Origin of the sequence: Bradyrhizobium erythrophlei, from assembly GCF_042430365.1 — a bacterium.
GTDB classification, from domain to species: Bacteria; Pseudomonadota; Alphaproteobacteria; order Rhizobiales; family Xanthobacteraceae; genus Bradyrhizobium; species Bradyrhizobium erythrophlei.
On the sequence record NZ_JBHMET010000231.1, the window covers coordinates 1,314 to 55,286 of the forward strand.

59 protein-coding genes (1 of these 59 cut by a window edge) are annotated in these 53,973 nt (G+C 64.8%); 24 read left to right on the forward strand and 35 right to left on the reverse strand.

The features are described from left to right. The 3 genes from ACFFWD_RS34490 to ACFFWD_RS34500 form a co-directional block, all read right to left on the reverse strand. Positions 1 to 378: TCP-1/cpn60 chaperonin family protein (locus ACFFWD_RS34490; RefSeq protein ID WP_376973156.1), on the reverse strand; the 378-nt coding region annotated here is incomplete at its 3' end. A gap of 61 nt (positions 379 to 439) precedes the next feature. Continuing rightward, positions 440 to 754, reverse strand: coding sequence for a co-chaperone GroES (locus ACFFWD_RS34495; protein WP_376973158.1), 315 nt, complete (start codon positions 752 to 754; stop codon positions 440 to 442). Between the two features lie 308 nt (positions 755 to 1,062). Beyond that, the gene (locus tag ACFFWD_RS34500) at positions 1,063 to 2,292 is read right to left on the reverse strand and encodes a diguanylate cyclase (protein ID WP_376973160.1); all 1,230 of its coding nucleotides are present in this window, start codon (positions 2,290 to 2,292) and stop codon (positions 1,063 to 1,065) included. Between the two features lie 275 nt (positions 2,293 to 2,567). On the opposite strand from ACFFWD_RS34500, the gene ACFFWD_RS34505 reads away from it, so the two are divergent. Both ACFFWD_RS34505 and cynS read left to right on the forward strand, forming a co-directional pair. Beyond that, positions 2,568 to 3,059, forward strand: coding sequence for a GlcG/HbpS family heme-binding protein (locus tag ACFFWD_RS34505; protein ID WP_376973162.1), 492 nt, complete (start codon positions 2,568 to 2,570; stop codon positions 3,057 to 3,059). Between the two features lie 148 nt (positions 3,060 to 3,207). Beyond that, positions 3,208 to 3,696 (forward strand): cyanase, encoded by a 489-nt coding sequence (cynS, locus tag ACFFWD_RS34510; protein WP_376973164.1) that lies wholly within the window; start codon positions 3,208 to 3,210, stop codon positions 3,694 to 3,696. 114 nt (positions 3,697 to 3,810) lie between these two features. Here cynS and purB (ACFFWD_RS34515) read toward each other — a convergent pair whose 3' ends face one another. Both purB (ACFFWD_RS34515) and ACFFWD_RS34520 read right to left on the reverse strand, forming a co-directional pair. Next, the gene (gene purB / locus ACFFWD_RS34515) at positions 3,811 to 5,241 is read right to left on the reverse strand and encodes an adenylosuccinate lyase (RefSeq protein WP_376973166.1); all 1,431 of its coding nucleotides are present in this window, start codon (positions 5,239 to 5,241) and stop codon (positions 3,811 to 3,813) included. Positions 5,242 to 5,395: 154 nt separating this feature from the next. Then, the gene (locus ACFFWD_RS34520; RefSeq protein ID WP_376973168.1) at positions 5,396 to 6,208 is read right to left on the reverse strand and encodes an isocitrate lyase/PEP mutase family protein; all 813 of its coding nucleotides are present in this window, start codon (positions 6,206 to 6,208) and stop codon (positions 5,396 to 5,398) included. A gap of 113 nt (positions 6,209 to 6,321) precedes the next feature. Between ACFFWD_RS34520 and ACFFWD_RS34525 the strand changes: the two genes are divergently transcribed. Next, entirely contained in the window at positions 6,322 to 7,272 is a 951-nt protein-coding gene (locus ACFFWD_RS34525; RefSeq protein WP_376973170.1) for a LysR family transcriptional regulator, read from the forward strand. 13 nt (positions 7,273 to 7,285) lie between these two features. Here the strand turns inward: ACFFWD_RS34525 and ACFFWD_RS34530 are convergent, their stop codons facing one another. Further along, positions 7,286 to 7,609, reverse strand: a complete 324-nt coding sequence (locus ACFFWD_RS34530) for a DUF1476 domain-containing protein (protein WP_376973172.1) — start codon at positions 7,607 to 7,609, stop codon at positions 7,286 to 7,288. A gap of 352 nt (positions 7,610 to 7,961) precedes the next feature. Between ACFFWD_RS34530 and purC the strand changes: the two genes are divergently transcribed. From purC to ACFFWD_RS34550, 4 genes are read left to right on the forward strand one after another with little or no spacing between them, the layout of a single operon-like run. Then, a complete protein-coding gene (gene purC, locus ACFFWD_RS34535; protein ID WP_016843454.1) occupies positions 7,962 to 8,729 on the forward strand; it encodes a phosphoribosylaminoimidazolesuccinocarboxamide synthase in 768 nt (255 codons plus the stop codon). 10 nt (positions 8,730 to 8,739) lie between these two features. Further along, positions 8,740 to 8,979 (forward strand): phosphoribosylformylglycinamidine synthase subunit PurS, encoded by a 240-nt coding sequence (gene purS / locus ACFFWD_RS34540; RefSeq protein ID WP_026192985.1) that lies wholly within the window; start codon positions 8,740 to 8,742, stop codon positions 8,977 to 8,979. 11 nt (positions 8,980 to 8,990) lie between these two features. After that, positions 8,991 to 9,692 (forward strand): phosphoribosylformylglycinamidine synthase subunit PurQ, encoded by a 702-nt coding sequence (gene purQ, locus ACFFWD_RS34545; RefSeq protein ID WP_376973176.1) that lies wholly within the window; start codon positions 8,991 to 8,993, stop codon positions 9,690 to 9,692. Between the two features lie 50 nt (positions 9,693 to 9,742). Continuing rightward, a complete protein-coding gene (locus ACFFWD_RS34550) occupies positions 9,743 to 10,717 on the forward strand; it encodes a tripartite tricarboxylate transporter substrate-binding protein (protein WP_376973287.1) in 975 nt (324 codons plus the stop codon). 8 nt (positions 10,718 to 10,725) lie between these two features. Here ACFFWD_RS34550 and ACFFWD_RS34555 read toward each other — a convergent pair whose 3' ends face one another. Beyond that, positions 10,726 to 11,709, reverse strand: a complete 984-nt coding sequence (locus ACFFWD_RS34555; protein ID WP_376973178.1) for a DMT family transporter — start codon at positions 11,707 to 11,709, stop codon at positions 10,726 to 10,728. A 170-nt stretch (positions 11,710 to 11,879) separates the two neighbouring features. Next, positions 11,880 to 12,194 carry a methyltransferase gene (locus ACFFWD_RS34560; protein ID WP_376973180.1) on the reverse strand — a complete coding sequence of 105 codons (315 nt, stop codon included), beginning with the start codon at positions 12,192 to 12,194 and terminating at the stop codon, positions 11,880 to 11,882. A 286-nt stretch (positions 12,195 to 12,480) separates the two neighbouring features. Here ACFFWD_RS34560 and ACFFWD_RS34565 point away from each other — a divergent pair, with 286 nt between their 5' ends. Next, the gene (locus tag ACFFWD_RS34565; protein ID WP_376973182.1) at positions 12,481 to 12,708 is read left to right on the forward strand and encodes a hypothetical protein; all 228 of its coding nucleotides are present in this window, start codon (positions 12,481 to 12,483) and stop codon (positions 12,706 to 12,708) included. Between the two features lie 890 nt (positions 12,709 to 13,598). Here the strand turns inward: ACFFWD_RS34565 and ACFFWD_RS34570 are convergent. Further along, on the reverse strand, positions 13,599 to 13,931 hold the full coding sequence (locus ACFFWD_RS34570) for a winged helix-turn-helix transcriptional regulator (RefSeq protein ID WP_376973184.1): 333 nt from the start codon (positions 13,929 to 13,931) through the stop codon (positions 13,599 to 13,601). 104 nt (positions 13,932 to 14,035) lie between these two features. On the opposite strand from ACFFWD_RS34570, the gene ACFFWD_RS34575 reads away from it, so the two are divergent. After that, entirely contained in the window at positions 14,036 to 14,749 is a 714-nt protein-coding gene (locus ACFFWD_RS34575; RefSeq protein WP_376973186.1) for a glutathione S-transferase family protein, read from the forward strand. Positions 14,750 to 14,773: 24 nt separating this feature from the next. On the opposite strand, the gene ACFFWD_RS34580 is transcribed toward ACFFWD_RS34575, so the two are convergent. Next, the gene (locus ACFFWD_RS34580; protein WP_376973188.1) at positions 14,774 to 14,920 is read right to left on the reverse strand and encodes a hypothetical protein; all 147 of its coding nucleotides are present in this window, start codon (positions 14,918 to 14,920) and stop codon (positions 14,774 to 14,776) included. Between the two features lie 107 nt (positions 14,921 to 15,027). Beyond that, positions 15,028 to 15,507: a PaaI family thioesterase gene (locus tag ACFFWD_RS34585; protein WP_376973190.1), complete on the reverse strand. Its 480-nt coding sequence runs from the start codon at positions 15,505 to 15,507 to the stop codon at positions 15,028 to 15,030. Positions 15,508 to 15,667: 160 nt separating this feature from the next. Between ACFFWD_RS34585 and purL the strand changes: the two genes are divergently transcribed. Beyond that, positions 15,668 to 17,875 (forward strand): phosphoribosylformylglycinamidine synthase subunit PurL, encoded by a 2,208-nt coding sequence (purL, locus tag ACFFWD_RS34590; protein WP_376973192.1) that lies wholly within the window; start codon positions 15,668 to 15,670, stop codon positions 17,873 to 17,875. Positions 17,876 to 17,982: 107 nt separating this feature from the next. Here the strand turns inward: purL and ACFFWD_RS34595 are convergent, their stop codons facing one another. Together ACFFWD_RS34595 and ACFFWD_RS34600 are read right to left on the reverse strand one after the other, a co-directional pair. Continuing rightward, positions 17,983 to 19,167 (reverse strand): acyltransferase family protein, encoded by a 1,185-nt coding sequence (locus ACFFWD_RS34595; protein ID WP_376973194.1) that lies wholly within the window; start codon positions 19,165 to 19,167, stop codon positions 17,983 to 17,985. Between the two features lie 355 nt (positions 19,168 to 19,522). After that, on the reverse strand, positions 19,523 to 19,882 hold the full coding sequence (locus ACFFWD_RS34600; RefSeq protein ID WP_376973196.1) for a DUF427 domain-containing protein: 360 nt from the start codon (positions 19,880 to 19,882) through the stop codon (positions 19,523 to 19,525). Between the two features lie 184 nt (positions 19,883 to 20,066). On the opposite strand from ACFFWD_RS34600, the gene ACFFWD_RS34605 reads away from it, so the two are divergent. Together ACFFWD_RS34605 and ACFFWD_RS34610 are read left to right on the forward strand one after the other, a co-directional pair. Further along, positions 20,067 to 20,303, forward strand: coding sequence for a BolA family protein (locus tag ACFFWD_RS34605; protein ID WP_016843470.1), 237 nt, complete (start codon positions 20,067 to 20,069; stop codon positions 20,301 to 20,303). A gap of 27 nt (positions 20,304 to 20,330) precedes the next feature. Then, complete coding sequence (locus tag ACFFWD_RS34610; protein WP_376973198.1) at positions 20,331 to 21,509, forward strand: low temperature requirement protein A; 1,179 nt, start codon at positions 20,331 to 20,333, stop codon at positions 21,507 to 21,509. Positions 21,510 to 21,522: 13 nt separating this feature from the next. Here ACFFWD_RS34610 and egtD read toward each other — a convergent pair whose 3' ends face one another. Continuing rightward, positions 21,523 to 22,494, reverse strand: a complete 972-nt coding sequence (gene egtD, locus ACFFWD_RS34615) for an L-histidine N(alpha)-methyltransferase (RefSeq protein ID WP_376973200.1) — start codon at positions 22,492 to 22,494, stop codon at positions 21,523 to 21,525. Between the two features lie 53 nt (positions 22,495 to 22,547). Next, on the reverse strand, positions 22,548 to 23,771 hold the full coding sequence (egtB, locus tag ACFFWD_RS34620) for an ergothioneine biosynthesis protein EgtB (RefSeq protein WP_376973289.1): 1,224 nt from the start codon (positions 23,769 to 23,771) through the stop codon (positions 22,548 to 22,550). Between the two features lie 337 nt (positions 23,772 to 24,108). Between egtB and grxD the strand changes: the two genes are divergently transcribed. Genes grxD through ACFFWD_RS34640 form a run of 4 tightly spaced genes read left to right on the forward strand, consistent with a single transcriptional unit; the run spans position 24,109 to position 27,582 of the window. Then, positions 24,109 to 24,441 carry a Grx4 family monothiol glutaredoxin gene (grxD, locus tag ACFFWD_RS34625; RefSeq protein WP_376973202.1) on the forward strand — a complete coding sequence of 111 codons (333 nt, stop codon included), beginning with the start codon at positions 24,109 to 24,111 and terminating at the stop codon, positions 24,439 to 24,441. A 2-nt stretch (positions 24,442 to 24,443) separates the two neighbouring features. Then, entirely contained in the window at positions 24,444 to 24,992 is a 549-nt protein-coding gene (locus ACFFWD_RS34630) for an O-acetyl-ADP-ribose deacetylase (protein WP_376973204.1), read from the forward strand. 45 nt (positions 24,993 to 25,037) lie between these two features. Continuing rightward, positions 25,038 to 26,318 (forward strand): serine hydrolase domain-containing protein, encoded by a 1,281-nt coding sequence (locus tag ACFFWD_RS34635; protein ID WP_376973291.1) that lies wholly within the window; start codon positions 25,038 to 25,040, stop codon positions 26,316 to 26,318. Further along, positions 26,299 to 27,582 (forward strand): serine hydrolase domain-containing protein, encoded by a 1,284-nt coding sequence (locus ACFFWD_RS34640; protein ID WP_376973206.1) that lies wholly within the window; start codon positions 26,299 to 26,301, stop codon positions 27,580 to 27,582. Before ACFFWD_RS34635 ends, ACFFWD_RS34640 begins: the two co-directional genes overlap by 20 nt. Before the next feature lie 102 nt (positions 27,583 to 27,684). Here the strand turns inward: ACFFWD_RS34640 and ACFFWD_RS34645 are convergent, their stop codons facing one another. From ACFFWD_RS34645 to ACFFWD_RS34680, 8 genes are all read right to left on the reverse strand, one after another. Further along, positions 27,685 to 28,752: a threonine aldolase family protein gene (locus ACFFWD_RS34645; RefSeq protein ID WP_376973208.1), complete on the reverse strand. Its 1,068-nt coding sequence runs from the start codon at positions 28,750 to 28,752 to the stop codon at positions 27,685 to 27,687. Between the two features lie 95 nt (positions 28,753 to 28,847). Continuing rightward, positions 28,848 to 29,465 (reverse strand): 30S ribosomal protein S4, encoded by a 618-nt coding sequence (gene rpsD / locus ACFFWD_RS34650; protein ID WP_376973210.1) that lies wholly within the window; start codon positions 29,463 to 29,465, stop codon positions 28,848 to 28,850. A gap of 242 nt (positions 29,466 to 29,707) precedes the next feature. After that, positions 29,708 to 30,493 (reverse strand): acyltransferase, encoded by a 786-nt coding sequence (locus tag ACFFWD_RS34655; protein WP_376973212.1) that lies wholly within the window; start codon positions 30,491 to 30,493, stop codon positions 29,708 to 29,710. A gap of 106 nt (positions 30,494 to 30,599) precedes the next feature. Next, on the reverse strand, positions 30,600 to 30,989 hold the full coding sequence (locus ACFFWD_RS34660) for a cupin domain-containing protein (RefSeq protein WP_376973214.1): 390 nt from the start codon (positions 30,987 to 30,989) through the stop codon (positions 30,600 to 30,602). Positions 30,990 to 31,861: 872 nt separating this feature from the next. Then, the gene (locus ACFFWD_RS34665; protein WP_376973216.1) at positions 31,862 to 32,641 is read right to left on the reverse strand and encodes a quinoprotein dehydrogenase-associated SoxYZ-like carrier; all 780 of its coding nucleotides are present in this window, start codon (positions 32,639 to 32,641) and stop codon (positions 31,862 to 31,864) included. A gap of 22 nt (positions 32,642 to 32,663) precedes the next feature. Beyond that, a complete protein-coding gene (locus tag ACFFWD_RS34670) occupies positions 32,664 to 33,230 on the reverse strand; it encodes a rhodanese-like domain-containing protein (RefSeq protein ID WP_376973218.1) in 567 nt (188 codons plus the stop codon). Further along, positions 33,227 to 34,192, reverse strand: coding sequence for a quinoprotein relay system zinc metallohydrolase 2 (locus tag ACFFWD_RS34675; protein ID WP_376973220.1), 966 nt, complete (start codon positions 34,190 to 34,192; stop codon positions 33,227 to 33,229). The genes ACFFWD_RS34670 and ACFFWD_RS34675 overlap by 4 nt, the downstream gene beginning before the upstream one ends. Before the next feature lie 147 nt (positions 34,193 to 34,339). Then, positions 34,340 to 34,561, reverse strand: a complete 222-nt coding sequence (locus ACFFWD_RS34680; protein WP_376973222.1) for a hypothetical protein — start codon at positions 34,559 to 34,561, stop codon at positions 34,340 to 34,342. 223 nt (positions 34,562 to 34,784) lie between these two features. Between ACFFWD_RS34680 and ACFFWD_RS34685 the strand changes: the two genes are divergently transcribed. Further along, the gene (locus ACFFWD_RS34685; RefSeq protein ID WP_376973224.1) at positions 34,785 to 35,012 is read left to right on the forward strand and encodes a cysteine rich repeat-containing protein; all 228 of its coding nucleotides are present in this window, start codon (positions 34,785 to 34,787) and stop codon (positions 35,010 to 35,012) included. Between the two features lie 43 nt (positions 35,013 to 35,055). Here the strand turns inward: ACFFWD_RS34685 and murI are convergent, their stop codons facing one another. Further along, positions 35,056 to 35,853, reverse strand: a complete 798-nt coding sequence (gene murI, locus ACFFWD_RS34690) for a glutamate racemase (RefSeq protein WP_376973226.1) — start codon at positions 35,851 to 35,853, stop codon at positions 35,056 to 35,058. Positions 35,854 to 36,023: 170 nt separating this feature from the next. On the opposite strand from murI, the gene ACFFWD_RS34695 reads away from it, so the two are divergent. Then, positions 36,024 to 36,587, forward strand: a complete 564-nt coding sequence (locus ACFFWD_RS34695) for a cytochrome b (RefSeq protein ID WP_376973228.1) — start codon at positions 36,024 to 36,026, stop codon at positions 36,585 to 36,587. A gap of 115 nt (positions 36,588 to 36,702) precedes the next feature. Further along, on the forward strand, positions 36,703 to 37,734 hold the full coding sequence (locus ACFFWD_RS34700) for an agmatine deiminase family protein (protein ID WP_376973230.1): 1,032 nt from the start codon (positions 36,703 to 36,705) through the stop codon (positions 37,732 to 37,734). 61 nt (positions 37,735 to 37,795) lie between these two features. Here the strand turns inward: ACFFWD_RS34700 and ACFFWD_RS34705 are convergent, their stop codons facing one another. Then, positions 37,796 to 38,968: a M20 aminoacylase family protein gene (locus ACFFWD_RS34705; RefSeq protein ID WP_376973232.1), complete on the reverse strand. Its 1,173-nt coding sequence runs from the start codon at positions 38,966 to 38,968 to the stop codon at positions 37,796 to 37,798. A 111-nt stretch (positions 38,969 to 39,079) separates the two neighbouring features. Beyond that, the gene (purB, locus tag ACFFWD_RS34710) at positions 39,080 to 40,387 is read right to left on the reverse strand and encodes an adenylosuccinate lyase (protein WP_376973234.1); all 1,308 of its coding nucleotides are present in this window, start codon (positions 40,385 to 40,387) and stop codon (positions 39,080 to 39,082) included. A gap of 287 nt (positions 40,388 to 40,674) precedes the next feature. Between purB (ACFFWD_RS34710) and ACFFWD_RS34715 the strand changes: the two genes are divergently transcribed. Continuing rightward, positions 40,675 to 40,809 carry a hypothetical protein gene (locus tag ACFFWD_RS34715; protein ID WP_376973236.1) on the forward strand — a complete coding sequence of 45 codons (135 nt, stop codon included), beginning with the start codon at positions 40,675 to 40,677 and terminating at the stop codon, positions 40,807 to 40,809. Then, on the forward strand, positions 40,806 to 41,402 hold the full coding sequence (locus ACFFWD_RS34720; protein ID WP_376973238.1) for a TetR/AcrR family transcriptional regulator: 597 nt from the start codon (positions 40,806 to 40,808) through the stop codon (positions 41,400 to 41,402). Before ACFFWD_RS34715 ends, ACFFWD_RS34720 begins: the two co-directional genes overlap by 4 nt. 127 nt (positions 41,403 to 41,529) lie before the next feature. Here ACFFWD_RS34720 and ACFFWD_RS34725 read toward each other — a convergent pair whose 3' ends face one another. Further along, complete coding sequence (locus ACFFWD_RS34725) at positions 41,530 to 42,111, reverse strand: hypothetical protein (protein WP_376973240.1); 582 nt, start codon at positions 42,109 to 42,111, stop codon at positions 41,530 to 41,532. Here ACFFWD_RS34725 and ACFFWD_RS34730 point away from each other — a divergent pair. Then, entirely contained in the window at positions 42,086 to 42,826 is a 741-nt protein-coding gene (locus ACFFWD_RS34730) for a metallophosphoesterase family protein (protein WP_376973242.1), read from the forward strand. The two genes, ACFFWD_RS34725 and ACFFWD_RS34730, sit on opposite strands and share 26 nt — an antisense overlap. Before the next feature lie 18 nt (positions 42,827 to 42,844). Beyond that, positions 42,845 to 44,302, forward strand: a complete 1,458-nt coding sequence (locus ACFFWD_RS34735; RefSeq protein WP_376973293.1) for a serine/threonine protein kinase — start codon at positions 42,845 to 42,847, stop codon at positions 44,300 to 44,302. Positions 44,303 to 44,335: 33 nt separating this feature from the next. Here ACFFWD_RS34735 and ACFFWD_RS34740 read toward each other — a convergent pair whose 3' ends face one another. Next, positions 44,336 to 44,476 (reverse strand): hypothetical protein, encoded by a 141-nt coding sequence (locus ACFFWD_RS34740; RefSeq protein ID WP_376973244.1) that lies wholly within the window; start codon positions 44,474 to 44,476, stop codon positions 44,336 to 44,338. 170 nt (positions 44,477 to 44,646) lie between these two features. After that, entirely contained in the window at positions 44,647 to 45,348 is a 702-nt protein-coding gene (gene rpe, locus ACFFWD_RS34745) for a ribulose-phosphate 3-epimerase (protein ID WP_376973246.1), read from the reverse strand. Between the two features lie 244 nt (positions 45,349 to 45,592). Here rpe and ACFFWD_RS34750 point away from each other — a divergent pair, with 244 nt between their 5' ends. Further along, entirely contained in the window at positions 45,593 to 46,369 is a 777-nt protein-coding gene (locus tag ACFFWD_RS34750) for an EF-hand domain-containing protein (protein ID WP_376973248.1), read from the forward strand. 201 nt (positions 46,370 to 46,570) lie between these two features. On the opposite strand, the gene ACFFWD_RS34755 is transcribed toward ACFFWD_RS34750, so the two are convergent. From ACFFWD_RS34755 to livM, 6 genes are all read right to left on the reverse strand, one after another. Beyond that, positions 46,571 to 47,566: a P1 family peptidase gene (locus ACFFWD_RS34755; RefSeq protein ID WP_376973250.1), complete on the reverse strand. Its 996-nt coding sequence runs from the start codon at positions 47,564 to 47,566 to the stop codon at positions 46,571 to 46,573. 62 nt (positions 47,567 to 47,628) lie between these two features. Further along, on the reverse strand, positions 47,629 to 50,409 hold the full coding sequence (locus ACFFWD_RS34760; RefSeq protein ID WP_376973252.1) for a PAS domain S-box protein: 2,781 nt from the start codon (positions 50,407 to 50,409) through the stop codon (positions 47,629 to 47,631). Positions 50,410 to 50,594: 185 nt separating this feature from the next. Next, positions 50,595 to 51,713 (reverse strand): branched-chain amino acid ABC transporter substrate-binding protein, encoded by a 1,119-nt coding sequence (locus ACFFWD_RS34765; RefSeq protein ID WP_376973255.1) that lies wholly within the window; start codon positions 51,711 to 51,713, stop codon positions 50,595 to 50,597. Positions 51,714 to 51,896: 183 nt separating this feature from the next. Next, entirely contained in the window at positions 51,897 to 52,646 is a 750-nt protein-coding gene (locus ACFFWD_RS34770) for an ABC transporter ATP-binding protein (protein ID WP_376973257.1), read from the reverse strand. Further along, the gene (locus ACFFWD_RS34775) at positions 52,643 to 53,476 is read right to left on the reverse strand and encodes an ABC transporter ATP-binding protein (RefSeq protein WP_376973259.1); all 834 of its coding nucleotides are present in this window, start codon (positions 53,474 to 53,476) and stop codon (positions 52,643 to 52,645) included. The genes ACFFWD_RS34770 and ACFFWD_RS34775 overlap by 4 nt, the downstream gene beginning before the upstream one ends. After that, on the reverse strand, positions 53,473 to 53,973 hold the final stretch of the coding sequence (gene livM / locus ACFFWD_RS34780; RefSeq protein WP_376973261.1) for a high-affinity branched-chain amino acid ABC transporter permease LivM. It continues 825 nt past the right edge of the window; 501 of the gene's 1,326 nt are visible here — the last part of the coding sequence; its start codon lies beyond the right edge, outside the window; it ends in the stop codon at positions 53,473 to 53,475. The genes ACFFWD_RS34775 and livM overlap by 4 nt, the downstream gene beginning before the upstream one ends.

The window sequence follows — 53,973 nt, forward strand, 5'->3', positions numbered from 1 at the left end:
GGCCTCGACCGCCATGTCGATGCCTCGCTTCAGATCCATCGGGTTCATGCCGGCGGCGACCGACTTGGCGCCTTCGCGGACGATGGCGGACGCGAGCACCGTGGCCGTGGTGGTGCCGTCGCCTGCCGCGTCAGCGGACTTGGAGGCGACTTCGCGCACCATCTGGGCGCCCATGTTCTCGAACTTGTCCTCGAGCTCGATCTCCTTGGCGACGGCGACGCCGTCCTTGGTGATCCGGGGGGCTCCGAACGACTTCTCGATCACGACATTGCGGCCCTTGGGGCCGAGCGTCACCTTGACCGCATTGTTCAGAATGTCGACGCCGCGCAGCATCCGGTCGCGGGCATCGACGCCGAATTTGAGTTCTTTGGCTGACATGTCTGTCTCCCTGCGTTGATCTCTGTTCCTCGTCCCAGGATGAGGGAACGGGGCGTGCGGCTTATGCGGCCTTCTTCTTGGTGGAGGTGTCGATGAGAACGCCCATGATGTCGCTCTCCTTCATGATCAACAGCTCCTGGCCGTCGATCTTGACCTCGGTGCCGGACCACTTGCCGAACAGAACGCGGTCGCCAACCTGAAGGTCGATCGGGATCAGCTTGCCGCTCTCGTCGCGGCCGCCGGGGCCGACGGCGATCACTTCGCCCTGCGAGGGCTTTTCCTTGGCCGTGTCGGGGATGATGATGCCGCCGGCGGACTTCTCCTCGGCTTCGATGCGCTTGACCACGACGCGGTCGTGCAGCGGACGGAACTTCATGCGGTCCTCCTTGGCTTTTATGACTATTTTCGGGGTTGGCAGTCGCAATGGGCGAGTGCCAACCGCCATTCACTTATGCCTGTGAGACTCCGGAGCAAGGGCACCGGCCCGCGATATTTGACGGCAACCAGCGCCGGTGGCGGGCCCGTTTTGCGCCGGGATCAATGACCGCGGGGTGACGACGCAACGCGCGGCGTCCGCGGCCGGCTAAAGCGCGATGAGATTTGGGTGAATCGTCATCGCGCTTTAGGTCTTTGTTTGAGCATGATCTTTTCGGAAAACCGCTTCACACTTTTCCGGATTATGCTCTAGGCGGCGCCGCGATCGACGGCGGATGCCGGGCTCCTTTTCGTCAGCCGGCGCAGGGCCGCGACATTGGTCGCGACCGAGGCCATGCGGCAGCGCGCCTTGCCCTCCGATTTCGCCTCGTAGAGGGCGGCATCCGCAACCGCCAGCAGTTCCTCGGCCTCGGTGCCGTGCTCCGGGGACACGGCAACGCCGACGCTGACGCCGACATTGACGCTGGTCTGGGCGGCGACGCCGTCGGCAAGCTGGTAGGGCATCGTGACAGTCTGGATGATGCGCTCCCCGACCGCGAGCGCCTGCGCGCCGGAGGCGCCGTTCGCCAGCACGACGAACTCGTCGCCACCGAGCCGCGCGATCACGTCGGTCTCGGGCAAAGCGCGCCGCAGCCGCTCGGCGGTGAGCATCAGCACCTGGTCGCCGGCCGCGTGCCCATAGGTGTCGTTGACCGGCTTGAAATTGTCGAGGTCGAAGAACAACAGCGCAAACGGCCTGCCGCCGCCTTCGGACGCCTTCAGCCTCGCGTTCAGCGCGGCGACGAACCCTGCGCGATTGCGCAAGCTGGTCAGCGTATCGTGGTGGGCGAGGTGGCCGTTCTCGCGCTCGGCGCGCATGGTCGCGATCAGCATCTTGTTGAGGCGGAAGGCCGCGACCGTCATCGCCGACAGATAGAGCGGCACCTGCAAGGAGACGATGTAAAGCAGCGGCTCGCCGGCGAGCGCGGCGCCGGGCATGATCGGGCCGAGGCTGAGCAGGATCATGGTGCCGGCGAGACGCGGCGCGCTGAAATTCCGGAAGCAGATGCCGCCGACCATCGCCGCCGCCGACAGCGAGGCCAGCATCGCGACCACCCAATCGCCGCTGGCGAGGCTGATCAGGATGCCGAAGCCGACGCTGGCGCTCCAGGCGACCGCGAGCACGAGGTGAAGGTCGGTCGGCGTGCGGCGGCGTTCGCGCGCCGCGCGATTGGCGACCACGAGCACCGCCAGTCGCGACAGGCAGATGACGAGTTCGAGGATGACCCAGGCGATGAAGAGCGCGGTGGGCTCGCGGATCGCGATCACGGCCGCGACCGCAACGGTGTTGACCGCGCCGGCGGCGAACACCGGCAACGAACCGTAGAGGTCCGCGATCAGCGCGGCGCGGATGTCGTCCGGAACGCCCGGGCCGGCATCGGCAAGCCAGCGCGTCACGCCCCAGCGCGGCTGGCTGTATCGTCCTTTTTCGGACTGCATTGTTGTTGTCCCGTCGTTGCGGACGGCACCTGACCCGAGCGCCCCTAACAGGCTTTTAAAGCCGTCTTCGATCGCGTGACGTGCTTGACGGCCGGTAAACCCGGCGGGGCGGTGGAGATCGACGCGGCGCCGATCGGCCGCAGCAGCGACGGTTGGTCGCGAGAATTTGCGCAGCCCCACTGGCGCGAACGCGAATTTTGTCTTGCGGCGCGGGATTATTCGGCATCGGGGAGGGTTCATGGACGCACAACAACCAGCCCACAGGGAGCTTCCTCATGCGTCGTGCCAGTCTGGCCCTCTTTGCCTCCGCAACCGTTCTCGCCGCCACACCCGCGCTGGCGCAGGCGCCGCAGGTCGAGAAGAACATCTCGATGGCGCTCTCGATGGCGATCATGCAGGGCGCGCTCGATCAATGCACCAAGGACGGCTACAAGGTGTCGGTCGTGGTCGTCGACAAGGGCGGCAATGTCGCAGCTTCCGTGCGCGGCGACGGCACCGGCCCGCACACCACGGAATTCGCGCGGATGAAGGCCTACACCGCGCGCACCCGCAACCAGACCTCGCTTGCGACGATGAAGCAGATGGAGGATCCGGCCTTCTCCTTCCTGAAGCAGATCCCCAACGTGGTCGGCGTCGGCGGCGGGGTGCCGATCAAGGCCGGCAATGAGGTGATCGGCGGCGTCGGCGTCTCCGGCGCGCCGGGCGGCGAGAAGGACGAGGTCTGCGCCAATGCGGGCCTCGCCAAGGTCGCGGACGCGCTGAAATAATCGATCGCGGCGCGGCCACGTCGCATCCCGGCGTGCCGGATGCGACGTGGGCCGGCCCTGGTCATGCGGCACCGGTCCCTTCCGGTCCGCATTGTGGCATGCTCCTTGCTCGCTGATGCGCCAGTACAACGCCCAGGGAGACTGCCCCATGAAACGATCCGACCTCACCGAAAAGCTGCTCGACATCAAGCGCGAGAAGGGCTGGAACTGGAAACACATCTGCGAAAAGATCGGCGGCTATTCCGAGGTCTTGATCGTCGGTGCCATTCTCGGCCAGATGAAACTCACAAAACCGCAGGCCGCCAATGCCGGTGAGCTGTTCGGCCTGTCGAAGGCCGAGACCGCGATGCTCAACGAGGTGCCGATGCGCGGCACCGGCACGCCGATGCCGCCGACCGATCCGCTGATCTACCGCTTCTACGAAATGGTGATGGTCAACGGTCCGGCCTGGAAGGCGCTGATCGAGGAGGAATTCGGCGACGGCATCATGTCGGCGATCGACTTCGACATGGCGATCGAGCGCGTCGCCAATCCGAAGGGCGACCGCGTCAAGATCACGATGTCCGGCAAGTTCCTGCCCTACAAATATTACGGCGCGAGTGGCAACGTGCCGGAATACGGCTTCAAGGAGGAGTGAGGGGCGGTCGCGAATGGTGAATTGCGAGTGGCGAATGGAATCTTTCCCGTTCGCTACTCACTATTCGCTCCAGTGAATGCTTCACGCCGCGCGCTCTTCGGGCGCGCCTCGACATCACAGGATCGCGCCCGGCGTGTAGCTGGCCGCCTCGGGCTTGGCCCGGGCCAGAGCTTCGACTTGCTCGGCGAAGTAATTGACCTGAGCGCCGGCGTCGCCCGAATTGGCGCGACCGTGATCGAGCAGGCGCTGCAGTTCGGCCTCGCTCAAGCCAAGACGCTGATCGGCGGCGAGACGCTGCAGAAGGTCGTTTTGCACGATCTTGCCGGTGCGCAGGTCGCGAATCGCAGCGACGGCATGTTCCTTGATTGCCTCGTGCGCGCCTTCACGGCCAGCGCCCTTCTTCACCGCTTCCATCATGACCGTGGTCGTCAGCAAGAAGGGCAAGTAACGGTTGAGCTCGGTCGCAACGACAGCTTCGAACACTTCCATCTGATCAAGCACGGAGAGCAGGGTCTCGAGCAGGCCATCCATGGCGAGGAAGGCATCGGGCAGCATGACGCGGCGGACAACGGAACAGGAGACATCACCTTCGTTCCACTGATCACCGGCGAGTCCGGAGGCCATGGCGAGATAGCCCTTCAACACCACATGCAAGCCGTTGATGCGCTCGCAAGAACGGCTGTTCATCTTGTGCGGCATGGCGGAGGAACCGACCTGGCCTTTGGCGAAACCTTCGCTGGCGAGTTCATGGCCCGCCATGAGGCGCAACGCCTTGGCGAAGTTGCCGGGACCGCTGGCGAGCTCGGTGAGCACACTGACTGCACGGAAGTCGAGGCTGCGCGGATACACCTGGCCAACGGCATCAAAGGCTTTCGGCAGGCCAAGGTGAACGAGAATGCGTTGTTCAAGCGCGCGCGCCTTGCCGGCATCGCCATTGAACAGGGTGATCTGATCGAGACGCGTGCCCACTGCGCCCTTCAAGCCGCGAGCCGGATAGGTTTGCAGCACGTTGACCAGGCTCTGATGCGCCAACAGCATCTCTTCACCAAACATGGCGATGCGCTTGCCAAGGGTGGTGACCTGCGCGGCCACGTTGTGCGTGCGTGCGGTGAACGGAATGTCGCGCAATTGCCGAGCGTGCTTCGCAAAACGAATGAGCGCGGCGATGCTCTTGGTCTCAATGAGCTGCAGCCCGCGGTAGACCTGCAGTTGCTCCACGTTCTCGGTGAGGTCGCGGCTGGTCATGCCCTTGTGCAGGTGCTCATGACCGGCAAGACCGCAGAACTCCTCGATGCGCGCCTTCACGTCGTGGCGGGTGATCCGCTCGCGCCGCATGATGGATTCCAGGTTGATCTGGTCTTTGACGCGCTCGTAGCTTTCGATCACGCCATCCGGCACCGGAATACCGAGATCGCGCTGGCCCTTCAGCACAGCGATCCAGTAGTCGCGTTCGAGGCGAACCTTGCCTTCGCCACTCCAGATGGCGCGCATGGCGGGTGAAGCATAGCGTTCGGCGAGGACGTTGGAGATGTGATCTTGGGGCATGGTCCTGCTCTCTTGGCATTGCCCGAGGCTGGCTGCAAGTCCGGCGCCATCATACCCAATCCTGCCACGTTCCGCCTCCGCCAATCCGATGCGGCGCCGGCATGGTCTGCGCTGGCCGACGGCTTGTCGCCAGCGCTCCTCGCTATGAGGGTGATCAGCCAAATGCCGCCCGCACCTCCTTGATCGGCGCCATGTCGCGCACATAGGTGAACGATCCCTGATCCTTCATCTCGCGGGCACAGCGCAGGAACGCGGCCAGCGCGTGGCGCTCCATCGCACCGCCGACACTGATGCGCTTGACACCGGCGGCCGACAGTTGCTCGACCGTCAAGGTCGGGTCGGCAAAGCCCATCACGAGGTTGAATGGCCGCTGCACTGCCGAGACCACGGCCTTGATGGTGGCGAGGTCGTAAAGGCCAGGCGAATACAGCACGTCGGCGCCTGCGGCCTCGAACGCCTGCAGCCGCTTGATCGTGTCGTCGAGATCCTTGCGGCCGTATAGAAAGTTCTCCGCCCGCGCCGTCAGCGTGAACGGGAAGGGTAGGGCGCGCGCGGCCTCGACCGCCGCCTGCACCCGCTCGACCGCGAGCGAGAAATCGTAGATCGGACGCTGCGGGTCGCCGGTCGAATCCTCGATCGAGCCGCCGACGGCGCCGGCTTCCGCCGCGCGCGCGATCGCCTTGGCGGCGGTCTTCGGATCATCAGCGCCGCAATTCTCGAGGTCGGCGTTGACGGGCAGGTCGGTGGCATCAGCGATCTGCCGGCAATTCTCGATGATGGCATCGAGGCTGACGCTGACGCGGCCGAGCGTGTTGGCAAGGCCGAGGCTCGTGGTCGCGAGCGCCTCGAAGCCCATGGCGGCGAGCAGCTTCGCGGTGCCGGCGTCCCACGGGTTCGGGATGATGAAGGCGCCTTGCCGCTGATGCAGCTCGCGAAACCGTGCCGCCTTGTCCGCCTGGGTGCGCATGTTGAGCTCCTGTTGGTTGCCGGATCGACTGGGGCTGAGCGATAGGGCTGTATCGCCCATCAGGCAAATTTGTTATTTCTCTCGATGTCATCAGCTTTTTGCATGAGGGTCCGATGGACAGCGACGCGCTGAATACCTTCTTGGTGGTGCATCGGCGCGGCGGCATCTCAAATGCCGCGAAGGCGCTGCACCGCTCGCAGCCGGCGATCTCGCGGCGCATCGCGCTGCTCGAGCAGGAGCTCGGCGTGCCGCTGTTCGAGCGGATCGCGGGCAAGACCAGGCTCAGCGACGCCGGGCGGGTGATGGTGCCCTATGCCGAGCGCGCGGTGGCGGCGGCGCAGGACGCGGAGAACGCGGTTCGCGCCTTGCTGCGGGACAGTGCCGGGCCTGTCTCGTTTGCGGTGGTGGGCACGCTCGCCGGCGGCCGGCTCGCCGAGGTCCTGAAGCGCTTTGCGCGCGAGCATCCGGATGTCGCCCTGACGCTGCGCACGGCGACCAGCGCCGAGGTTAGCGACCTCATCAGGCGCGGCGAGGCGACGATCGGCCTGCGCTATGACCGCGACCGCTCGCGCGATCTCGATTGCGAGGTGCTGTTCGCCGAGCCGCTTCAGGTCGTGTGCGCGGTGGACCATCCGCTGGCAGGGGGACGGGTCGCAAAACTCGCCGATCTCCGGGCTGAGCGCTGGATCGCCTTTCCCGAGGTGCCGGGACGCCGCGAGATCACGGCCTCGCATGTGTTCGCGCTGTTCCAGACCGCGGGGATGGGCGAGATCGACTGGACGCCGGTCGACAGCCTCACGGCGCAAAAGCGGCTGGTCGAAGCCGGGCTCGGCATCGCGCTGCTGTCGCAAAGCAATGCGGCGGAGGAAATGCGCGCATCCACCATCGCGACGATTCGGGTCGACAACCTGACCGCAAGCCACGACGTCGTCGCGGTGACCAGGCGGGGCGGCTTCCTCAGCGCCGCCTCTCGCCGCCTGCTGGAGATTATCCGCGCGGACTTCACGCGGCGGAAACCGGCGCAGCCGCGGGCCGGGTCAAGATCCGGCGCGCGGAGGCGTTGAGCGTCGCGGGGGCTTATGTCCCCGCCTTCACCTGGGCCACGGCCTGCGCCAGCAGCTCGTCCATCTTGGCACGGATGTCGGCCTCGGTGACGGCATTGCCCTTGGCGGTGAGGTCCTTCAGGACCTTGTGGAGAACGTCCCCGTCGCCGGCTTGCTCGAAGTCGACGGCCACCACGTCCTTAGCGTAGGCGTTGGCCGCGTCGCCTGACATGCCAAGCTGGTCGGCGGCCCACAGGCCGAGCAGCTTGTTGCGGCGGGCTTCGGCCTTGAATTTCTGCTCCTCGTCGAGGGCGAATTTCTTCTCGAAACCTTCCTCGCGCTTGTCGAATGTGGTCATGGCCTGAAGTTCCAATCCCCGGCTGAATGGCTGGCTGCCGCGCCGTTGCGGCGGCCCTGATCCCTGCCTAGATATGTGGGAGGAATCGGCAAGACAACGAGCCGTTAAGCCGCAGGCAAAACAAGCGGAATCAGGCCTTTACGATAGGGCGGTATAAGTTCACCTAAAGGGGCCGTATCGATTGTGCTGGATAGGCCAATCGGATAGGTTGCCACCAGGCTCGGTTCTTGTTCTGTTTCCTGTTGGCGTACACAAGTTCCTGGCCTCCGCGGCAGCTCCGTCGTGGGTCGCAACCCCAAGTCACCCGGAGCACACCAAATTCATGGATTTCAACAAAACACGGTACATCCCAATGAGCCGTCGACGCCGTATTTATGAAGGCAAGGCCAAGGTCCTGTATGAAGGCCCGGAGCCGGGAACCCTGATCCAGCACTTCAAGGACGACGCGACCGCGTTCAATGCCAAGAAACACCAGGTGATCGAGGGCAAGGGCGTCCTCAACAACCGGATTTCGGAGTACCTGTTTCAGCACCTCAACGACATCGGGGTGCCGACCCACTTCATCCGCCGTCTCAACATGCGCGAGCAACTGATTCGCGAGGTTGAGATCGTGCCGCTCGAGGTGGTGGTGCGGAACGTCGCCGCAGGCTCCTTGTCGCAGCGGCTCGGCATCGAGGAGGGCACGCAGCTGCCGCGCTCGATCATCGAATTCTACTACAAGAACGACCAGCTCAACGACCCCATGGTGTCGGAAGAGCACATCACCGCCTTCGGCTGGGCCACGCCGCAGGAGATCGACGACATCATGGCGCTCGCCATCCGCGTCAACGACTTCCTGACCGGTCTCTTCCTCGGCATCGGCATCCGCCTCGTCGACTTCAAGATGGAGTGCGGCCGGCTGTTCGAGAACGAGATGATGCGGATCATCGTCGCCGATGAGATCTCGCCGGACTCCTGCCGGCTCTGGGACATCAAGTCGAACGAGAAGCTGGACAAGGACCGCTTCCGCAGGGATCTCGGCGGGCTCCTGGAGGCCTATACCGAGGTCGCCAAGCGGCTCGGCATCCTGATCGAAAATGAACGGCCGGCCGGAAGCGGCCCGGTGCTGGTGAAGAGCTAAAGGGGCGACCGTGAAGGCACGTGTGACCGTTACGTTGAAGTCGGGCATCCTCGATCCGCAGGGCAAGGCGATCGAGGGTGCGCTGAAATCGCTTGGCGTCGATGGCGTCGCCAGCGTCCGCCAGGGCAAGGTGTTCGACATCGAGCTCGCCGCCACCGACAAGGCCAAGGCGGAAGCCGCGCTGAAGGCGGCAGCCGACAAGCTGCTGGCCAACACCGTGATCGAGAATTACCGGGTCGAACTGCTCTAGGCCGCACATCCATGAAATCAGCCGTCCTCGTCTTCCCCGGCATCAACCGCGAGCGCGATATGGCGCGCGCGCTCAAGCTCGCCTCCGGCAACGAGACAGCGATGGTCTGGCACGCCGAGACTTCGCTGCCTGCGGGGACCGACCTCGTGGTGGTGCCGGGCGGCTTCTCCTACGGCGACTATCTGCGCTGCGGCGCGATCGCGGCACGCGCGCCGGTGATGGATGCGGTGCGCGACTTCGCCGCCAAGGGCGGGCTCGTGCTCGGCGTCTGCAACGGCTTCCAGATCCTCTGTGAAGCCGGACTGCTGCCGGGCGTCCTGATGCGCAATGCGCGGCTGAAATTCATCTGCAAGGACGTGCATCTGCGCGTCGAGCGCTCGGACTCGCCGTTCACCCGCGGCTACAACGCCGGCCAGGTGATCCGCGTGCCGGTCGCCCATGGCGAGGGCAATTACGAGGCCGACGAGGAGACGGTCAAGCGTCTCGAGGGCGAGGGGCGCGTGCTCTACCGCTACTGCTCAACCGAAGGCGTGGTCGACGAGGCCTCGAACATCAACGGCGCGGCGGATTCCATCGCCGGCATCGTCAGCGAGCGCGGCAACGTGCTCGGCATGATGCCGCATCCGGAAAACCACGTCGAAGACATCATGGGCTGCACCGACGGCCGCGGCCTGTTCGCAGGGCTGGCCCAGCATCTGAAAAAAGCGGCGTGAAGATCGCATAGCGTCTTCGAGCGAACCGGGGGCCAGGTCGCGTGCAGAAACTGCGTCAAAATAAGGGGGGCGCGCGGTGCCTTGCCGCGCTCGCGGCGCTGTTGATTGCGACGGCGGCGCACGCCGAGGATTTCCCGAAGCGTCCAATCAGCATGATCGTGCCGTTCGCGGCCGGCGGCACCTCCGACGTGATCGCGCGCGCCGTCGCCGATCAGATGGGCGTCGCGCTCGGGCAAACGATCGTGATCGAGAACGTCGCCGGCGCCGGCGGCTCGACCGCGCTGACGCGCGCGGCGCGCGCCGAGCCTGACGGATACACCATCGCGATCGGCAACGCAGGCACCAACGCGGCCGCCTACACGATCTATCCGAAACTGCCGTTCACGCCCGACTCCTTTGCGCCGATCGCCGTCGTCGCCAAGACCTTCGGCATCGTCGCCTTGCGCAAGGACTTTCCGGCCAAGGACCTCAGGGAATTCATCGACTACGCGAAGAAGAATCCCGGCAAGGTCAATCTCGGCCATGCCGGCGTCGGCTCATCGAATTATCTGATCTGCAAGAGCTTCGTGCACGCCGCCGGCGTCGACGTGACGCTGGTCGGCTATCGCGGCGCCTCGCCTGCGTTGACGGATGCGATCGGCGGCCAGATCGACGGCGTCTGCGATGCCGCCGCCTCGGTGTCGCAGGCGGTCAGCGAGAAGCTCGTGAAGGGCATCGTGGTCGGCTCGACCGTGCGGCTTTCGACGCTGCCCGATGTGCCGACATCCGCTGATGCTGGCCTTCCCGAGTTCGAGGCGCAAGGCTGGAACGGCCTGTTCGCGCCGAAGGGCACGCCTGGCGAGATCATCGCCAGGCTCAACGCCGCCGCGCGCAGCGCGGTTGCGAGCGAGGCGGTGAAGAAGCGGTTTGCCGACCTCTCGACGGTGGCACCCGACGCAGGCGAGCTGACGCCCGACGTGCTCGAGCGGCTCGTGACGCGCGACGTCGAGAAATACAAGAAGCTGCTGGCGGACGATCAGAAGTAATCACGCGACTAGCTTCGCAGCCGGGAAAGCCCGCGCTTGATGACGTCGCCCGGTACGGTCATCGCCGCGACACCCGCCATGACGAGGATGAGGCCCAGCGCCAGGTTCGACGGCACGGATTCGCCGAGCAGCACGACCGACAGCGCAACCCCGATCGGAATGCGCAAGTACCCTTGCGCATTGGTGGTGAGCGTGCCGAGCCGCGTCAGGCACATGTAGAACAGCATCAGGCCGAATGCGCTCGAGAAGATGCCCATGACGACGGTGGCGACCATCGCCTGCGGCGTCGGGTGCAGCGTCCAGGGCTGGTCGACGATCATGGCAACCGGCAACAGCACCGTTCCGCCGAACAACAGCGAGCCGGCCGCGACCACCATCGGATTGTAGTCCGACAGGCGCAGCCCGAAGATCGTGGCGCAGGCAAACGAGATGGTGGCGAGCAGAATCGCGATCTCGGCAAAGATCTCCTTGCCCATGCCGCCGAGCGCGTCGAGGCCGATGATCGCGACCGTGCCGGCAAGGCCGAGGATCGCCCCGATCAGCTTCAGCAACGTCGCCGGCTCATGCCGCGTGATCGCCCAGGTGATGAGGAAGGCGAAGATCGGCGTCGTCGAGGCCAGCACCACGGTGTTGGACGCCGGCACATATTGCTGTGCCCAGGTGATCACCAGGAAGGGGATCGTGGAGTTGATGGTCTGCTGGAAGGCGAACAGCTTCCAGGCCTTGGCATCGGTCGGGATGCGGATACCGCGGATTTTCAGCACCACGAGCAGGAAGCTCGCGGCGACCAGCGAGCGGGCCGAGATGAAGGTGATCGGCGGGATCGAGCCGAGCCCGATCTTGGTCAAAGGATAGGTCGAGCTCCAGCAGCAGGCGAGCGCCAGCAACAGCGCATAGTCGCGCCCACTGCGGCGGGCCGGCGCGGCGATAGACGCGGTGGACTTTTGCACGGGAGCCGTCACGCCACCCGTCTTCGTCGTGCTCTTCGGCACCTTGATTGGCTCCCCGCGCGTTGGCGCGCGATGGAGCGAATTTAGCGTGGCTGTGGATTGAAAGGCCAGAGCGTTTTGCCGAGTGCCAATGTCCGCTTTCTGGCGCAGTGGCGACATGCGCTTAGTACCCGAGCATGTCGCCTTTTGGACCCAGAACCGACGTGTCGCTTTCAAATCGGAGTGGCTTCGATAACGCTGAATCCAGTTGCTCCCGGCAGCAAAAGAGTGCGTCTCAACTCGAAATTTGCCGCGGCCAAAACCGACCGAAACTCCTCCTCAGTCCGCTCACGGCCGCCGAGCATAACGAGCATGTGCATGTCGAGCATGGTCCATCGTTGGTGGCCGGCTGAAGCATCGATCCGAGCCGGCATCACACGCTCAATCAGCAGGAGTCTACCGTCTGCCGATATCGCCTCCCGGCAGTTTTTCAAGATCGTTACACTGCGTTCATGTCGCCTCGCCAAAGGCTTCGAGGCAGCATCCATCCCCAGCGCGGAAGCTTAGTCCTGATCGCCAGCGTGCGGCTGCTTTCTCGGCGCCTCGCAAAACCCTGATATGGCAAACGCCTATTTTGGGTCGGGCTCTCGGAACGAGGGGCAGGTTGGTGGCTTGAGGTTCCGGATAGCCACGAAAGCCTACGATCTGGCTCACAGCGATGAACGCAAACTAAATTTCCCGTTCTGGTGTCATTCAAGTCACGGCCCCTAAGGTTTCGATCCTTTGTCCCACAAGGAAAATCCCTCGTGGGCACGAGAACTGGAGGAGATGACAATGAAAATCAAGTTAGTTGCTGCAGCGGCTTTGGTTGCGTCGTTCGCTGTTCCCGCTTTCGCAGCCGACGAGTTCTATGTCGTACAGGACGTCAAAACAAAGAAATGCACCGTCGTCGACAAGAAACCGACCGAGTCGTCGATGACCGTTGTGAGCCCAGCCGGCGCTGTCTACAAGACTAAGGCCGAAGCGGAGGCTGGGATGAAGACCGTCAAGGCCTGTTCCTGAAAAATCACTTAGTGGTCCGATTCTAACATTCGCATCCCGTTTCGGCAGGCGCTTTTGCGAATGTTAGAATCGATGGACCACTAGCAAATATAGGGTTCTAGTGGAGTTTTGGACTGGAACAGTTTAATGGCAACGACCTATTGTTGCGAACTTAAAACTCGGTGAGCAGCTTTCGATGCCTAAGTTGGCGACAATTTCTGCAACGGCTCTCGGCCTCACGTGCGCAATCTGGTGACCTCAGCTTCTGCCATTACCGTGCCTGTCGCTATCCGAACAGTTTCAGCTACTCCTCTCGCCGTTGAAAGCGCGGCGCTGATCTGCCGCGAGCGGTGCGGCTACTATGGCTGTCGGCAAATCTGCGTCCATCGGCCTGGATTCTACGGAGTGTACGGGCCGGGCGCTTACGGGTGGCGTGGATACGGCAGCGAGCCCTGGCGAGGTCGTTGGTGGCGTCATCACGAGGACGAACATGAACATTGGGGCCGTTACAAGCATCAACGTGAATACGAGGATGAGGACTGAGCCGCTCATACTTGAGTGTTCTTGACCAACCGATGGCGGCGGCCGTTGTGGACCGCAGTGACCCAAAATCGAAGCAAAACCGCGCGTGCGCGTCGCACTTACTTCATGCGCGGAGAATCCGTAACAGAGCCCATCTCCATCCTTGCTGGCGGTCGCCTTTGTTATGCCGCTGGGTCTGTACCATCGATACGATACCCCCGGCGCTGAACAATCCGGCGATCAACTTAATGTCGTGACATGCCCGAAGTTGAGCTGGTTTGCTGCAGTCAGAAATTGGCTCCTTGGCGGAAGTGACCGGCTGGCTTACCGATGCACGCTCAAGCGGGCAAAGCAGACTTCGCGCGTGAGACGTACGCTTGTCGCGGCATTCAGAGGATTGCGCTGCTCGCCAGGGTCTGCCGTTGCTTCCACCAGTCACCCAGGGCATCGACCAGCGGCACGAGGTTGTGACCGGCCGACGTGAGCTTGTATTCGACGCGCAACGGATATCCCTCGAACGCGGTGCGCTCGACGATGCCGGCCTCTTCCAGCTTGCGAAGCTCCGATGTCAGCATCTTGTGCGAGATGGTCGGGTTGTCCCTGCGCAGGTCGCTGAAGCGCTTCGCGCCCTTGGTCAGATAATAGATCAGCAGCGTCGGCCAACGGCCGCTCAGGATCTGCATGACTTCTTCGATCGGGCAGCGGGAGACGAGGTTCTTCATGGCCGCTCTTGGTTACAAAAAGGTGCGTAATTTACTCTACGGGCGGGCGATTAGGGTCCAGTTGCTGCGCAGCGTGATCGTCAGAAGTCACCGGAAACAACATCATGGAACCTATTCTACTTTACGGCTTCCCTTTGGGAAGCTCCATGGGACTCGTCGCAGCCCTCGAATGGCTCGGCAAGCCGTATCGCCTTTGCCGCGTCGACATGCTCGGTGAAATGCGGCATCCCTCCTACGCGCGGGTCAATCCACGGCATGAGACGCCGGCATTCGTCACCGATCGAGGCGAACTGCTCACCGAGAACATGGCGATCGCGGCCTGGCTCGAGGCAAGGGATAGCGAACGTCGCATCAGCTTCGACCCGCTGTCGCCGCGTGCCGACCGGATGCACCAGCTGATGGCGTTCGTGAACACAGGCTTCACCGGCGCGTTCAGCCCGCTCTGGGCTGCGATGGAGATGAAGACGCCGGACCCGGCATTGCAGTCCGCCTTGCGGCAGTGGGGACGCGACACCGTCGTGAACCGGCACGACAAGCTCGAGGGGCTGATCGGCGACGCCGCGTTCCTGCTCGGCGACCGCCCGACATTGGCAGACGGCCTCTTCATCGGCGTGGCACGCTGGCTCGACTTCCATGCCGTGGCTGATGGCGGCCGATGGCCGAAGCTCGCGGCGCTGCGCCGGCGCCTGGAGGCCGATCCGGCCGTGATCTATGCAACGGCGCTGGAGAGCGGCGAGAGCAGGCCGGGGACGGGCGCCTGCCGCGGGCATATTCCACTTGCCGAGGTCATCGACCAATTCGGGACGTCGAGCGGATGAGCACAGCGCTCGGGCGGCCATGCGCTACATTGAAGGGCTGACCGATCCGCAGGGCTTGAGGGTTTTGATCAAGTGCCCGTTCCAGCACTCATGGTGCTCCTGGGCGTAGACAAGCACGCCCATGAAAATCAAAGCCGCCAGGACACATCCGGCTACGAGGTTCTTCACCATGGCTGCCACTCCACGGGGTTAGCGCATTATTGTGGTAGGCGACCGCGCGGCCAAGGATGATGAACGCCATGGCTGCGGCCGTCAATGCGCCGACCGATCGAGCCGCATTACGCTCCAGCCTCCGCCGGCGACCTCCGCTTCATCCGCTTGATCGTCCCGGAGAAGGTGAACAGGATGCGCGCGCCTGCGCGCAGCGTGCCGCGCAGGAAGATCAGCGAGCCGCCGGAGCGGGTCACCTCGCCGTCGCATTCGACCAGGTCGCCCTCGCGTGCGGCGTCGAGGAATTCGCAGGAGAAGCCCACCGTGACGCCCGGCCCCTGCAGCTCCGAGGAGGCAATCGCGAACAGGCAGTAGTCCGCAAAGGCCATCAGGCAGCCGCCATGGACGTTGCGCATGCCGTTGAGGTGCTTCTTCTCGACCCGGAAGGCGCACCCGACCCGGCCACTCTCGTCCATCCGGTGCCAGAACGGGCCGACATGGGTCTCAAAACTGTCACGGGTCCAGGTGCGCCAGCCGGCGAATTCGCCCTCGGTCTCGACATGCAGGTCGGGGCGGTTGCGGAATGCAGGTTTGGATAGCTCGTTCACGCGAAAAGGCCTTCAAATTGGAGTTCCGGTCCTTAAATCCGATCCTGCCGGGCCGTGCAAATCCCGTACCCGCGCGCCGCCGCCGCAAAGCTCTGGACAGGCCGAAAATGCCCCCTAAAAGGCCTTTTCGACCCCTGTCGATCTACCTAATAAGGGACCCATGAACGAGCCCCAGATCACCCCCGAACTCGTCGCCGCCCACGGGCTGAAGCCGGACGAGTATGAGCGCATCCTCAAGCTGATCGGGCGGGTGCCGACCTTCACGGAGCTCGGGATCTTCTCGGCGATGTGGAACGAGCACTGCTCGTACAAGTCATCGCGCATTCATCTGCGCGGACTGCCGACCAAGGCGCCCTGGGTAATCCAGGGCCCCGGCGAGAACGCCGGTGTGATCGATATCGGCGACGGGCAGGCGGTGGTCTTCAAGATGGAGAGCCACAACCACCCGAGCTACATCGAGCCCTATCAGGGCGCGACGACAGGCGTCGGCGGCATCCTGCGCGACGTCTTCACCATGGGCGCGCGCCCGATCGCCTGCCTCAACGCGCTCTCCTTTGGCGCGCCGGAGCATCCCAAGACCCGCCATTTGGTGTCCGGCGTGGTTGCGGGCGTCGGCGGCTACGGCAATTCCTTCGGCGTGCCGACGGTCGGCGGCCAGGTGCGCTTCCACACGCGCTATGACGGCAACATCCTCGTCAACGCGATGGCGGTGGGCCTCGCCGACGCCGACAAGATTTTCTATGCGGCCGCCTCCGGCGTGAACATGCCGATCGTCTATCTCGGCTCCAAGACCGGCCGCGACGGCATCCATGGCGCCTCGATGGCGTCGGCCGAATTCGACGATGCCTCGGAGGAGAAGCGCCCGACCGTGCAGGTCGGCGATCCCTTCGCCGAAAAGCTGCTGCTCGAGGCCTGCCTCGAGATCATGGAAAAGGGCTGCGTGATCGCGATCCAGGACATGGGCGCGGCGGGCCTGACCTGCTCGGCGGTCGAGATGGGCGCCAAGGGCGACCTCGGCATCGAGCTCGACCTCAACGCGGTGCCGACCCGTGAGACCGGCATGAGCGCCTACGAGATGATGCTCTCGGAGAGCCAGGAGCGCATGCTCATGGTGCTCAAGCCCGAGAAGGAGCAAGAGGCCGAGGCGATCTTCCGCAAATGGGGGCTCGATTTCGCCATCGTCGGCTACACCACGCCGACCAAGCGCTTCGTCGTCAAGCATGGCGGCGACGTGATGGCCGATCTGCCGATCAAGGAGCTCGGCGACGAGGCCCCGGTCTATGACCGCCCGCACGTCGCCTCGAGCGCGCAACCGGTGATCCACGCGCGCGACGTCAAGGCCCCGCTCGGCATTGCGCAGGCGCTGGAGAAGCTGATCGGCACGCCGGAGCTGTGCTCGAAGCGCTGGGTGTGGGAACAGTACGACCACGTCATTCTCGGGAACACCGTGCAGCGCCCCGGCGGCGATGCCGCCGTCGTCCGCGTCGAGGATGGCCCGAAGGGGCTTGCACTCACCGTCGACGTCACGCCGCGCTATTGCGAGGCCGATCCGTTCGAGGGCGGCAAGCAGGCGGTGGCGGAAGCCTGGCGCAACATCACCGCGGTCGGCGGCCGGCCGCTTGCGATCACCGACAATCTCAACTTCGGCAATCCGGAGCGGCCCGAGATCATGGGCCAGTTCGTCGGCTGCCTGAAGGGCATTTCGGAAGCCTGCCGCACGCTGGACTTCCCGGTCGTCTCCGGCAACGTGTCGCTCTACAACGAGACCAATGGCCGCGGCATTTTGCCGACCCCGTCGATCGGCGGCGTCGGCGTGCTCGACGATTTCACCAAGTCGGCGACCTTGGCGTTCAAGGCGACGGGCGAGGCAATCCTGCTGGTCGGCGACACGCATGGTTGGATCGGCCAATCGGTCTATCTGCGCGAGGTCTGCGGCCGCGAGGAGGGCGCTCCGCCGCCGGTCGATCTCGCCGCCGAGAAGCGCAATGGCGATGTCGTCCGCGGCATGATCCACGCCGGCACCGCGACCGCAGTGCATGACGTCTCCGACGGCGGGCTATTGATCGCGCTCGCCGAGATGGCGATCGCTGGTGGCATCGGCGCGCAGTTTCTGGCGGCGCCGTCTTCGATCGTGCCGCATGCCTACTGGTTCGGCGAGGACCAGGCGCGCTACATCGTCACCGTGCCGGAGGCTGAAGCCGGCCGCGTGCTCGCCAAGATGAAGGGCGCGGGCGTGCCCTGCGCGCGCATCGGCACCACCGGCGGCGACGCGATCGCGGTTGCCGGCGAGCCGCCGGTTACGGTCGCGGCGCTCAACACCGCCTTCGAGGCCTGGCTACCTTCCTATATGGGCGGCAAGGCGGCGTAAGTCTCTCCGTCATTGCGAGGAGCGAAGCGACGAAGCAATCCATTCTTTTCGCGGGCAGATGGATTGCTTCGCTTCGCTCGCAATGACGATGTTGGGTCTACCGGTCCTCACAGCACGTGATTTGAGCCGGGGATCTTCCGCAGCGCCGCGGTCGCGCCCCAGCTTAGGATCACCGTGGCAACGAACGCGAACGCAGCCTTCGCAATCGCCGGCAGCTCGAAATCGAACAGCCAGTATTGCAGCCACAGCACGATCGGATAGTGCACCAGGAACATGCCATAGGCGTCGGCCTGCATGCGGTCGAGCAGCGTCGGGCCCGGCGCCTTCGAGTGCAGGAAGAAGGCGAGGATCGCAAACAGGATCGAGGCGCTGAACAGCACGAAGAACGTACCATAGATCGCGAGATACCAGGACGGCAGCGGATCGGGGTTACCGATGATCTCGCGCTTGATGTAGATCATGACCCACAGCAGGGCGTAGGGGATCACGGTCACGCCGACCCAAAGCCAGCGCTGGTTCGGCAATTGACCTCTGGCGCCGAGGACGCCGCCATCGAAATGTGCCGCGCCGATGCCTGCACCGATGAAGAAATAGGACGCATAGAGCAGCACACGGCTAGCCTGCACGGAGAACGGTCCGAATTCGAACCAGCGGTTTTGGCCGTAATAGACGAGCAGCGGGATGTAGAGAATCGCGCTTGCGACGGCGAGAAACAGCCAGAACGTCGCCGGGCGATCGAAACCCTTCAGCGACAGCCGGTTGATCGGATCGAGCAGGTTCGGCGACAGGCGGTAGAGCAGGCTTGCGGTCACGTCGAACGCAAGCAGCACCCAGACGAACCAGATCGGGCCGCTCGCCCAGGGTCCGACGCTGACGGTCTTCCACCAGAATTCCGAGAAGGTGACGTCGGGCGATTGCCGCAGCTCGATCGCATAATAGGCGAGCGGAATGAGCGTGAAGGCACAGATCACGAAGGGCAGGCCGAGCCGCAGCAGCCGGTCGCGCAGGAAGATGTGCAGCGCCTTGTGACCGAGCCCCGGCCAAACGAACAGCCCCGACACGAAGAAGAACATCGCCATGAAGAAGCTATCGGTGGCGAGCACGACGACGTCGAAGCCGATCCAGGATGTCGGATCGGTATGCCCAAAATGAGTGTAGGGGATCACCGCGTGATGCAGCAGCACCACCAGCGTCAGAAAGGTACGCGCGCGATCGAGCGCAGCGTTGCGCGACCTGGTACGCGGCGTCGCGTGGACATCCGCGGCTGCAGCATTTTGAGAAATGGACGACATCAAAATCCCCGGCAAGGTGAGCGGGCGAATTGTTGCAACCGCGAACCCGATTCAGCAAGGCCCAAGCATTCGACCGACGTTCGGGCCAACGGGCCCGCGTATCACTGGCAGTCTCGATTCGGGAACGAGCGCGGTCGTTTCCGTCGTGATCTTCCTGGTGCTTCTGATCCTCGGGCTCACGATCATCGTGGATGTTGCGATCGGCGAGGCCAAGCAAGCGTCGTCATGCCCGGGCAAGAGCGCGAAGCGCGGCTTCGCGCGAGATGTCCGTGCTTCCACGTCTTGTGTGCGTCGAAGAAGAGAGACGTGGATGGCCGGGGCTTCGCCCGGCCATGGCGGAGGGCGAGCGCATCCGTTACGCCACTTCCTCGATCTTCACCTTGTCCGGATAGAAGGCGAGATGGCCGGCGATCTCGGCCATGGCCGGAAAGGGCGTCTCGTAGGTCCAGATCGCGTTGTCCAGCGTCGTGCCGTTGGCCTTGATGCTGAAGTAGTTCGCGTCCCCCTTGTAGGGGCAGTGCGTGGTCCGCTCGGTGCGGGCCAGGAGCTCCATGTTGGCGTCCTGGCGCGGCACATATTGCACGGCGGGATAGCTCGCTTCCTTCAATGTCAGCGCGTGGGTGGTATCGGCGATGACGACGCCATTGGCGGTGACGCGGACGCGCTTGGGATTGGCCGTGATCGTGATCGGGTGGTCGGGACCGGGTAGCTTCATGGTTCTGCGCCCTTTTTGGTCATTTCGGCCGAACGGCTTGTGACCGATTGATGCAGGTTTAAATCGCTGGGAATGGGAATATAGTATCGGCCGGGATGACCTAGAAGACCGCAGGCGCTAGGTTTCACCGTCCCGGCCGCGACAGCCGGCCGTGATTCGAATGACCTTATGGAGGTGTACTGGGATGCCGATGGACGCCCGCGATATCGAATCGATGATCAAGGCGGCTATTCCGGATGCCGAGGTGACGATCCGCGATCTGGCCGGCGATGGCGACCACTACGCGGCGACCGTGATTTCGGAGTCGTTCCGCGGCAAGTCCCGCGTCCAGCAGCACCAGATCGTTTACCAGTCGCTCAAGGGACAGATGGGCGGCGTGCTGCACGCGTTGGCCCTGCAGACCGGCGTGCCCGAAGGCTAGAACCGGCCGCCGGCGAGGGCCGCATCGATGGTGGACAATCCGCGCGGTGCGATGTTCCGCGTCATCGTGCCGAACCAGCACAGCCGCGTCACCAATGCCGAGCTGTTCTACGACCTCGTCTTCGTCTACGCGGTCACGCAGCTGTCGCACACGTTGCTGGCCCATTTCAGCCTGATCGGCGCGGTGCACGTCACGCTGCTGTTCCTCGCGGTGTGGTGGGTGTGGGTGTTCACGACCTGGGTCACCAACTGGCTCGACCCGGAGCTCACCCCCGTCCGCGTCATGCTGTTCCTGATGATGCTCGGCGGGCTTGTGCTGTCGACCTCGATCCCGACCGCGTTCGAGGGGCGCGGGCTGTGGTTCGCCGGCGCCTATGCGGCCATGCAGATCGGCCGCACCCTGTTCTGGTTGCTGGTGACGCCGTCGCACCGGACGCTAGTGCGTCACAATGCGATCCGCATCCTGGTCTGGCTATCGGCCTCGGCGGTGTTCTGGATCCTCGGCGGGCTTGCCGAGGGGCAGTCGCGCCTCTGGTTCTGGGTCGTCGCGGTCGCGATCGAATATGTCGCGCCGGCGGTGCGTTTCTGGACGCCCGGACTGGGCTTTTCCTCGGTCGAAGCCTGGGCCGTCGAGGGCGGCCACATGGCCGAGCGCTGCGCTGGGTTCATCATCATCGCGCTGGGCGAGGCGATCGTCGTCAATGCCGCGACCTTTGCCGACCTGACCTGGACCACTGGGAGCGTCGGCGCGTTCCTGTCCGCCTTCGTCGGCAGCATTGCGATGTGGTGGATCTATTTCCACAAGGGCGCGGAGGCCGGCTCGGCGGCGATTTCGCAATCGCAGGAAACCGGGCGGATGGCGCGGCTCGCCTACACCTATCTGCACATGCCGATCGTCGGCGGCATCATCCTTGCGGCGGTTGCCGACGAGGTCGTGCTCAAGCACCCCGCGGGCCATTCCGATCTGAAGACGGTGTTCAGCGCCGTCGGCGGACCGCTCCTGTTCCTGGTTGGAACGATCCTGTTCAAGCATTCGATCCGCGGCTTCCTCCAGCTCTCGCATGGCGTCGGCATCGTCGCGCTCGCCGTCACCGCCTATTTTGCCGGCGAGATGTCGCCACTGATGCTCTCGATCGTCACCACCGCGATCATGATCGTGGTCGCGGCGTGGGAATCGATCTCGCTGCGGTCACCGGCGGAGCAGTAGCGGCCCCGACGTCTCAGTCGGAGGCCGCCAGCGCATGCACCGAGAACATCCTGGCCGCATCGGTCCAGGTGTCCCGCACCGTCCAGCCCGCGCCCCGGGCCAGCGCGGTGAAGCGCTCGAGCGAATATTTGTAGCTGTTCTCGGTGTGGATGCTCTCGCCCGGGCGGAACGCGAAGCTATTGCCGAGGATGCGCACCGTCTGCGCCTTCCGGCTGATCAGGTGCATCTCGATGCGATGGTGGTCGCGGTTGTAGATCGAGCGGTGCGTGAACGCCGACAGGTCGAAATTGCCGCCGAGCTCGCGGTTGATGCGAACCAGCACGTTGAGATTGAAACGCGCAGTGACGCCTGCCGCGTCGTTGTAGGCGTCGTACAGCACGCGCTCGTCCTTTTCGAGGTCGACGCCGATGATCATCTGGGCGCGGCGGCCGAGGATCTTGCGCGCGCTGCGCAGGAAGGCGGCGGCCTCATGCGGCTCGAAATTGCCGAGCGTCGAGCCCGGGAAGAAGCCGACCTTGGGCAAGCCGGCGACGGCTTCCGGCAGCGCGAACGGCGTCGTGAAATCGGCGGCAACCGGATGGATGTCGAGATCGCAGAAATCTTTGCGCAAGCCGTCGGCCTGCGCATTGAGGAAGTCGCCGGAGATGTCGACCGGCACGTAGGCACCGAACTCGCAATGCTCGAGCAGGAGGCGGACCTTGGTGGTCGCGCCGGCGCCGAACTCGACGAGTGCCGCACCGTCGGGGATGAGCGCCGCGATCTCGCGGCCGCGGTCGCGCAAAATCCCGAGCTCGGTGCGCGTCGGATAGTATTCCGGCAGCACCGTGATCTGCTCGAACAGCTCGGAGCCGGCGGCGTCATAGAAATATTTCGGCGACAGCCGTTTCGGGTGGCGGCCGAGATCGCCGATCACGTCGCCGGCAAACGCCGAGGTCGCTTCGTCGAACGGATACCCTTTGGCCAAAGCGGCGGCGTGCACATTCATGATACTCTCCTGAACGCGCTTACCGGCGCGCTATTGATGGCAACTGGAATCAATCAGGCGTAGTCTGCGAGGCGTAACCCCGTGAATTGCCAGCGATGGTGCGGATAGAAGAAGTTGCGGTAGGTGACGCGGCAATGGCCTGATGGCGTCGCCAGCGAGGAGCCGCGCAGCACCAGCTGGTTGACCATGAACTTGCCGTTGTACTCGCCGAGCGCACCCTCGATCGCGCGGTAGCCCGGATAGGGCGAGTAGGCGCTGCGGGTCCACTGCCAGACGATGCCGAAGGCATCGTTGAGCTGGCCTGAGCGTGCGGCGACCTCCCATTCCATTTCGGTCGGCAGGTGCTTGCCGGCCCAGCGGGCGAAGGCGTCGGCTTCGTAGTAGCTGACGTGACAAACCGGCGCCAAGGGATCGATCGGCTGCACGCCGCCGAGCGTCATGATCTTCCATTCGCCGTCGATCTCGCGCCAATGGCCCGGCGCCTGCCAACCCTCGTTGTTGACCACGGCAAAGCCGTCCATCAGCCACAGCGTCGCGGTCGAATAGCCGCCGTCCCGCATGAAGGCGAGCCATTCGGCATTGGTGACGAGATTCTTCGCGAGCTTGACCGGGCCGACGAGGGCGCGGTGCGCGGGCTTCTCGTTGTCGAAATGGAAACTGTCGTCGCCGTGTCCGACAGTGTGGATGCCCTCGTTCAGCGTCACCCACCCCTCGGCCCCGCGGTGCGAGGCCGGGAAACGCCATGCCGGATCGTAGGCCGGCGGGATAGGGTTTTGCGCAAACGCATGCAGGATGTCGGTGAACATCAACTCCTGATGCTGCTGTTCGTGATTGAGGCCGACCTCGACCAGCGGCACCAGCTTTTGCAGCGTCGCTTCGCCGGCGCTGTGGAAGAACTTGACCACCTCGGCATCGACATGGCGGCGGTACGCGGTGACTTCATCTGTTGTCGGGCGGGTCAGGTGGCCGCGTTGGTGGCGGGCATGCCGGGGACCGGCGCTGACGTAATACGAGTTGAAGAGATAGGCATAGTCGGGATGGAAGGGCGTGTAGCCGGCGACATGCTCGCCGAGCAGAAACTGTTCGAAGAACCAGGTCGTGTGCGCGCGGTGCCATTTGGCCGGGCTTGCGTCCGGCATCGACTGGATGAGCTGGTCCTCGGGCGACAATGGCGCGGCCCGGCGCTCGGTCTCGCCGCGGACTGACAGATAGGCATCCGCCAGTCGCTGGGCCAAAGGCCCGGACTCGGAAAGCAGTGACGGGGAGGGGGCGGACATGGCGGCCGCAGCAGATCCTGGTTTCGTCACGATGGTCTCCGATTCGGGAGAGAACGTTGCTTCAGCAAACTGGTTCCTGACGGACAGTTCGTCCTAGATAGGGGTTCCCATTCAGGAAAAAAGCCCTCCACCGTCGATTATATTGATGTCGTCAGACTATGGCCGGCGGGGCCGGCGCGGCCATTTTGGGGCCGCGGCCCAACCCGGGCGGCATGCCAGCCCCTCCATTTTGCTTTGGATGCACAATGGTTTGGGCTACATATATGGCAAGTCACGGGTTAAACAGGGCGGGCCGGCCCGTTGAGGCGTCAAGGCACCGCCCCATAAGGAAGCGAAAATGAGCATCGAGCAATTCATCGACAACGAAGTGAAGTCGAACGACGTCGTCCTGTTCATGAAGGGCACGCCGCAATTCCCGCAGTGCGGCTTTTCCGGTCAGGTCGTCCAGATCCTCGATCACATCGGTGTCGGCTACAAGGGCCTCAACGTTCTCGAGTCGGCCGAACTGCGCAACGGCATCAAAGTGTATTCGAACTGGCCGACCATCCCGCAGCTCTACGTGAAGGGTGAGTTCGTCGGCGGCTGCGATATCATCCGCGAGATGTTCCAGGCCGGTGAATTGCAGAAGCTGTTTGCCGACAAGGGCGTCCCGGTCAACGCGGCGGCCTGAACTTGTTCGCGCGCCAGATCGGCAAGGCGCGGCTTGAAGTCATCGTTGCCGACATCACGACATTACGCGTTGACGCCATCGTCAACGCGGCAAATTCGTCGCTCCTCGGTGGGGGTGGCGTCGACGGTGCGATCCATCGTGCCGCCGGGCCCGACCTGCTTGCCGAGTGCCGGACCCTCAACGGCTGTAAGACGGGCGATGCCAAGATCACCAAGGGCTACCAGCTTCCCGCCAAGCACGTGATCCATGCCGTCGGTCCGGTGTGGCATGGCGGCACGCAGCACGAAGACGAGCTGCTTGCGTCCTGCTATCGCCGTGCGCTCGAGCTCTGCCAGGCGAACCGCCTCGCCTCGGTGGCTTTCCCCGCGATCTCGACCGGCGTCTATCATTTTCCCGCCGATCGCGCGGCCCGCATTGCAATCGGCACGGTGGCGGATGCATTGGCCGCCTCGCCCGCGGTGACGCGCGTGGTCTTCTGCTGCTTCTCTGCCGCGAGCGGCCAATTGCACCAGGAGGCATTGGCGACCTTTGGCAGCCCTTGTGCCGACTGACGCGGCAGCTACACTCGCTGCCGATTACCCGGGGAGGGGGGCTTGATGAATTTATCTCAATTGTGGCGCGCAACGGCGGTCGGCGCGGTGTTGCTGGCGGCGCCGTCCGTTCGCGCCGAAGGCACCTACGAGATTCCGGCCGGAGCGCATTTCAACCAGGAGAAGCTCGGCAAGATCGGCGAGTTCTTCAGGAATGAGGTTGCGACCGGCAAGATCCCCGGCGCGCTCGTGCTGATCCAGCAGCACGGCAAGCCGGTCTATCACGAGGCGTTCGGCGTGCAGGACGTGGTCAGCAAGGCGCCGATCACGGACAAGACCATCTTCCGCCTGTTCTCGATGACGAAGGCGATCACCGCCGTGGTGTCGATGCAATTGCTCGAAGAGGGCAAGTACAAGCTCGACGATCCCGTCTCGAAGTACGTTCCGTCCTTTGCCAATGTGAAGGTCGGCGTCGAGAAGAAGGCCGAGGACGGCACCAAGACGCTCGAGCTGGTGGCGCCCAAACGGCCGATGACCATCCAGGATCTGATGACGCACACCTCCGGCATCACCTACGGCTTCTATGGCGACAGCCTGGTGCGCAAGGCCTACAAGGACGCGAATATCTATACCGGCGATTTCGACCTCGCCGAGTTCGCTGAACGGATCGCCAAGCTGCCGTTGCACAACCAGCCGGGCGGGCTCTGGCAGTACGGCCATTCGACCGACGTGCTGGCGCGCGTGATGGAGGTCGCGACCGGCAAGTCGCTGCTCGCGATCGAGCGGGAGAAGCTGCTCGATCCGCTCGGTATGAACGACACCCGCTTCTTTGTCACCGATCCCGAGAAGCAGAAGCTGATGGCGGAGCCGGTGCCGAACGACAGCGATTTCCGCGTCGGGCGGATCAACGATCCGACCAAGGTAAAGAAATGGGAGTCCGCCAGCGGTGGCATGGTCTCGACCATGGCGGACTATTCCCGCTTCGCGCAGATGCTGCTCAATGGCGGCACGTTCGAGGGCAAGACCTATCTGAAGCCCGAGACGTTCAAGGAGCTGACGACGGATCATGTCGGGCCGGGCTCGGGGGTCGAGCGCGACTTTTTCTATTTCCCCGGCGACGGCTTCGGCTTTGGGCTCGGGCTTGCGGTGCGTACCGATCCGGGCAATGCCAAGCCGCCGCCGCCCGGCGACCTCGGCGAGCTGAAATGGGATGGCGCCAGCGGCTGCTATTTCGTGGTCGACCGCAAGCAGGACATGTTCTCCATCCTTCTGGAGCAGACGCCGAGCGAGCGTCAGCGCATCCAGCGGACGCTGAAGCAGTTGATCTATGAAGCGATGGAGAATTGACCCGATCGGGCGCCGCGCGTTCGTCGCGGCGCTCGTCCTGCTGCTCGGCGCGCTCGGTGCACATGCGGGCTCGCCGGCCCGTGGCGCCCGCAGCCTTTCGCCCGAGGGACTGGCGAAGGTCTCCGATTATATCCGCAACGAGATCGTGACCGGGAAGATCCCCGGCGCCATCCTGCTGCTGCAGCAGCACGGCAAGCTGGTCTATTACGAGAATTTCGGCGTGCGCGATGTCGCCACCCAGGTCTCGATGAGCGCCGATACCATCTTCCGCCTCTATTCGATGTCGAAGCCGATCACCTCGGTCGCGGCGATGATGCTGGTCGAGGACGGCAAGCTTGCCCTGAACGATCCGGTCGCGAAATACATTCCGGCATTTGCCGACATGAAGGTCGCCGTGGAGACGCGCGGCGAGGACGGCAAGCTGAGACAGGCGCTGGAGCCGCTGAAGCGTCCGGTCACGATTCTGGACCTGCTGCGCCATACCGCCGGCGTGCCCTATGGCTATTACGGCGGGGGCCCGGTGAACAAGCTCTATGCCGACGCCGGGCTCTTCACCGGCGATCTTTCCAATGCCGAGCTCGTGGCCAAGATCACCGCGCTGCCGCTCGCCGAGCAGCCCGGCACGCAGTGGGATTACGGCCATGCCACCGACGTGCTCGGCCGCGTCATCGAGGTGATCTCGGGGCAATCGCTGTTTCAGTTCGAGAAGGAGCGGCTGCTCGATCCGCTCGGGATGAAGGAAACCACGTTCTATGTGGCCGATCCGGCAAATTGGCCGCGCATCGCCGAGCCGATGCCGGGCGATCGCGCGCTCAGCCCGATCAACCAGATCCGCGATCCGAGGAAGCCGCTGAAATGGCAATCGGGCGGCGGCGGGATGGTCGGCACCGTCGGCGACTATGCGCGCTTCGCACAGATGCTGCTGAACGGCGGCACCTATGAGGGACGGCGCTACCTCAAGCCGGAGACGATCGCGCTGATGGCGTCCGATCACATCGGCCCGGAGACCCACATTGCGCGCGACCAGAACTATTATCCGGGCGCGACCAGCGGCTTCGGCCTCGGCTTTGCCGTGCGCACCTCGGTGCCGCCGAACACGAGCTGGCCGCTCGGCGAATATCGCTGGGACGGCGTCGCCGGCACCTTCTTCTTCATCGATCCCGAGGACGATTTGTTCGGCATCTTCCTGGTGCAGACGCCGTCACAGCGCGGCCGGATCCAGCTCGCGCTCAAGACGCTGATCTACGAGGCGATGGGTAGGTGAACGCGGCCGTTTCGTAGCCCGGATGAAGCGAAGCGCAATCCGGGGATCAATGCCCGGGTTTCCCCGGATTTCGCTGCGCTTCATCCGGGCTACGGGTGGATGTTACGCCCCGCGCACGATATCGCGGACGTGCCCGATCATCTCCTCGATCTGGCCCGCGGTCACGTCGAGATGCGTGCAGGCCCTGATCCGGCCGTCCATCATCGCGAGCATCACGCCGCGCTTGCGTAGCTCGGCGACCATCTTGTCGCCGGCGACGCCGGCGCCGTCGGGCTTGAAGAAGACGAGGTTGGTCTCGGGCGCCTGCACCTCGATGCCGTTGATCTGCGCCAGCCCGCGCGCCAGCGCGCGCGCATTGGCGTGATCGTCGGCGAGGCGGTCGACGTGATGGTCGAGCGCATGGATGCAGGCAGCGGCGCAAACGCCGGACTGCCGCATCGAGCCGCCGAGGCGTTGCTTCCAGCGCCAGACGTCATCGATGAAGGCGCTTGTGCCGGCGATCACGCCGCCGATCGGCGCGCCGAGCCCCTTGGAGAAGTCGATCCACGCCGAATCCCACCCGGCCGCCATGTCGCGCGCGGAGATGCCAGTGGCGACGGTGGCGTTGAGCAGGCGCGCGCCGTCCATGTGGGTGGCGAGCCCGTGCGCCTTCGCGATCGTCACGATCTCGTCCAGCGCCGCCTTCTTCCAGATCGTGCCGCCGCCGATATTGGCGGTCTGCTCGACGCTGACCACGACCTGCGGTGGTTGATAGCGCGTGCGCGGATGCAGCGCGGCGCGGAAGTTGTCCGGCGTGAACTGGCCGTCGGCGCCGGGAAGCGGCGTGATCTGGAAGCCACCGAGGGCGGCATGCGCGCCGCCCTCGCGGGCGATGATATGCGCGGTCGCGTGCGCCAGGATCTCGTCGCCCGGCCGGCAATAGGCCAGCGTGGCGGCGACGTTGCACATCGTGCCCGACGGCATGAACACGGCGGCTTCCTTGCCGAGCAGGTCGGCGACGCGTTCGCAGAGCTCATTGGTGGTCGGATCGTCGCCGACCTGCTCGTCGCCGACCTCCGCTCTTGCCATCGCCTCGCGCATCGGCGCCGTCGGCTTGGTCTGGGTATCCGACAGCAGGTTGATGCGGACGGGCGGCGCCTTCGGATCGGGCGGGGCGGGGGTGTAGGACATGCTGAACTCTCTCGCTCTGATCGCGCGACGACTTTACCCAAACAAAAAGGCCCCGGCAAAACCGGGGCCTTTCGTATCTCGCAATGCTGCAGTGATCAGCGCGAATAGAATTCGACGATCAGGTGCGGCTCCATCTGCACCGGGAACGGCACGTCGGAGAGGCCGGGGATGCGGGTGAACTTCGCGGTCATCTTGGAGTGATCGACCTCGAGGAAATCGGGCACGTCGCGCTCGGGGAGCTGGGTCGCTTCCAGCACCGGGGTGAGCTGCTTGGAGGATTCCTTGACCTCGATGGTGTCGCCGACCTTCAGCTTGTAGCTGCCGATGTTGACGCGGCGGCCGTTCACCTTGACGTGGCCGTGGTTGATGAACTGGCGCGCGGCGAACATCGTGGAGACGAACTTGGCGCGGTAAACCACGGTGTCGAGACGGCGCTCGAGGAGGCCGATCAGGTTCTCACCGGTGTCGCCCTTGAGGCGGCCGGCCTCGACATAGATGCCGTGGAACTGGCGCTCGGAAATGTTGGCGTAGTAGCCCTTGAGCTTCTGCTTGGCGCGGAGCTGCACGCCGAAGTCGGAGAGCTTGCCCTTGCGGCGCTGGCCGTGCTGGCCAGGGCCGTATTCGCGGCGGTTCACGGGGCTCTTCGGGCGGCCCCAGATATTCTGGCCCAAGCGGCGATCGATCTTGTATTTCGCCTCACTGCGCTTTGTCATCGCGGTCCTCTTGCATCAGGTTTCAGGTTTTGAGGAAACGCGCCCTCCTGTGCACCGGCCGAAAGGCCTGCGCCGACAGGTCCGCCTCGAAAGCTCGAGGGCAAACCACGGGTCGCGAAACGCTTCGCGGGCCGAAACCGGCCCGCGAGCAAGGGGGTTCTTAAGCAGAAAGCCCCGTCCTGTCAAACAAAACGGCCGATCTTTCGGGCCCATTTGGCGCCAAAATCGGCCTTTCTGCGCCCTTACGACCCTATTCCGACGGCCCGAACCGGCTTCGGCTCGGTTTGCGGACGGATCGCGCGCAATTCGGCCGCTATCTCGCCGTTCAGCACCTGTTCCAGCTGGGTCAGCGTCCGTGCGATCAGGGCCGCATCGCAGACCCGGTGGTCCCAGCGCAGCACGGTCGCGACGGTCTGGTCCGGCCGGATCACGCCGTAGCTCAGCACGAACGGCCCCGGGCTCAGCGCGTGCAACTGGCCGGGGCCAAAGGCCGCGACCGAAGTCACGCCAAAGCTGCCGGAGAAGTTGGCGCGCTGCCGGCCGAAATTCATCCCGATCGCCCACGCCAGGCGGCGCAGCGGCAGCGGCAGGCGCGCCACGCACAGCATTTTGCGGAACGAGGGGATATCCGTCAGCGGGGCGCTCTTGGCGTGCCGGATCAGCGCGTCGATGTCGGCGAGCGCCATCTCGTCCGGCGCGCAGACGCGCTCGAACAGCACGCAGTCCTCGCCGTCCTCCTTGCGGGCGACCGCGACCATGCCGACGCTGCGCGGCAGTTCGTACAGCGCCGGCCACGGCCATTTGACGTAGAGCGTGCGCAGCACCGGCTCGCCCTTGGCGACCAGCGCAAACGCTTTGATGAAGATGGCGGCCCAGCCCGGCGCCTGCGCGGCCTGCGCGCGCGCCTCGACGACGGCGTGGACGTTCAAAGGACGGGTCAGCGAGACGAACGGCACGCGCATCGCGGCGTGCATGAGGTCGGTGACGAGGCGGCGCGGCAATGAAATTTTACAGGGCGTACCGCGCATCCGTTCCGCTCAAATTCCCATAATCAAACACCCGGCGAGCCAATATCGGTCGCTCGCCGACCCCCTGATAGCACGAAACAACCGGCTCGGGGCCAATTGGTTCTGCTTATGGCGTCGGCTTTGCCAGCGGCTCGCCGGCCTTGACCAGGTAAACCCCGAGCACCTTCATGGGCTTGTCGCCGGATGCCTTGGCGTCATGCACGGCACCTTCCGGAATCTGGTAGGAATCGCCGGCCTTCAGCTTCACCGGCGGCTTGCCGTCGATCAGAAGTTCGAGCTCGCCTTCCAGCACATAGCCGGTTTCCATGCCAGGATGGGTGTGACGGCCTGCCGCACCGCCCGCGGAAACCTCGGCAATCGCGGTCACCGTGTTGAAGCCGGCCGGGAAATCGAGTTTTTGCAGCGGCGTCCGCTTGATCCCGCTTTGCTGGGCAAAGGCGAGGCCGGCGCCGGCAAAGGCGATCACTGTGAGGCCGATCACAAATCTCTTCAGCATATGGTTGTTCTCCTTATTGCAACGTCCTGGCAGGGCCCTCTCGGGCCGAAAAAACTGCAACCTCATTTCGCCTGACGCGCGACGCGGACGCAAGCCCGCGATCTCGCGGCGCCTACCGCCCGAGTGTTGCGTGTCGCTTGCGCCTTGAAGATGAACAGAGGGCGCAGGGAAAGCCGGGCGCCGATTGCACCCGCGGGTCCCGAGCAACAAAAAGCTCGGGGGTAGGACCACAGGTGAAACCGGGAAACACGCCGGCTTTCCCTGCGCGATGGTTTTACGGCTTGCTTCGTGCTCTCCCCGGCTAACCGGAAACTCCGGCTTTCCCTGCGCGATGGTTTTACGGCTTCCTTCGTGCTCTCCCCGGCGAGACGGGCTTTTTTGTCACCGTCGTCCGCGAGGCGCTTTCGCGTCTTGCGAGGAGACACCAGCCACTGGGGCGTCAGGACCACACGACTTCGCCGTCCGCCTCACGCGCACTCGTCAGTTGCGCGCTCGGCGTCCACCGCATCCCACACCACGTTCGTGACGATCGCGAGCCGCCCCTCGTGTCGGGTGAGACGGCGGATTCATACACTGATTTTCAGTTCGCAAAAACAGAAATATTTTTGCGCCGAGGGCTTGCGCCGTCGGGCAAATCAGTGCCAATGCGCTGGTGCGTAGGGCAGATTAGCGCAGCGTAATCCGTCATTCCGTCCGCGTGACGAGCGGCGGATTACGCTGCGCTAATCCGCCCTGCGAAACTTGCTCTATCCCCGTCATTGCGAGCGGAGCGAAGCAATCCATGGCGCTATCCGGGGATAGATGGATTGCTTCGCTCCGCTCGCAATGACGAGGTGCGGTTCGAATTCGATCGTCAAGCAGTGCGCTCCGCGCTATTGAAGCGCGTCGAAATGCTGCGCGAACTGCGAGGACGAACTGTCCTGCATCCTGACGTCGACCTCGGCGTTGCCTTTTGCCTCATAGGTGAAGGCGATCGATGGGTCCTCGCTCAACGAGATGCCGCCGTCCATGTCGAACACGTTGACGCCGCCGACGCTGACGGTGACACGCTCCAGATAGCGCGCGGGGGTGTAGTCGCCGCTCGCGGTCTGCTGCATCCCGCTATAGTTCGGATGGCTGATGAGCAGCCGCGACGGCACCAGCGAGGGGTCGATCGAGCGATCGCGCCGCAACTGCATCTTGCCCATCCGCGCAAGCACGTCGGCCGATGCGGTTGCGCTCGGCGCCGAGCAGCCGCCCGCCGCCCTGATGTACTGCGACACCGCGTAGAGCCTGCCGTCGTCGGTCTCGGCGACGGCGTGGATCAGGGTGAATTCGTTGACGCGCACGCGCAACTTCAAGTCCTGCCGCGCAAAGGCCGGCCCGAGCCGGAACCGGCCCGCGAGCGGCATCGGATTGTTGTCGACGATAACCGACACCACGGCGATCGGCCGGTCGCCGATGAATTCCACGCTGACCGGTACCAAGGCCGCGTCCATCGCCTGCTCCGGGATATTCAGCTTCAGAAGCTGGCGGCCGTCTTCGATCGGCCGCTCGCCGAAGATGTCGCCGGCCACGTTCTTCCAGCGCGCCTCACGTTCGGCGCCGTCATCTGCTGCGGCAAGTGTGATGCCGGCGATGGCGAACAGGGCTGCGATCAGGAGTCGTCTCATCATCACTCTCCTTGGTGACCGGCTATTGCGAAGCCGGGCCTTCCGGCTCGGTGACGGCGGTGGGTAATCCTGAGTCCCGCCATGCCTCGATGCCGTGCGGATACCAGGCGACGTGCCGATAGCCTTCCGAGATCAGGCGCTTGGCGGCGTTCCAGCTTGCCCAGCAATCGGCGCGGCAATAGACCACGATCGATCTGTCGCGGTTGCCTTCCGTGAGCTCCGTCAGCCGGGTTCGGATGTAGTCGGTCATCGCCGCCGAGATGACGCCGGTGCCGGCGCCCGGAATCCAGACGCTGCGCGGGATGGTCCGATGCGGCATCGGTAGCCATGGTGACGACAAATGTTCGGGGCGCCGCGGCGCGGGAGAGACATCGATCAGCACCGTCGCTTCGTCGCCCAGCAGCCCGGCGAGCTCCTGCGTCGCAATGACGGTGCCGCCGGCAATCGTCGCCGGCAACCGGCCGTTCATCGGCCCCTGCCAGTAGCCCTTGGGTTCCGGCGGCGGACCCTCCTGCGCGCGTGCGCTCGACACGAGAGCCGCCATTGCGAGCATGGCGCAAATGACCGACGCGCAGCGCTTCCACGTCATTCCCATTCCAGCCGCCGATAGGCCTCGATCACGTTGCGGCCGTTATAGGCGTCGAACAGCGGCCAGCGCGTCCGTTCGGATTGTGCAACCGAAATGGCCGCGTCCTCGATCGGCAAACCCTTTTTGATCGCGGCGCGAGTCTCGTCGCGCAGCAGGGCGAGGTAACGTTCGAGCGGCGCGATCGCGTCCTGCACCTCCACCAGCGGCGGTCCGTGCCCCGGCACGGCGTGCCGGATGCCGGACGCGCGCATCGCCGCGAGCGCGGCGAGCCAGCCGTTGAGGTCACCGTCGAGCGCGGGCACCCGATCGACGAACAGCAAGTCGCTCGCCAGCAGAATGCCGGACGGCTTGTCGAGCACGCTGAGGTCGCAGACGGTGTGCGCGGGCGGATGCGCCGTCAGCACCAGGCTGCGGCCGCCGAGATCGAGTTCGAGCGGCTGGCCGTGTCGCACCAGCATCGTCGGAGACACGACATCGCCGGCCTCCGCCGCGCCAAGCAGCCGTTCGAGACCGGCGCGATAGAAGTCGCCGCGGGCGGCGAGCTGCTGCGGCAGCTCGGCATGGCCGATGAAGATCGCCCCGTCCTGCCTGAAGGCGGCTGCGCCGAAGATGTGGTCGGGATGGACGTGCGACAGCACGACATAGCGGATCGGCAATTGCGTGCGCGCGCGGATCGCCAGCAGCAGGCTCCTTCCGTCATGCAGGCTGCCGCCCGGATCGATCACGGCGACCGCGTCGCGTCCGATGATGAAGCCGAGATTGGCGATGCCATCGAAATTGCCGGCCGCGGCGTCCTCGGTCACGCCCCGGCGAACGTGAAGTCCGGGCGCGACCTCGATCATCGGCGCGGGGAGGGGCGCGAGCGACGCCGTCGCGCGCAATCGCGAGGGCACGCAGCACAGGCAAAGGCCACCCAGCAATGCCGCGCGACGCGACAGCGCCTTGTCCAAAGCGAAACCCATCAGTCCTCCCGCCGGAACTATAGCGAGGGGTCACCGACGTTGATCGGTACTTTGGTCGTAGGGAAGCTGTGGCCGACGACGAAGAGCGTCACCATGGCGACAGTACGTTCGCACTGCCGCCGTCGCGTTCAACGCTTGATCTCGACCTCACCGCAGGCCGATCCGCATCACGGCCTTCTCCGCAATGTCCCGCGGCTCGCTCACGCCGGTCGCGCAGACCTCGATCACCTTGCGAGCCACCATCTCGCAAAGCGGGTCGTTACGATCAACGACGCCCATCGAGCTCAGGGCGAGCTTAAACGCGTTGTTCAAAAGCTCGACCTGTTCCGGCGTGTGTTGGCCGTCTTTCAGCAGCCGATTGATTGGCATTGTCCCGCCCTCAGCCGACGCAACAAAACCTGGTACCGTCCGAGCATTATACCACTGGAACTTCCGCGCATTGGAACTTTGTTCACGGCCGGAGAACTACGTAAGTAATCCTGTCCTATCCCTCGGGCGCGTACGCCTTGCATTGGAACCGAAGGAACCGCGCGACAGCCTGTGGCTTGTCCCCGGCGCTCGGGGACCGGACACACACTCATGGAGATGATCGATGCGCCAACTCATGCTCGCCGCTGTCGTGTTCCTGATCGGAGCGTCATCGTCACTCGCGCAGGGCCATATGGGCAGCCCACAGGAACAGCAGGCGTGCAGGCGCGACGCGCAGCGATTTTGCCGGCAGCAATTGGCTGACGACAACGCGGTTCAGCAATGTTTGCAGCAGAACCGCGCCAAGCTGAGCAAGGCTTGCGCGAAGGTGTTCCAGAGCCACGGAATGTAGTTGGCGGGTGCCAGCTCAGCGTAACGGCAAAGAGCCGTGAGGCTCAGGCCGGGACGCGGCCGCCGAAGAACGGCGTCAGGGCTTGCGTCAGCGTGTGCGGGCGCTTCGAGGTGAAGATCATCTCGCCGCCGGCCGTGTCGCTCTCGGAGCCGGGAGGGCCGAGCAGGTCGGAGACGCGGCGGGCAATCGCAGGCGCCGGGTCGATCCAGTCGACCGGCCACGGCGCAAGCCTGGTCAACCGATCGAGCAGCAGCGGATAATGCGTGCAGGCGAGCACGACGGTGTCGGTGCGGGCAAGGTCGTCGGCGCCATCGCCGACAAAGCAGGGCTTAAGCTCGGCGGCGATGTCCTCGTCGCGCACCGGATGGCCGCTCAGCGCCTGTTCCGCGAGCGAGGCGAGCTCGCCCGAGCCGACGAGGGTGACCTCGCAGCCCTGCGCGAAATCGTGGATCAGCTTGCGGGTGTATTCCCGCTTCACGGTGCCGCGGGTGCCGAGCACCGAGACGCGCTTGGTCCTCGACGATGCACAGGCCGGCTTGATCGCCGGGACCGTGCCGACGAACGGCAGCGTGTAGGCGTCGCGCAGATGCGACATCACAAGCGTCGAGGCGGTGTTGCAGGCGATCACGACGAGGTCGGGCGCGTGGCGCGCGATCAGCTCGCCGACCAGCGGCACCACACGGGCGATGATCTCGTCTTCGCCATGGTGGCCGTAGGGAAAGAAGGCGTCGTCGGCGACATAGACGTAATGCGCGTCGGGCCGGGCCTGGACGACCTCGCGCAACACCGTGAGGCCACCGAGGCCGGAATCGAACATGAGGATCGTCGGGGGAGCTACCACGCGGGCGAGTCTAGCCGATCCATGGTTACGATTCAGTTGTTTTTGGCCATCCGGGCCCCGAACCGGGAAATTTCGCATGGCCTTGGCCGATACCTGCCGGTATCACAGCAAGCTATTGCTGTGACGTGCGAAATCCAAACCGGGCGGCGGCCGCAGGGGGCCTATCGACCATGATCCGCAATACCACCTCGAACTGGGGCTCGATCGCCCGCGCATTCCACTGGGTGCTGGGCGCAGCGATCATCGGCATGCTGGCCTATGGCTGGTGGATGAACCACGTCCCGGCGCGGCCGGATCGTTTCTTCTACCGCTCGATCCACGCCGATATCGGCTATCTGGTGCTGCTCTTCACCGTGCTCCGGCTCTTCTGGCGCGGCGTCAATCCGACGCCGGAGCTGCCGGCCGTTATGCCCGGCTGGCAGCGGATCGCCGCCCGCGTCAGCCACGGCGCGCTCTATGCCGTCACCATCCTGGTGGCGCTATTGGGCTGGGCGCATTCCGGCGCCCGCACGCCTGACTATTCTGATTTCTTCGGCCTGTTTCACGTTCCCCAGATCACCTCGCCCGACAAGGCTGCGGCGGATGCCTATGAGGATCGCCATATCTTCTTCGCCTACGTGCTGCTCGCGCTGATCGTGCTGCACCTCGCCGCGGTGGCCTTCCATCATTTCGTCAAGCGCGACCGCATCGCCGCGCGGATGATCGGGACGGGCGAGGCTGACCGCGCCGGTTAGGCCTGCGAGGGCGGGCTCGCTCCGGGCAGGCGGATGGTCTCGAAATGGCCTTGTGGGCAGGATAACTGCGCTACCCTGTTGGTGAATAGGGGCGGCCATCGCGGCCAGAATACTCGTGAATGATCTTGCGCGGGATAACGCGAACTGGCGCATGCCGGACGAGGGCGCTCCACACGCCGCGACCTGGATGGCCTTTGGCGCCAGCGCAAGGATCTGGGGCAACAAGCTGCTTCCCGTGGCAAGGGAAAATCTCGCCAATATTGCCAAGGCCATCGCTGCCCATGAACCCGTGAACATGCTGGTGCGCGAGGAGGACTACGAGATTGCCTCGCGGCTTTGCGGCCCCTCGGTCAGCCTTGTCGTTCAACCGATCGATGATGTGTGGATACGCGACACGGGCCCGGTTTTTGTGCTGGGCGCTTCGGAGCAACTCGGAGCCGTCGGTTTCAATTTCAACGCCTGGGGTAACAAGCCGCAACCATACGCACGCGATGCCAAGGTTGCGGAGAAAGTGGCCCAGAGCGCGAAGGCGACGTTCGTCAAGACGGGCCTGGTGCTGGAAGGCGGCGGTATCGAAGTCGACGGTGAGGGGACTGCAATCATCACCGAGAGCTGTGTCCTCAACCCAAATCGCAACCCCAGTGTGTCCAGGGACGAATGCGAGGCCGAGTTGGCTCGTGTCCTCGGGCTGGACAAGATCATCTGGTTGCCCGGCATTGCCGGCAAGGACGTCACCGACGCGCATACCGATTTCTACGCACGTTTCGCCAGTCCCGGGGTTGTCGTGGCCGGTCTGGAATTGGACCCGTCGTCGTTTGACCACGCGGTCACGAAACGACACCTTGACATTCTGCGCCAGTCGACGGACGCGAAAGGCCGGCGCTTGAACGTCGTGGTGCTGCAGGGACCGTCAACCTGGCGTCCGAAGTACAGCAACGCGGACTTCGCCGCCGGATACATCAATTTCTACGTTTGCAACGGTGCCGTCATCGCTCCCGAATTCGGCGATGCGACGGCAGACCGCAATGCGCGCGATACCTTGCGAGAGCTGTTCCCGGATCGGGAGATCATCCAGCTCAACATCGATGCGATCGCCGCCGGCGGCGGCGGCATTCACTGCACGACACAACAGCAGCCGCGTTCATGACATCAGCGGTGCCGGCCGCAAACCGCGGCCGTGCGTGATGTCACGAGCTGCGCGGCCGGCGTTAGCCCGCCGGCATCGTCTTCTCGACCAGCCGCACCCAATAGGATGCGCCGTGGCCGAGGATGTTGTCGTTGAACGTGTAGGCGGGGTGGTGGCACATCGGGCCGTCGCCCATGCCGAGGAAGACGAACGCGCCGGGGCGCGCTTCCAGCATGAAGGAAAAGTCCTCGGCGCCCATCACCGGCACGAGGCGCTCGTTGACGCGGTCGGCGCCGACGACGTCGCGGGCGACCTCGGCGGCGACGCCGGCCTCGCGGGCGTGGTTCATCGTGACCGGATACATCCGCGTGTACTTCGTCTCGGCCGATCCGCCAAAGGCGCGGGCGACGTTCGCGGCGACCTCACCGATCCGGCGCTCGACCAGATCGCGCACCTCGGGATCGAGCGTGCGCACGGTACCACCCAGCTTGACGGTCTCCGGGATCACGTTGAACGCGGTGCCGGCTTCGAACATGGTGATCGAGATGACGGCCGATTTGAGCGGATCGACGTTGCGCGCAACGATCGACTGCAGCGCATTGATGATCTGGGCGCCGATCAGGACGCTGTCGATCGCCTCGTGCGGAGCGGCGCCCGCGTGGCCGCCCTTGCCGTGGACCGTGATCTCCAGCGAGTCCGACGAGGCCAGCATCGCGCCCGGCGTGGTGGCGAAATGGCCCTCGGGGAGGCCCGGCATGTTGTGCAGGCCGTAGACCTCCTGGATGCCCCAGCGCGTCATCAGCCCGTCTTCGACCATCGCCTTGCCGCCGCCGCCGCCTTCCTCGGCCGGCTGGAAGATCACGATCGCGGTGCCGTCGAAATTGCGGGTCTCGGCGAGGTACTTCGCGGCGCCCATCAGCATCGCGGTGTGGCCGTCATGGCCGCAGGCGTGCATCTTGCCGGGAATCTTCGAGGCGTAGGTCACGCCCGAGGCCTCCTCGATCGGCAGCGCATCCATGTCGGCGCGCAGCCCGATGGTCTTGCCCGAGCCGTTCTTGCGGCCGCGGATCACGCCGACCACGCCGGTGCGCCCGATGCCGGTCACCACCTCGTCGCAGCCGAACTCGCGCAGTCTGTCGGCGACGATGCCGGCGGTGCGGTGAACTTCGTAGAGCAATTCGGGGTTCTCGTGGAAGTCATGGCGCCAGGCGGCCATTTCATCCGAGAGGGCGGCAATGCGGTTGACGATGGGCATGGGGAGTTTCCGTTTCTTGTGAGTTTCGTAGGGCGGGTTAGCGTAGCGTAACCCGCCGCGTCGTCACTGGGAATGGCGGATTACGCTGACTCTAACCCGCCCTGCGATTCCTTACGATTCCCCGAACACCCGCTGGAAGATCGTGTCGACGTGCTTGAAGTGATAGCCGAGGTCGAACTGCTCTGCGATCTCGGCGTCGGTCAGGTACTTCTTTACGTCGGCATCCTTCTTCAACAGCGTCTGGAAGTCGCCTTCGCCGCGCCAGACTGGCATCGCGTTGCGCTGCACGAATTTGTAGGCGTCCTCGCGGCTGGCGCCCTTCTGCGTCAGCGCGATCAGGACGCGCTGCGAATGCACGAGGCCGCCGAGGCGGTCGAGGTTCTTCTGCATGTTCGCAGGATACACCAGGAGCTTCTCGATCAGCCCGGCGAGCCGGACCAGCGCGAAGTCGAGCGTCACGGTGGCGTCGGGGCCGATCATACGCTCGGCGGAAGAGTGCGAAATATCGCGCTCATGCCAGAGCGCGACGTTCTCCATCGCCGGCAGTGCGTAGGCGCGCACCATGCGCGACAGGCCGGAGAGGTTCTCCGACAGCACCGGGTTGCGTTTGTGCGGCATTGCCGAGGAGCCCTTCTGGCCCTCCGAGAAGAACTCTTCGGCTTCCAGCACCTCGGTGCGCTGCAGATGGCGGATCTCCACCGCGAGCCGTTCGACCGAGGAGGCGATCACGCCGAGGGTGGCAAAATACATCGCGTGGCGGTCGCGCGGGATGACTTGCGTCGAGATCGGCTCCGGCTTCAGGCCCATCGCCCTGGCGACGTGCGCTTCGATGCGCGGATCGATCTGGGCAAAGGTACCGACCGCACCCGAGATCGCGCAGGTCGAGATTTCGTCACGCGCGGCGGCCAGGCGCGCGCGGGCGCGCGAGAACTCGGCATAGGCATAGGCGAGCTTGAGGCCGAACGTCACCGGTTCGGCGTGGATGCCGTGCGAGCGGCCGATCGTTGGCGTCATCTTGTGCTCGAAGGCGCGCACCTTCAGCGCCGCCAGCACGCGGTCAAGGTCGGCGAGCAGCAAATCGGCGGCGCGCTTGAGCTGCACGTTGAGGCAGGTGTCGAGCACGTCGGAGGAGGTCATGCCCTGGTGCACGAAGCGCGCCTCGGGGCCGACGATTTCGGCGAGATGGGTCAGGAAGGCGATGACGTCGTGTTTGGTCTCGCGCTCGATCTCGTCGATCCGCTCGACATTGAAGGTCGCATCCTTTGCCTTCGCCCAGATCGTCTTCGCCGCTTCCTTGGGGATCACGCCAAGCTCGGCCTGCGCGTCGGCGGCATGGGCCTCGATCTCGAACCAGATCTTGAAACGCGTCTGCGGCTCCCAGATCGAAGCCATTTCCGGGCGGGTGTAGCGGGGGATCATCGAAAACTCCGGACGAGCGGGGGCGGGGCGCACGCGCAACTCCCGGCCAATTTGTTTTTACGCAGCGATTTAGCAGAGCGTCCGAGGGACCACAAACAAGCTGCGAAACGTCTTTGGAGGTAATTAAACACCTCTTCATATCAGAAATATTCGATGACAGATATTGAAATCTGTCAGCGAGATGGTCTATATTCACCTTGGCGCCTGGGCTGGGCGTCACGTGGCTTTACCGGCGTTTGGCCGGGGAGTCGGCCGAACCAAGAAGACGACCTCTAAGGACTACCTCCATGACTACAGAAATCATTCATTTGACCGCCCAGATTCAACAGTGGCTCAATCTTCGTGTCGCCCGCCATTTGGCCGCGCAGGCCGCCAAATTCACCCGCGGGCAGGACAGCGATAACCAGACGGTGAACGCATGAACGAGGCGGTGGTTTTGACACCCGAGCGGATCCTCGAAGCAACCGAGGATGTTTTGCGGCGCTTCGGGCTCGCCAAGGCCACCGTCGTCGACGTTGCCCGTGCGCTGGATGTCAGCCACGGCAGCGTCTACCGCCACTTTCCGAGCAAGGCGTCGCTGCGCGACGCGGTCGCCAAGCGCTGGCTCGACCGCGCCAATGAGCCGCTCTGCAAGATCGCGGCCGACTCCGGCCCCGCGCCGGAGCGGCTGCGGAACTGGCTGCGCACGATGTTTGCGATCAAGCAGAAGAAGGTCTGCGACGATCCCGAGATGTTCGCGACCTATCTGGCACTGGCGCAGGAAGCGCGTGAGGTGGTGGAAGCCTACAAGGACAAGCAGGTCGACCTGATCGGGAGGATCCTGACCGACGGTGTCACCCAGGGCGTGTTCGAGATCGACGACGTCAAGGCGACCGCCCGCGCCGTGTTCGACGCGACCGCCCGCTACCACCACCCGGCGCATGCCGAGGAATGGGCCAAGCCCGAGTGCCCGTCGCGGATCGAAGCGCTGATCGCGCTGCTGCTGAAGGGCCTGGAAGCCCCGCGCAAGCATTAGTCTGCTCCGGCGACCCTTCAGGCAGTAAGCGGTACCCGCTCTTCCTAGCCTCCAGAGCGAGCTTCGCTCGCCTCGGACCCCCGCAAGGGGAATCATATATTTGAAAATTCCAGCAGGAGCGGCTCGTCTATCGACTGCCGGCTTTTTCGCAGGGGAAGGTATCCTGCAGGCCCCATAGGAGCAGGGAAGCGACCAACATATCACCCTTCGCTGCGCGTTTGTCGGCTGACTTGAGCATGATCTCTTCGGCTTGCTCAGTCGTCATTGCGAGGTTTTCGGGCATGCAGAACGACATTTGGCCGCCATGGTTTCTCAACCAGGCATTGGTAGCCATCAGGCCACCCTTTACGCCATCAAGGTACATCTGATTGAAGTAGCGAAACGTCTCATTCTTTGGATTGCGATACGAATCCAGGCGCACATCGGCGGCAGCAACAGGGGCTGCCGTAAGCGCCAAAAAGCACGCCGACAATATCCACTTGTTCATCGATACTGTTTCCCCTGCCTTTTTCGGTGGCGTCTTTGCCAGCCGCTCGATCAGTTTATCCGCAGCCGAATGCTCAAGTATATGATGGCGAAGGTCGCGGCGTCGCGCACCAATGGCTTTCGGACCTGCCTGGCCGGATTGCGAGCCAGGGGCCGCGTGTGCTTGATATCGGCTGGGACCAGGAACGCGGACGACGATGCGGCTTGCGCTCTTTTCGGACATTCACGCCAACCGGCAGGCCTTCGCCGCCTGCCTCGAGGCGGCGCGTGCGCGCGGCGCCGAGCGACTGATCTGCCTTGGCGACATCGTCGGCTATGGCGCCGATCCCGAATGGGCCGTCGACACCGTGATGGATCTCGTCGCCGGGGGCGCGATTGCGCTGCGCGGCAACCATGACAATGCGATCAATGCGCCGGATAGCGGCATGAACGACGATGCGCAGGCGGCGATCGACTGGACGCGCGACCGCCTCAGCGCGGCGCGGCGCCGCTTCCTCGCCGAACTGCCGATCAGCCATGAGGAGGACAATCGCCTCTATGTCCATGCGGAGGCGTCGGACCCTTCGAAGTGGCACTATGTCCGCGACACCTCCGGCGCTGCGCGCAGCATGATGGCGACAGAACTGCAGATCACGTTCTGCGGCCATGTCCACCGTCCCGGGCTCTATTCGATGTCGTCGGCTGCCAAGATGACGAGCTTCGTTCCGACGACGGGCATGCCAGTGCAACTGCTGACCGGGCGGCGCTGGCTTGCGGTGCTGGGCTCGGTCGGGCAACCGCGCGACGGCGATCCGGCCGCGTCGTTTGCGATCTTCGACACGAAAAGCCGCGAGATCACCTATTTGCGCGTGCCCTACGATGTCGCGAGCGCGGCGGCGAAAATCAAGGCGAACGGTCTGCCGCACTGGCTCGCCGATCGCCTCTTCCTCGGCAGGTAATCCGTGGCGCCGCTTGCAATGCAGCCGGGCGCTGACATCGATGGCTTCACCATCGGCGAACGCGTCCACCGCGGCGGCATGGCGACGCTGTGGACCGTCACCCATCCCGGCATCAACGTGCCGCTCCTGATGAAGGTGCCGCTGGTCTCCGAAGGCGAGGATCCGGCCGCGATCGTCAGCTTCGAGATGGAGCAGATGATCCTGCCGCGGCTGTCGGGGCCGCATGTGCCGGCCTGTTTCGGCACCGGCGATTTCGAGCGGCAGGCCTATGTCGTGATGGAGCGCATCCCCGGGCAAACGCTCTACAAGCGGCTCGGCGATCTGCCGCTGCCGTATGAGGAGGCGAGGGGCATCGCCGGCCGGATCGCGTCCGCGCTCGCGAGCCTGCACCGGCAGCACGTCATCCATCACGACATCAAGCCGAGCAGCATCATGTTCCGCGAGCGCGGCGAGGCGGTGCTGATCGATTTCGGCCTGTCGCACCACAACCATCTGCCCGACCTGCTGCAGGAAGAGTTCCGCCTGCCTTACGGCACCGCGCCCTACATGGCGCCGGAACGCCTGAACGGCGTGCGCGACGATCCGCGCAGCGACCTGTTTTCGCTCGGTGTGCTGCTCTACTTCTTCACCACCGGCGTCCGCCCGTTCGGCGAAACCGAGAGCCTGCGCGGCATGCGCCGCCGGCTGTGGCGCGATCCCTATCCGCCGCGCAAGCTAAGGGCCGACTATCCGCCCTGGCTGCAGGAGATCGTGCTGCGGTGCCTTGAGATCGATCCCGCCGCGCGCTACCCGACGGCGGCGCAACTTGCCTTTGATCTCGCCCATCCCGAACGGGTGAAGCTCTCCGCGCGATCGCAGCGCCTCAACCGCGATGCGCTCGGCACCGTTTGGCGCCGGCGGTTCAATCGCGGGGCGATCCAGCCGCAACCAAAGTCCAACGTCGCGGCTCAGCTTGCATCGAGCCCAATCGTCCTAGTCGCGCTTGATACCGTTGACGGCTCCGAGGCCCTGAACGAGGCCATTCGCGTCACCGCCGAGCAGGTGCTGTCGACGTCGCCGTCGGCGCGACTGGCCTGCGTGAACGTGCTGAAGCTGAACCGGGTCGCGATCGACCGCACGCTCGATGAGCAGGGGCAGAACAGGCATGTCGACCGGCTGGTGAGGCTGCAGCATTGGGCGCGGCCGTTCGGGCTCGACGAGAGCAGGCTGACCGTGCACGTGCTGGAGGCGTTCGATCCCGCCGCCGCCATCCTGGAATTCGCAGCCGTCAATCTGGTCGATCACATCATCGTCGGCGCGCGGCAGAACTCGATGATGCGGTCGCTGCTCGGCAGCGTCTCGGCCAAGGTCGCATCCGAAGCGCCGTGCTCCGTGACGGTGGTGCGGCCGTCGCGGCTGGCGGCGCAAGGCGAGGACGGATCGACGCCGGACCTGGCGACCGGTGAGGCCGAGATCACGCCGCCTGGATTGTTTTGATCAAGCGCCCGTGGGGAACCGGAGGATTTGCCGTCAGGCCCGGCGCAGATGCACGTAGAGGATGCGAGTCGCGGCGGTCCGACGAGGCATCGTCACATAGGCGCGCCGCGCAACAAAAGCTGCGTTCAAGCCGAGCCAAAATGCCACTCCGGTCCACACAAGGGTCATCGTCATGATGCGCGCCTCCCTTATTTTATTGGAGTGGAGTGTGCATCAATTTGGATGAGTCTGTGAAGACCGGATGACCACGGGGCCCCGCACGAATATTGTGCAGGCGGGAATGCGGCATGTTGGTGTGTGCCGCGCGCGCGGGCATGGCGCGCGACACAATCCTCGCGTGAAGACTAGATCGCCTCTCCGCGCGCCTGCGCGGCGGCATTGCGGATCGCGGAGATGTTGGTCCGGTAGGCGTCCACGGTGCCGCCCTTGAATACCGCAGAGCCCGCCACCAGTGCGTTGGCGCCGGCGGCGGCGAGCTGGCCGGCAACGTCGGGGGCGACCCCGCCATCGACCTCGATGTCGATCGGGCGGCCCGCGGTCATCGCCTTGATGTCGCTGACCTTGCCGAGCGCGGAGCGGATGAAGGCCTGGCCGCCGAAGCCCGGATTGACCGACATCACGAGCACGAGGTCGATCAGGTCGAGCACATACTCGATTGCGCTGGCCGGCGTTGCCGGATTGAGCGAGACGCCGGCCTTCTTGCCAAGCGCGCGGATTGCTTGCAGCGAGCGATGCAGATGCGGGCCGGCCTCGGCATGAACCGTGATCTGGTCGCAGCCCGCCTTGGCGAAGGCCTCGAGATAGGGATCGCAGGGCGAGATCATCAGATGCGCGTCGAAGAGCTTCTTGGTGTGCGGGCGCATCGCCTTGATGACGTCGGGGCCATAGGAGATGTTGGGAACGAAATGCCCGTCCATCACGTCGAGATGGATCCAGTCGGCGCCGGCCTGGTCGACGGCACGGACTTCCTCGCCGAGCTTGGAAAAATCCGACGCCAGGATCGACGGAGCGATGACGAGGGGACGCGGGGTGAAGGCTTGAGTCATGAGCTCTTCCGAGACTTTCGAGGGCGCACGGGTGTCCCCGCCTAACATGCAGTGATGGGCAATGCGATAGGGATGACCAATGGCGGGCGGAAAAATCTGCCGTTGGCGGCAGTTCCTGCCCGGTGCCCGCAGCCCTGCGAATTGCAGAAAGACCCAATTTTGCTGGGTTTTCCCATGGCACGGCGCTTGCTGAGGAACTTACAGGCGTAGAGCCGCCACGCGCGGCGTTGTCGGAGTATTGCCAATGTTGTTTGCCCTTGGCGCCGCGTCGTCGGCCATCGACCTTCTGAAGTCGCTGACGTCGTCGAAGCCGTCGTCCGCGCAGTCGGTCGGCCTCACCCAGGGCGGTGGCGGCCTGTTCGATGGCTCGGCCTCCGTGTCGAGCCCGCCCGGCAGTGGCTCGCCCACCGGATCCGGCAGCGGCTTCGGACAGATCTCGCCGGAAACCATGAGCGCGCTGCTCGACGCGCAGGGGCAGTCGTCGCAGGGCGGATCGGCCGGCTTGGCCTCGAAGAGCCGATCCGACGCGCTGAAGGACCTGTTCTCGCAGATCGACGCCGACGGCGACGGCAAGATCACCAAGTCGGAATTCGAGAATGCGCTCGGCGCCGGCGGCGCCAACATCGCGCAGGCCGACGACGTGTTTTCGAAGCTCGACAAGGACGGCGACGGCTCGGTCAGCCTGGGCGAGATGGCGTCGGCGCTGAAGGGCAAGGGCCATCACGGCCACCATCACAAGATGGGCGGCTCGGGCGAGGGGACTGGTTCCGGCAATGGGACCTCCGATCCGCTGACGCAGGCGCTCGACGGCGCGACCAGCACGTCGGTGACTAACAGCGACGGCTCGACCACGACGACGATGACCTATGCCGATGGTTCGAAGGTGACCATGACGACGCCGGCTGCGTCGTCCGCCTCCGGTAACGCGACCTCGTCCTACAATTTCATCGAGCAATTGATCCAGCGCCAGGCCCAGGCGATCTCCGCGCAAGCCAAATCATCGGTTTCGGTCAGCGCCTGAGGCGCTGGGCATCGTGAGATGTGGTTGAACTCCCGCCGCGCAGGGATTGCACTCCCTCTCCCGCTTGCGGGGGAGGGCTGGGGTGGGGGTGCCGCCGCGAGTCATGTTGTGGAGAGAGCCCCCACCCGCATCGCATCTCTCGATGCGATGCGACCTCCCCCGCAAGCGGGAGAGGTGAATCGAGCCTGTGGCTTGATGGTTCTAACCGAACTTGTCCTTCCAGCTCGGCAGCGCGCCGGGGAAGGGGAGCGCGGTGGCTGAATAGACGCCGCGTGCGATCGCGCGCGCCACCACGTTGGCCGCGACCATGCCGAGACCGGTCAGCCCGAACAGCGGATCGATCGGCTTCACGCCGGTGGCGGCGGCAAACACCACATCGCCGTCGAGCGGCGCGTGCACCGGATAGATCGCGCGCGCCATGCCGGTCTGCGCGATCATCGCCAGCCGCTTGGCCTGCGGCTTTGTCAGCTCCGCATCGGTCACGACCACGACGAGCGTGGTGTTCTCGGCCGGCGTCGCATCCGATCCGCCCTTCAGCCGCAGCTTCAGCATCTCAGGGGTGAACGACGGCGGCAGGCCGCGTCCGCCGAATTCACCGTCAACCTCGAACGGTGCGGCCCAGAACCAGGGCCCGGTGCCGACCGTCACGCTGCCGACCGCGTTGACGACCGCGAGCGCCGCGACAATGACGCCGTCATCGGTCGTGGCCGACGCCGATCCGAGGCCGCCTTTCAGCGTGGCCGTGGTCGCGCCGATGCCGGCGCCGACGCTGCCGAGGTCGAACGCGCCGCCCGCCGCATTCGCCGCGGCGTAGCCGAGATCGCGATAGGGCGGGAAGCGGCCCCACGCCTTGTTGCCGCCGTTGAGCAGATCGAAGCAGATCGCGCCGGGCACGACCGGGATCACGGCGTCGCGAATCCGGAAGCCGCGGCCGCGCTCGGCGAGCCACGCCTGCACGCCGCCGGCGGCATCGAGCCCCAGCGCGGAACCGCCCGACAGCGCGATGGCGTCGATCGCCTCGACCACGTTCTCCAAGCCGAGCAGTGCTTCCTCGCGCGTCCCCGGACCGCCGCCGCGGACGTCGATCGAGGCCACCGCCGGTCTGTCGAAGATGATGGCGGTGACGCCCGAGGCGACCGCTCCGTCGTCGGCGTGGCCGACGCTGACGCCGGCAATATCGGTGAGAAGGTTTTTCACGATGCGTTCCCTCTGCGCCGGCGCTCCCGGTCAAGGCCGGTATAGCAGCCGCAACGGATGCATCAACTGCCGAGCGCGGTCCGCAGCATGCGCGCGAGCTCGGACTTGCGGTAAGGCTTTGCCAGCAGCAGCACGCCGGTGTCGAGCCGGCCGTGATGCACGATGGCATTCTCGGTATATCCCGAGGTGAACAGCGTCTTCAGCGCAGGCCGCCGCTTCAGCGCCTCATCGACGAGCTGGCGGCCGTTCATCGCGCCCGGCATGATGACGTCGGTGAACAGCAGATCAATCCCGGCGTTGTCGTCGATCACCTGCAGCGCCTCCGCGGCGTTGGCGGCCTCGAGCGTGCCGTAGCCGAGGCTTGCGATCTGGGTGACGACATATTGCCGGACCAGCGCATCGTCCTCGACCACCAGGATGAGCTCGTCGCCGCCGCCGACGTCGGCGGAAGCGGTGGCCTCCGCCGCGGTCTGGCCGACGCCGGTGGCCCGCGGCAGATAGATCTTGACCGAGGTGCCGTGGCTTTCCTCGCTGTAGATCTTGATGTGGCCGCCGGACTGCTTGACGAAGCCGAACACCATGCTGAGCCCGAGGCCGGTGCCCTTGCCGACCTCCTTGGTGGTGAAGAAGGGATCGAACACCCGTTCCATCAGATTGGCGGGGATGCCGGTGCCGCTGTCGCTCACGGCGATCATCACATAGTGGCCGACCGTGACCTCGTCGTTCAATTCGGCATAGCCTTCGTCGAGATAGACGTTGCGGGTCTCGAGCGCGAGCTTGCCGCCATCGGGCATGGCATCGCGCGCATTGAGCGCGAGGTTCAGGACGGCGGTGGTCAGCTGGTTCGGGTCGACCATCGCCGTCCAGGCGTCGTCGGCGAGCATCGGTGTGATCTCGATATGCTCGCCGAGCGTCGGACGCAGCAGCTTGGCGGCCTCCAGCACCAGCCGATTGACGTCCACCTCGATCGGCTGCAGCGGCTGCTTGCGCGCGAATGCAAGGAGATGCTTGGTCAGGTTGGCGCCGCGTTCGGCAGCCTCGTCGATCAGCCGGGCGACCGCGATAAGGTCGGGCCGATCAGCGACGGCTTCCGCGAGGATACCGATGGTGCCGGTGATCACGGTCAGGATGTTATTGAAGTCGTGGGCGATGCCGCCGGTCAGCTGTCCGACCGCATCCATCTTCTGCGCCTGGCGGAACTGAGCCTCCGCGGCCTGCTTCTCGGTCAGGTCGCGGCCGATGAAGAAATGCCGGCGCACCGGCTCCGACCAGGTTCCCATCCAGGTCAGCGTCACCACATGTCCGTCCTTGTGGACGTAGCGGGTCTCGAAGTTGCGCATCTGGTGGCCGCGGCGGGCGGCGCGCATTTCGTTACGGGTGTTTTCCAGGTCGTCGGGATAGATGAACTCGACCGCGCTATGCCCGATCATCTCGGTGGGCTGATAGCCGAGGATTGCCGCTGAGCTTGGGCTGACCTGAACGAAGGTGCCCTTGGTGTCCGTCACCAGGATCAGATCCTGCGACGTCTCGAAGACGCGCCGGCGCTCCTCGATCTCCTGGCTCAAAGCCCTGCGCGCGTGCTTGCTCTCGGTGATGTCGCGCGCAGTCTTGGATGCGCCAACGATTTGCCCGGTCGCGGAGTGAAGAGGGGAGACGCTGAGCGACACGTCGACGGCGCGTCCGCTTCGATGGAGCCGCGTGGTCTCGTAATGTTCGATCTTTTCGCCGCGACCGACGCGTTCCAGGATATCGCGGACTTCGGCGCGGCGTTCCGGGGCGACGATGATGTCGATGCTCTGTCCGACCGCCTCGCCGGCGGAATAGCCGAACAACTGCTCGGCTGCACGGTTCCAGGCAGTGATCGTGCCATCGAGCGCCTGCGCGATGATGGCATCACTGGAGGATTCAACCACTGCGCTGAACAACCGCTCGCGCTCGGCGTGATGATTGCGTGCGGTGGCGGCCTCCCGGCGGGCGAGGCCGAGCAGCCGCGACATCTCGGCCTGCAGCGCGAAATTGTCGATTAGGAGCACCGTCAGCACGAAGCTCGCGGCGCACAGCCCGTAGAGGCGGCCGAGGTAAAAGCCGAGATCGAAGCGCGCCGCGTTCAGCATCGCCGACAATGCGATGTCGAACAGCCAGGCGCACAGCACGACCATGATCCAGACGTCGAGCACCGAATGCGGCCGGCGGAAGAACAGCACCGCCAGCGCGCCGAGGCAGAGGCACAAGATCGTGGATACCACGCCGATCATGGTCAGCGTGTAGTGTCCGCCGCTCAGCAGCACAGGCAGGGCATCGTGATGTTCGGTGACAAGCCAGGCGAACGCGGCCAGCGCAATGACAACCGCGACGACGCTGGCGAGGATCGCGCCGGTGGTCGAGGCCGGCACCTTGACGCCGCCGTCCTTGCCTTTCGACAGCGCATAGCCGAGCACGAGCAGCGGAAACACGCCGTGCCAGATCATGTAGAGCCAGACGGTGGTTTGCGGGCCCGCGCCGAGCAGCCCCGACGGCGCGAAGAGGCCGGGGAAGGTCAGTGCATGGGTCACCGCGGCGCCGGCCGTGAACAGATAGCCGCTCGCCAGCATGAGCAGCGCCCGCGAGCGAAGCACGCTGAACTGCGAGAACAGCAGGACGGCGGTGAGGATGTCGTTGATCGCGAGCGCGGATTGATAGCTCGCCACGAATGCCGGCACCGGCGCGAGCTGCGTGCCCGCGAACGGCACGGCGATTGCGAAGAGAACGGCCGAGATCGCGACCACCGCCACCGCCGTGGTGCGCTCGCTGCGCGACGCCGGCAGGGTCGAAAGGAAGATGCTGCGGTCGTTATCCGTCGGCACTCATGGTCTCCCGGAAGCCGGCAACAAAGACGCCAGGGAGGGAATTGCGGCAGGCGCGCACAATACTCCATCCGCGAGGGCGGAATATCTAGCCGATAGATGAATGCCTGCCAAAAACGCCCCGGCAAGCCGGGGCGTTTGCTGCGATGTTCCGATACAGATCAGCGCCAATGCGCTGACGGACTTCAGGACCCCTTCGGGTTGATCTCGGTGTAGTTGCCCTTGGCGTCCCACTTGTAGACGACATAGTCGATCGCCTTGATGTCGCCCTTGGCGTCGAAGCCCATCTTGCCGAGCACGGTGTCCCATTCGCCGGCCTTGATCGTGGCCATCACCTTCTTGGCGTCGGTGGTGCCGGCCTTGGCAGCGGCCTGCGTCCAGACCTGCATCGCGGCGTAGGTGTAGAGCGTATAGCCTTCGGGATCGATGTTCTTCGACTTGAACTTCTCGACGATCGCTTTCGCGGTCGGCTTGTTGCGCGGATCGGGGCCGAAGGTGAACAGCGTGCCTTCGGCGGCCGGGCCGGCGATCGTGGCGAACTCCTTGTCGTTCAGGGCGTCGCCGGCCATCAGCACGGTCTGCAGGCCCTGGTCGCGCATCTGGCGCAGGATCAGGCCAGATTCCTGATGATAGCCGCCGACATAGACCAGATCGATATTGTCGCGCTTTAGCCGCGAGACGATGGCGTTAAAGTCCTTGTCGCCCTTGTTGTAGGACTCGAACATCTTCTCCTGGAAGCCGGCCTTGTTCAGCGCCTTCTTGGTCTCGTCGGCAAGACCCTTGCCGTAGGTGGTCTTGTCGTTCAGGATCGCGACGTTCTTGCCCTTGTAGTTCTTCATGATGTAGTCGGCGGCAACCAGGCCCTGCTGGTCGTCGCGGCCGCAGACGCGCGCCACGTTCCAGAGCTTGCGCTCGGTGAACAGCGGGTTGGTCGAGGCCGGCGTGATCTGCAGGACGTTGCCGTCGGCATAGGCTTCGGACGCCGGGATCGAGGACGACGAGCAGAAGTGGCCGGCCACGAACGGGATCTTCGAGCCCGCGACCTTCTCCGCGATCGAGCGCGCCTGCTTCGGATCGCAGGCATCGTCGTTGGCTTCAAGCGCGAGCTTCTTGCCGAGCACGCCGCCGGCTGCGTTGATATCGGCAACCGCCTGCTCCGCGCCGTTCTTCATCTGGCGGCCGAAGGCGGATTCGGAGCCCGTCATCGGGCCCGCCACTGCGATGGTGATGTCCTGCGCAAACGCGCTCGCCGACAGTGCGAACGAAGCGCCCAATGCCAGGCCGATGAGCTTTAGTGATTTCATGACAAGTCCTCGTGGTCGTTGCCCATATGGAAGCACCCGGCAGGCCGGGTGCGATAACCGGCGCCATTCTCGGCTGATTTTGCGGCGAAGTCACCGGCAATTTTCCGGCAAATCAACAATCTGCCCGCAGCGTCTTGCTGCAGGATTGTGGCGGGCGGCAGCGACGCGCGCGCCGGGCGGCAATCAGCCGCGGCGGCCGCCTTCCAGATAGGCGGCACGGATTTCCGGGCGCTGCAGCAATTCGGCGCCGGTTCCGGCCAATGTAATCAGGCCGTTGACCATGACATAGCCGCGATGGGCGAGCTTCAGCGCGTGGTTGGCGTTTTGCTCGACGATCAGCACGGTGAGGCCGTCCTGCCGGTTCAGGGTGCGGATCGCGTCGAAGATCTGCCGCGCGATCAGCGGCGCAAGCCCAAGCGAGGGCTCGTCCAGCATCAACAGGCGCGGTCGGCTCATCAGCGCGCGGCCGATCGCGAGCATCTGCTGCTCGCCGCCGGATAGCGTGCCACCACGCTGCGCGACGCGCTCCTTCAGGCGCGGGAACAGGGCGAAGACGCGTTCCAGTCCGGCGGCGCGCTCGGCGTCGCTGCTATCGGTCGCGTCGGCGCCCATCTGCAGGTTCTCCGCGACGCTCATCCGCGGAAAGATCCGCCGTCCTTCCGGCGATTGCGCGATCCGCAGCCGGGCGATCTCGTGGGTCGGCACGCCGGTGATGTCCTGGCCGTCGAACTCGATGTGGCCGGCGCGGGCGCGCGGCTTGCCGAAGATCGTCATCATCAGCGTCGACTTGCCGGCGCCGTTGGCGCCGATCAGCGCCACGATCTCGCCGGCGTTGATCTCGATATCGACGCCCTTGAGCGCCTCGATCTTGCCGTACGCGGCGCGCAGCCCGCGGATCGCGAGCAGGGGTGTTGCTGCCAGTGCCGCGCTCACGTGCCGCTCTCCATCACGGCGATCGCTTCCTCTTCGTCCGCGCCAAGATAGGCGGCGATCACCTTGGGATCGTCGCGCACCGCCTGCGGCGTGCCTTCGGCGATCTTGACGCCATAGTCCATGACCACGACGTGATCGGAGATCTCCATCACGACCGACATGTCGTGCTCGATCAGGAGGATCGATGTGCCCTGTTCGGCACGGATCGAAAGCAGCAATTCGTTGAGCGCGCCGCTCTCGCGCGTATTCAGGCCGGCCGCCGGTTCGTCGAGGCAGAGCAGCGCGGGTTCGGTGCACATCGCGCGCGCGATCTCGAGCCGCCGCTGGTCGCCATAGGGCAGGTTGCCGGCGGCGTCGTCGGCGCGGTCGAGCAGCCCGACCCGGTCGAGCCAGGTCCGAGCCAGATCGATGGCGCGCTGCTCGGCATCGCGCCATGACGGCACGCCGATCAGGCCGAGAAAGGTCAGGCCCGAGGCGCGCATCAGCATGTTGTGCTGGGCGACCATCAGGTTTTCCAGCGCGGTCATGCCGGGAAACAGGCGGATGTTCTGGAACGTGCGCGCGACGTTTGCCCGCTTGGCGATGCGGAAATCGTTGAGGCGTTCGAGCGCGATCGTGCGGCCGTCGTCATGGGTCAGGCGGATGGTGCCGCCGCTCGGCCGGTAGAAGCCGGTGATGCAGTTGAACACCGTGGTCTTGCCGGCGCCGTTCGGTCCGATCAGCGCCGTGATCTTGCGCCGCTCGGCCGCGAAGAAGAGGTCGTTGACGGCGACGATGCCGCCGAAGCGCATCATCAGATGGTCGACGACGAGGATATGGTCGTTGCTCATCCGTGGCCCTCCTTGACGAGGTCGGATGAGATCGCCTGGCTGCGCTCCAGGAACACGGTCGGGGCGCGGTGCCCGATCAGCCCGCGCGGCCGCCAGATCATCAACAGCACCATCGCCATGCCGAACACCAGCATGCGGAACTGCTCGAAGCCGCGGAACAATTCGAAGCCGCCGATCATGGTGAGGGCTGCGAGCGCTACGCCGAGCTGCGAGCCCATACCGCCGAGCACAACGATCGCCAGCACCAGCGCCGATTCCTGGAACGTGAAGGATTCCGGGCTGATGAAGCCTTGCCGCGTGGCGAAGAACGCGCCGGCGAGGCCGCCGAACAGGGCACCGGTCGCAAATGCGGTGAGCTTGGTCGTGGTGGTGTTGATGCCGAGCGCACGGCAGGCGACCTCGTCCTCGCGCAGCGCCTCCCAGGCGCGGCCGAGCGGCAGGCGGCGCAGCCGGATCGTCACCCAGTTGGTGACGAGCGCCAGCCCCAGGATCACGTA

What these genes read in the sequence shown, in the direction of transcription:
- ACFFWD_RS34495 (WP_376973158.1), bottom strand. Translation starts at nt 754, where the DNA reads ATGAAGTTCCGTCCGCTGCACGACCGCGTCGTGGTCAAGCGCATCGAA.
- ACFFWD_RS34500 (WP_376973160.1), bottom strand. Translation starts at nt 2,292, where the DNA reads ATGCAGTCCGAAAAAGGACGATACAGCCAGCCGCGCTGGGGCGTGACG.
- ACFFWD_RS34505 (WP_376973162.1), top strand. Translation starts at nt 2,568, where the DNA reads ATGCGTCGTGCCAGTCTGGCCCTCTTTGCCTCCGCAACCGTTCTCGCC.
- cynS (WP_376973164.1), top strand. Translation starts at nt 3,208, where the DNA reads ATGAAACGATCCGACCTCACCGAAAAGCTGCTCGACATCAAGCGCGAG.
- purB (WP_376973166.1), bottom strand. Translation starts at nt 5,241, where the DNA reads ATGCCCCAAGATCACATCTCCAACGTCCTCGCCGAACGCTATGCTTCA.
- ACFFWD_RS34520 (WP_376973168.1), bottom strand. Translation starts at nt 6,208, where the DNA reads ATGCGCACCCAGGCGGACAAGGCGGCACGGTTTCGCGAGCTGCATCAG.
- ACFFWD_RS34525 (WP_376973170.1), top strand. Translation starts at nt 6,322, where the DNA reads ATGGACAGCGACGCGCTGAATACCTTCTTGGTGGTGCATCGGCGCGGC.
- ACFFWD_RS34530 (WP_376973172.1), bottom strand. Translation starts at nt 7,609, where the DNA reads ATGACCACATTCGACAAGCGCGAGGAAGGTTTCGAGAAGAAATTCGCC.
- purC (WP_016843454.1), top strand. Translation starts at nt 7,962, where the DNA reads ATGAGCCGTCGACGCCGTATTTATGAAGGCAAGGCCAAGGTCCTGTAT.
- purQ (WP_376973176.1), top strand. Translation starts at nt 8,991, where the DNA reads ATGAAATCAGCCGTCCTCGTCTTCCCCGGCATCAACCGCGAGCGCGAT.
- ACFFWD_RS34560 (WP_376973180.1), bottom strand. Translation starts at nt 12,194, where the DNA reads ATGGATGCTGCCTCGAAGCCTTTGGCGAGGCGACATGAACGCAGTGTA.
- ACFFWD_RS34565 (WP_376973182.1), top strand. Translation starts at nt 12,481, where the DNA reads ATGAAAATCAAGTTAGTTGCTGCAGCGGCTTTGGTTGCGTCGTTCGCT.
- ACFFWD_RS34570 (WP_376973184.1), bottom strand. Translation starts at nt 13,931, where the DNA reads ATGAAGAACCTCGTCTCCCGCTGCCCGATCGAAGAAGTCATGCAGATC.
- ACFFWD_RS34575 (WP_376973186.1), top strand. Translation starts at nt 14,036, where the DNA reads ATGGAACCTATTCTACTTTACGGCTTCCCTTTGGGAAGCTCCATGGGA.
- ACFFWD_RS34580 (WP_376973188.1), bottom strand. Translation starts at nt 14,920, where the DNA reads ATGGTGAAGAACCTCGTAGCCGGATGTGTCCTGGCGGCTTTGATTTTC.
- purL (WP_376973192.1), top strand. Translation starts at nt 15,668, where the DNA reads ATGAACGAGCCCCAGATCACCCCCGAACTCGTCGCCGCCCACGGGCTG.
- ACFFWD_RS34595 (WP_376973194.1), bottom strand. Translation starts at nt 19,167, where the DNA reads ATGTCGTCCATTTCTCAAAATGCTGCAGCCGCGGATGTCCACGCGACG.
- ACFFWD_RS34600 (WP_376973196.1), bottom strand. Translation starts at nt 19,882, where the DNA reads ATGAAGCTACCCGGTCCCGACCACCCGATCACGATCACGGCCAATCCC.
- ACFFWD_RS34605 (WP_016843470.1), top strand. Translation starts at nt 20,067, where the DNA reads ATGCCGATGGACGCCCGCGATATCGAATCGATGATCAAGGCGGCTATT.
- ACFFWD_RS34610 (WP_376973198.1), top strand. Translation starts at nt 20,331, where the DNA reads ATGGTGGACAATCCGCGCGGTGCGATGTTCCGCGTCATCGTGCCGAAC.
- egtD (WP_376973200.1), bottom strand. Translation starts at nt 22,494, where the DNA reads ATGAATGTGCACGCCGCCGCTTTGGCCAAAGGGTATCCGTTCGACGAA.
- egtB (WP_376973289.1), bottom strand. Translation starts at nt 23,771, where the DNA reads ATGTCCGCCCCCTCCCCGTCACTGCTTTCCGAGTCCGGGCCTTTGGCC.
- grxD (WP_376973202.1), top strand. Translation starts at nt 24,109, where the DNA reads ATGAGCATCGAGCAATTCATCGACAACGAAGTGAAGTCGAACGACGTC.
- ACFFWD_RS34635 (WP_376973291.1), top strand. Translation starts at nt 25,038, where the DNA reads ATGAATTTATCTCAATTGTGGCGCGCAACGGCGGTCGGCGCGGTGTTG.
- ACFFWD_RS34640 (WP_376973206.1), top strand. Translation starts at nt 26,299, where the DNA reads ATGAAGCGATGGAGAATTGACCCGATCGGGCGCCGCGCGTTCGTCGCG.
- ACFFWD_RS34645 (WP_376973208.1), bottom strand. Translation starts at nt 28,752, where the DNA reads ATGTCCTACACCCCCGCCCCGCCCGATCCGAAGGCGCCGCCCGTCCGC.
- rpsD (WP_376973210.1), bottom strand. Translation starts at nt 29,465, where the DNA reads ATGACAAAGCGCAGTGAGGCGAAATACAAGATCGATCGCCGCTTGGGC.
- ACFFWD_RS34655 (WP_376973212.1), bottom strand. Translation starts at nt 30,493, where the DNA reads ATGCGCGGTACGCCCTGTAAAATTTCATTGCCGCGCCGCCTCGTCACC.
- ACFFWD_RS34660 (WP_376973214.1), bottom strand. Translation starts at nt 30,989, where the DNA reads ATGCTGAAGAGATTTGTGATCGGCCTCACAGTGATCGCCTTTGCCGGC.
- ACFFWD_RS34665 (WP_376973216.1), bottom strand. Translation starts at nt 32,641, where the DNA reads ATGAGACGACTCCTGATCGCAGCCCTGTTCGCCATCGCCGGCATCACA.
- ACFFWD_RS34670 (WP_376973218.1), bottom strand. Translation starts at nt 33,230, where the DNA reads ATGACGTGGAAGCGCTGCGCGTCGGTCATTTGCGCCATGCTCGCAATG.
- ACFFWD_RS34675 (WP_376973220.1), bottom strand. Translation starts at nt 34,192, where the DNA reads ATGGGTTTCGCTTTGGACAAGGCGCTGTCGCGTCGCGCGGCATTGCTG.
- ACFFWD_RS34680 (WP_376973222.1), bottom strand. Translation starts at nt 34,561, where the DNA reads ATGCCAATCAATCGGCTGCTGAAAGACGGCCAACACACGCCGGAACAG.
- ACFFWD_RS34685 (WP_376973224.1), top strand. Translation starts at nt 34,785, where the DNA reads ATGCGCCAACTCATGCTCGCCGCTGTCGTGTTCCTGATCGGAGCGTCA.
- ACFFWD_RS34695 (WP_376973228.1), top strand. Translation starts at nt 36,024, where the DNA reads ATGATCCGCAATACCACCTCGAACTGGGGCTCGATCGCCCGCGCATTC.
- ACFFWD_RS34705 (WP_376973232.1), bottom strand. Translation starts at nt 38,968, where the DNA reads ATGCCCATCGTCAACCGCATTGCCGCCCTCTCGGATGAAATGGCCGCC.
- purB (WP_376973234.1), bottom strand. Translation starts at nt 40,387, where the DNA reads ATGATCCCCCGCTACACCCGCCCGGAAATGGCTTCGATCTGGGAGCCG.
- ACFFWD_RS34715 (WP_376973236.1), top strand. Translation starts at nt 40,675, where the DNA reads ATGACTACAGAAATCATTCATTTGACCGCCCAGATTCAACAGTGGCTC.
- ACFFWD_RS34720 (WP_376973238.1), top strand. Translation starts at nt 40,806, where the DNA reads ATGAACGAGGCGGTGGTTTTGACACCCGAGCGGATCCTCGAAGCAACC.
- ACFFWD_RS34730 (WP_376973242.1), top strand. Translation starts at nt 42,086, where the DNA reads ATGCGGCTTGCGCTCTTTTCGGACATTCACGCCAACCGGCAGGCCTTC.
- ACFFWD_RS34725 (WP_376973240.1), bottom strand. Translation starts at nt 42,111, where the DNA reads ATGTCCGAAAAGAGCGCAAGCCGCATCGTCGTCCGCGTTCCTGGTCCC.
- ACFFWD_RS34735 (WP_376973293.1), top strand. Translation starts at nt 42,845, where the DNA reads ATGCAGCCGGGCGCTGACATCGATGGCTTCACCATCGGCGAACGCGTC.
- ACFFWD_RS34740 (WP_376973244.1), bottom strand. Translation starts at nt 44,476, where the DNA reads ATGACGATGACCCTTGTGTGGACCGGAGTGGCATTTTGGCTCGGCTTG.
- rpe (WP_376973246.1), bottom strand. Translation starts at nt 45,348, where the DNA reads ATGACTCAAGCCTTCACCCCGCGTCCCCTCGTCATCGCTCCGTCGATC.
- ACFFWD_RS34750 (WP_376973248.1), top strand. Translation starts at nt 45,593, where the DNA reads ATGTTGTTTGCCCTTGGCGCCGCGTCGTCGGCCATCGACCTTCTGAAG.
- ACFFWD_RS34765 (WP_376973255.1), bottom strand. Translation starts at nt 51,713, where the DNA reads ATGAAATCACTAAAGCTCATCGGCCTGGCATTGGGCGCTTCGTTCGCA.
- ACFFWD_RS34775 (WP_376973259.1), bottom strand. Translation starts at nt 53,476, where the DNA reads ATGAGCAACGACCATATCCTCGTCGTCGACCATCTGATGATGCGCTTC.